29 protein-coding genes (2 of these 29 cut by a window edge) are annotated in these 57,671 nt (G+C 73.7%); 17 read left to right on the plus strand and 12 right to left on the minus strand.

Annotated elements, in window-relative coordinates:
• The 3 genes from IRY44_RS25515 to IRY44_RS25525 all read left to right on the plus strand — a co-directional run.
• Nucleotides 1–996, plus strand: partial view of a BTAD domain-containing putative transcriptional regulator gene (locus tag IRY44_RS25515; RefSeq protein WP_370585012.1) — the final stretch only. 2,103 nt of this gene lie to the left of the window's left edge; only the last 996 of its 3,099 coding nucleotides appear in the window; its start codon lies beyond the left edge, outside the window; the stop codon is at nt 994–996.
• A 116-nt stretch (nt 997–1,112) separates the two neighbouring features.
• The gene (locus tag IRY44_RS25520; protein WP_194802766.1) at nt 1,113–2,816 is read left to right on the plus strand and encodes a bifunctional 3-(3-hydroxy-phenyl)propionate/3-hydroxycinnamic acid hydroxylase; all 1,704 of its coding nucleotides are present in this window, start codon (nt 1,113–1,115) and stop codon (nt 2,814–2,816) included.
• A 36-nt stretch (nt 2,817–2,852) separates the two neighbouring features.
• Entirely contained in the window at nt 2,853–3,797 is a 945-nt protein-coding gene (locus IRY44_RS25525; protein ID WP_194802767.1) for a GIY-YIG nuclease family protein, read from the plus strand.
• Between the two features lie 13 nt (nt 3,798–3,810).
• On the opposite strand, the gene IRY44_RS25530 is transcribed toward IRY44_RS25525, so the two are convergent.
• Entirely contained in the window at nt 3,811–6,570 is a 2,760-nt protein-coding gene (locus tag IRY44_RS25530) for a matrixin family metalloprotease (protein ID WP_194802768.1), read from the minus strand.
• A 165-nt stretch (nt 6,571–6,735) separates the two neighbouring features.
• Here IRY44_RS25530 and IRY44_RS25535 point away from each other — a divergent pair, with 165 nt between their 5' ends.
• Entirely contained in the window at nt 6,736–8,769 is a 2,034-nt protein-coding gene (locus IRY44_RS25535; protein WP_194802769.1) for a hypothetical protein, read from the plus strand.
• Between the two features lie 35 nt (nt 8,770–8,804).
• Here the strand turns inward: IRY44_RS25535 and IRY44_RS25540 are convergent, their stop codons facing one another.
• Entirely contained in the window at nt 8,805–9,434 is a 630-nt protein-coding gene (locus tag IRY44_RS25540) for a TetR/AcrR family transcriptional regulator (protein WP_194802770.1), read from the minus strand.
• Nucleotides 9,435–9,521: 87 nt separating this feature from the next.
• Here IRY44_RS25540 and IRY44_RS25545 point away from each other — a divergent pair, with 87 nt between their 5' ends.
• Nucleotides 9,522–10,793: an NAD(P)/FAD-dependent oxidoreductase gene (locus IRY44_RS25545; RefSeq protein WP_194802771.1), complete on the plus strand. Its 1,272-nt coding sequence runs from the start codon at nt 9,522–9,524 to the stop codon at nt 10,791–10,793.
• Nucleotides 10,794–10,821: 28 nt separating this feature from the next.
• On the opposite strand, the gene IRY44_RS31390 is transcribed toward IRY44_RS25545, so the two are convergent.
• Nucleotides 10,822–13,509: a CHAT domain-containing protein gene (locus IRY44_RS31390; RefSeq protein WP_194802772.1), complete on the minus strand. Its 2,688-nt coding sequence runs from the start codon at nt 13,507–13,509 to the stop codon at nt 10,822–10,824.
• 509 nt (nt 13,510–14,018) lie between these two features.
• Between IRY44_RS31390 and IRY44_RS25555 the strand changes: the two genes are divergently transcribed.
• The 3 genes from IRY44_RS25555 to IRY44_RS25565 all read left to right on the plus strand — a co-directional run bounded on the left by IRY44_RS25555 (nt 14,019) and on the right by IRY44_RS25565 (nt 17,293).
• Nucleotides 14,019–14,420, plus strand: a complete 402-nt coding sequence (locus IRY44_RS25555; RefSeq protein WP_194802773.1) for a hypothetical protein — start codon at nt 14,019–14,021, stop codon at nt 14,418–14,420.
• Nucleotides 14,421–14,461: 41 nt separating this feature from the next.
• Complete coding sequence (locus tag IRY44_RS25560; RefSeq protein ID WP_194802774.1) at nt 14,462–14,893, plus strand: hypothetical protein; 432 nt, start codon at nt 14,462–14,464, stop codon at nt 14,891–14,893.
• Nucleotides 14,894–15,151: 258 nt separating this feature from the next.
• Nucleotides 15,152–17,293, plus strand: a complete 2,142-nt coding sequence (locus IRY44_RS25565) for a S8 family serine peptidase (RefSeq protein ID WP_194802775.1) — start codon at nt 15,152–15,154, stop codon at nt 17,291–17,293.
• A 13-nt stretch (nt 17,294–17,306) separates the two neighbouring features.
• On the opposite strand, the gene IRY44_RS25570 is transcribed toward IRY44_RS25565, so the two are convergent.
• From IRY44_RS25570 to IRY44_RS25610, 9 genes are all read right to left on the minus strand, one after another.
• Complete coding sequence (locus IRY44_RS25570) at nt 17,307–18,206, minus strand: GlcNAc-transferase family protein (RefSeq protein ID WP_194802776.1); 900 nt, start codon at nt 18,204–18,206, stop codon at nt 17,307–17,309.
• The gene (locus tag IRY44_RS25575) at nt 18,203–19,135 is read right to left on the minus strand and encodes a hypothetical protein (protein ID WP_194802777.1); all 933 of its coding nucleotides are present in this window, start codon (nt 19,133–19,135) and stop codon (nt 18,203–18,205) included. The genes IRY44_RS25570 and IRY44_RS25575 overlap by 4 nt, the downstream gene beginning before the upstream one ends.
• 121 nt (nt 19,136–19,256) lie before the next feature.
• A complete protein-coding gene (locus IRY44_RS25580) occupies nt 19,257–20,174 on the minus strand; it encodes a hypothetical protein (RefSeq protein WP_194802778.1) in 918 nt (305 codons plus the stop codon).
• On the minus strand, nt 20,171–20,671 hold the full coding sequence (locus IRY44_RS25585) for a type VII secretion system-associated protein (RefSeq protein WP_194802779.1): 501 nt from the start codon (nt 20,669–20,671) through the stop codon (nt 20,171–20,173). The genes IRY44_RS25580 and IRY44_RS25585 overlap by 4 nt, the downstream gene beginning before the upstream one ends.
• Nucleotides 20,668–21,033, minus strand: a complete 366-nt coding sequence (locus tag IRY44_RS25590) for a hypothetical protein (RefSeq protein WP_194802780.1) — start codon at nt 21,031–21,033, stop codon at nt 20,668–20,670. Before IRY44_RS25590 ends, IRY44_RS25585 begins: the two co-directional genes overlap by 4 nt.
• 59 nt (nt 21,034–21,092) lie before the next feature.
• The gene (locus tag IRY44_RS25595; RefSeq protein WP_194802781.1) at nt 21,093–21,416 is read right to left on the minus strand and encodes a YrhB family protein; all 324 of its coding nucleotides are present in this window, start codon (nt 21,414–21,416) and stop codon (nt 21,093–21,095) included.
• Between the two features lie 76 nt (nt 21,417–21,492).
• Nucleotides 21,493–41,202: a DUF6531 domain-containing protein gene (locus IRY44_RS25600; RefSeq protein ID WP_194802782.1), complete on the minus strand. Its 19,710-nt coding sequence runs from the start codon at nt 41,200–41,202 to the stop codon at nt 21,493–21,495.
• Nucleotides 41,203–41,230: 28 nt separating this feature from the next.
• Nucleotides 41,231–42,115 carry a WXG100 family type VII secretion target gene (locus tag IRY44_RS25605; RefSeq protein ID WP_194802783.1) on the minus strand — a complete coding sequence of 295 codons (885 nt, stop codon included), beginning with the start codon at nt 42,113–42,115 and terminating at the stop codon, nt 41,231–41,233.
• Complete coding sequence (locus tag IRY44_RS25610) at nt 42,112–42,522, minus strand: YbaB/EbfC family nucleoid-associated protein (protein ID WP_091416601.1); 411 nt, start codon at nt 42,520–42,522, stop codon at nt 42,112–42,114. The genes IRY44_RS25605 and IRY44_RS25610 overlap by 4 nt, the downstream gene beginning before the upstream one ends.
• 252 nt (nt 42,523–42,774) lie before the next feature.
• Here IRY44_RS25610 and IRY44_RS25615 point away from each other — a divergent pair, with 252 nt between their 5' ends.
• From IRY44_RS25615 to IRY44_RS25655, 9 genes are all read left to right on the plus strand, one after another.
• Complete coding sequence (locus IRY44_RS25615; protein ID WP_091416604.1) at nt 42,775–43,095, plus strand: WXG100 family type VII secretion target; 321 nt, start codon at nt 42,775–42,777, stop codon at nt 43,093–43,095.
• Between the two features lie 37 nt (nt 43,096–43,132).
• Nucleotides 43,133–43,435, plus strand: a complete 303-nt coding sequence (locus IRY44_RS25620; RefSeq protein ID WP_194802784.1) for a WXG100 family type VII secretion target — start codon at nt 43,133–43,135, stop codon at nt 43,433–43,435.
• 195 nt (nt 43,436–43,630) lie between these two features.
• Nucleotides 43,631–44,404 carry a hypothetical protein gene (locus IRY44_RS25625; RefSeq protein ID WP_228532790.1) on the plus strand — a complete coding sequence of 258 codons (774 nt, stop codon included), beginning with the start codon at nt 43,631–43,633 and terminating at the stop codon, nt 44,402–44,404.
• 42 nt (nt 44,405–44,446) lie between these two features.
• Entirely contained in the window at nt 44,447–47,827 is a 3,381-nt protein-coding gene (locus IRY44_RS25630) for a hypothetical protein (RefSeq protein ID WP_194802786.1), read from the plus strand.
• Between the two features lie 2 nt (nt 47,828–47,829).
• Nucleotides 47,830–48,228: a hypothetical protein gene (locus IRY44_RS25635; RefSeq protein ID WP_194802787.1), complete on the plus strand. Its 399-nt coding sequence runs from the start codon at nt 47,830–47,832 to the stop codon at nt 48,226–48,228.
• Nucleotides 48,225–52,184 (plus strand): type VII secretion protein EccCa, encoded by a 3,960-nt coding sequence (gene eccCa, locus IRY44_RS25640; RefSeq protein WP_370585013.1) that lies wholly within the window; start codon nt 48,225–48,227, stop codon nt 52,182–52,184. The genes IRY44_RS25635 and eccCa overlap by 4 nt, the downstream gene beginning before the upstream one ends.
• A 13-nt stretch (nt 52,185–52,197) precedes the next feature.
• The gene (gene eccD / locus IRY44_RS25645) at nt 52,198–53,607 is read left to right on the plus strand and encodes a type VII secretion integral membrane protein EccD (protein WP_194802788.1); all 1,410 of its coding nucleotides are present in this window, start codon (nt 52,198–52,200) and stop codon (nt 53,605–53,607) included.
• A 6-nt stretch (nt 53,608–53,613) separates the two neighbouring features.
• Nucleotides 53,614–54,969, plus strand: coding sequence for a type VII secretion protein EccB (eccB, locus tag IRY44_RS25650; RefSeq protein ID WP_194802789.1), 1,356 nt, complete (start codon nt 53,614–53,616; stop codon nt 54,967–54,969).
• A gap of 7 nt (nt 54,970–54,976) precedes the next feature.
• On the plus strand, nt 54,977–57,671 hold the 5' portion of the coding sequence (locus IRY44_RS25655; RefSeq protein WP_194802790.1) for a hypothetical protein. The gene runs 359 nt beyond the window's last position; 2,695 of the gene's 3,054 nt are visible here — the first part of the coding sequence; it begins with the start codon at nt 54,977–54,979; its stop codon lies beyond the right edge, outside the window.

Consider the following 57,671-nt stretch of genomic DNA (forward strand, 5'->3'; position numbering starts at 1 on the left):
GCGCACACCGAGCTGACCGTCCAGTTGCACCGCGCGGCCCTGCTCCAGATGACTGTGGGCGTCGGCAGCGACGCGGTCGACCGGGTCTGCGCCCGGGCCCGCGAGCTGCTGGCGCTCGTCGGGCCGGACGCGGACATCCGCCACGCGCTGTGGGCGCTCGGTGAGCTGGCCGCCAACCGGGCCGAGTTCGCGATCTGCGCCGACCTCGCCGGGCGGCTCGTCCGGGCGCCCGACGACGGCAGCGGGCTGCTCGCCGTCGCCGGGGAGTACCTGCTGGGCGCGGTCGGCTACTTCACCGGCCGGCAGGCCGACGGCGAGCGGCGGCTCACCGCCGGGATCGAGCGGCTGCGTACCGTCGACCGGGCGCTGCTGCGCCGCGAGGTGGGCCGGCGTCCGGTGCTGGCCTGCCACAACTTCCGGGCGCTCGTACGCTCGATGCGCGGCGATCCGGCCGGTGCGTGGGCGGACATCGCCGCCGCGGAAGCCCTCGCCGATGAACTCGACGACGCGTACGGCCGCGCGAACGCGGCGCTCTACGCGGCCTGGCTGGCGATGCAGGAACACGACGTGGCAGCGGCCGACGCGGCGGGCCGGCGGTGCCGGGACATCGGGCGGGACACCGGTCTGCCGCACATGACCGCTACCGGCGCGTACTTCCTGGAGTGGGCCGCGGCGCGCGGCGGCGACCACGGCCGGCTCGACGCGATGCGCGCCGCCGCCGACGAGTTCTACCGGCCCGGGCTGCGGTCCACCCGGACCATCACGCTGTGCGCGATGGCCGAGGCGTACCTGGCCGCCGGTCGTCCGGAGACCGCGGCGACGCTGGCCGGGGAGGCGCTGGCGGTGGCGGACCGGGTCGGTGAGCGCGTCTTCGTCGCGGAGCTGCACCGGATCCGCGGCGCGGCCCGGCGCGACCGCGCGGAGTGGGACCTCGGCGCGCGGATCGCCGCCGGCCAGGGCGCGGGTCTGCTGCTGCCCCGGTTCGCCGCCTTCTGACCGGCGTGGAGGCCCGCCTCCACGCCGTCTCCACACCCCTTCCACACCGGACTGGTGCCCTGACCGGTGCCGGACGGCGCAGAGTCGTCCGGACCACGTTCCGAAGGGGCACCACGATGGAATCAGTTCAGCCGCCGGCTCACCAGGAGGTCCAGGAGGTCGAGGTCGCCGTCATCGGCTGCGGGCCGGTGGGCGCGCTCACCGCCAACCTGCTCGGCGCCCGCGGCGTCACCACGCTGGTCGTGGAGCGCAGCGCGACGCCGCACGGCCAGCCGCGGGCCTTCTCCTGCGACGACGAGGCGTTGCGCATCTACCAGCAGGCGGGCCTGCTCGACGAGATACGCGACGAGACGATCGCGCCGCCGCTCGTCGAGTACGTGAACGGCGCGGGCCGGGTGTTCGCCCGGATGAGGCTGTCCGAGACGGACTTCGGGTACGGGCACGCGCCGCTGCGCTTCTTCGACCAGCCGCGACTGGAACACACGCTGCGCGCCGGGCTGGACCGCTTCCCGCACGTGCGGCTCGCGCTCGGCACCGAGCTGGTCGGCCTGACCCAGGACGAGGACGGCGTGACGGTGCTGCTGTCCGACGTGGTCACCGGGCAGCGGCGGGCGGTCCGCGCCCGGTACGTGCTCGGCTGCGACGGCGCTCGCAGCGCCACCCGCGCCGCCGTCCGGATCCCGCTGTCCGGGGCGAGCTACGCCGAGCCGTGGCTGGCCGTCTCCGGCGACGTGCCGTCCGACGCGGTACGGGTGCCGGACACCACGTTCGTCTGCGACTGGCGGCGCCCGGCCTTCGTGTCCCCCGGGGCGGCCGGCAGCTACCGGATGGAGTTCATGCTGCGCCCGGGCGAGACCGAGGACGAGATGCGGCGACCGGAGACCATCGCCGCGCTCGTCTCGCCGTATGTCGACCCGGACCGGTTCGCCGTCACCCGGGCGGTGGTCTACACCTTCCACCACCTGGTCGCGCAGCGGTGGCGGGAGGGACGGGTGTTCCTGCTCGGCGACGCCGCCCACCAGATGCCCCCGTTCATGGGCCAGGGCCTGTGCAGCGGCCTGCGCGACGCGGCGAACCTGTCGTGGAAGCTGTCGCTGGTGCTGTCCGGCGCCGCCGACGCCGCCGTGCTCGACACGTACGAGTCCGAGCGGCGTCCGCACACCGTGGAGATGGCGCAGACGAGCGTCCGGCTGGGACGCGTCTTCCTGGCCCGCAACCGGGTCACCGCCGGGGTACGCGACGCCGCGCTGCGGGCGGTCCAGACGATCCCCCGGGTACGGCGGTTCGTGGAACGGTTCGAGTTCAAGCCGGTGCCGGCGTACCGGCGGGGCCTGATGGCCGGCGGGCGGCGCGACGGGGTGGTCGGAACGATGTTCCCCCAGCCGCGGGTCCTCGTTCCGGGCGCGCCCGGGGAGCGTCTGCTCGACGAGGTGCTCGGCGACGGCTTCGCCGTGCTGGGCCGCGCCGGTGTGGCCGACCCGCTCGGCGCGTGGCGACCGGGGCTGCCGGTGCGGTTCGTCGCGGTCCACCCGTCCGGCACGCGGCTCGCCGACCTGCCGGATCCGCCCGCTGGCCCACCGGCGACCGGCGGTCCGGACCGGGTCGACGTCGTGGACGCCGACGGGGTGCTCGGCGGGTGGCTGCGGCGGCACGGCGCCGACCTGGTGGTGCTGCGGCCGGACCGGTTCGTGTTCGCCCTGGTCACGGCCGGTGGCGTCGAGCAGGCCGCACGGGACCTTTCGGCCGCCCTCGGCGTACCGCCGGACGGAGGCCGGACCCGGGCGGACACCTCGGGACTCGCGGCGGCCCCGGGCTCGTGACCTGACGTCCGGGAGCAGTGCCTATCATCGCGCACTGTGGACGGTGCGGAGGTCGACCGGTTGACTGTCGACGGGGTGGGTTCGATAGCGCACCTGCTGCCGAGGTCACGCGGTCGGTGCGGCATCTACGAGCTGACCTTCGCCGACGGCGAGCGGTACGTGGGGCAGGCCGTCGACGTGGTGGCCCGGTTCGGCATGCACCGCCAGAAGTGGCACGACATCGTCGAGATCGCCTTCCGGCGCGTACCCCGCGACCGGCTCGACGACGAGGAGCGGGAGCAGATCCGCAGGCGGGAGTCGGCCGGGGTGCGGCTGCGCAACGTCGTGCACACCGCCGGCCGGCTCGGCGCCGCCGAACTGGACCTGATCCTGCCCCCGTCGGAGCAGGAACGCTGGCTGGCCGGCGACGAGCCCTGCCCGATCCCCCTCGCGCTCCGCGAGGGGGACGCCGACCTGCGCCGCCGGACCCGCCACCAGTTCGACCGGCTGCGCGCCGACGCCCGGTTCACCGACGGGATGGCCCGCCTGATCGGGGCGTACCTGCGCCTCACGATGCCCGTACCGGAGCAGACCGAGCGCGACTTCTGGACACTGACCGCGCTGCCGGGTACCAACTCCGCCAGCTTCCCGCGCCTGTTCACCGTCTCCGTGCACTCGCTGGAGACGCTGTTCGTCTGCCACGACCGGCGGCGGCCGCAGGATCTGCACATCCGCCTGAACGTCGACGAGGCTGCGGCTCGGTCACAGCTGCGCACCCGGCTCCGGCTGCGCGCGATGGGCGCGGCCCGAGCGCACTACCGGGTCCGGCCGGGCGTGCTGGCGCTGCGGTTCGGATCGGTCGACGCCGCGTACGACGCGCTGACCCGGCCGCGGATCGTCAAGGCGGCCCGCCGGCTCAACCTGGACCTGATGAGGAAGGGACCCGCGCTCAACTGGAAGACCCACTGCCCGGACCTCGTCCGGCACGTGCTGTCCGATTGAGCACGGGAACCGCTCACACCACGTCGGACACCCGGGTCAGGTTGGTGCGCTGCCAGTCGTGGTCGCCGAGCGAACGAGACAGCAACTGGATGTTGCCGTTCGCGGCCGTGTAGGTGATCTGGAGCCGGTCGCCGCCCAGCCACACCGACAGCACGCTGCGCCCCACCGGCGGCATCCCGTCGATCTGCACCCGCTCGGCCTGCCACGCGTCACCGTCCCCGGTCAGCTCCCACAGGCCGCCGTCGAAGTCGGCGAAGACCAGCAGCCAGCCGTCGGGCGCGCCGTCCACGCCGGGCAGCCGCTGCACCGCCGACGCGCTGCACTCGGGCAGGCCGAGTTCCGCGGTCAGCGAGCGGGTGTGCCAGGCGCCGTCGTCGCCGACGGCGTACATCCGGATGTCCTGCCGGTGGTCGAGGCCGAAGACCCGGTGCCGCTCGCCGGCGCGGTGTTCGCCCCAGACCGGCATCATGGTCAGCGGTAGCGGGTTCTCCGCCTGGGTGGCCCAGGTCAGCGAGATCTGCCCCCAGCCCTCGGGGCCCTCCCACAGCATCCGCAGGTGCTCCTCGGCGTCCCGGTAGATGATCACGTCGAGGCCGGTGACGCCGTCGACGTACCCGTAGGGCGTGCCGTCGGCCGCGACCGCGCCCTCCACCGACACGTCCTGCCAGACCCAGCCCTGGCCGGGCGCCTGGGACAGCCGGATCGTCCGGCCGTCCGTGGCGCTGTAGACGACCCGCTGGGTGTCGCCGTTGCGGTAGGCGTGCGGGCCGTACCGCACGGCGGGCGGGCCGCCGCTGTCCTGCGTCAGGTCACCCCACCACCACTGGCCCTGGTCGTACCAGATCTGGTGGACGTGGCCGCCGTCCCCGGCGTAGACGTACGACGGCACGTCGTCGTGGGCGAAGAACGGCGACGGGGCGCTGCCGCGGGCCATCCGGGGCGCGCCCACGTCCGCGGTGAGCCGCGTCCACGTCCACCCGTCGCCCGACGGGTAGTGCACCACGAGGTGCCGCTCGCAGTCGGAGTACGCGACATGATCCACGCCGGGCAGCACCCGGATGCCGACGCCGTCGGTGAACGGCAGCCGCCCGTACATGGCGAACAGGCCGTTGCGGTCGTCGGACTTGGGCACCCGGTACCAGCTCGCGTTGCGGTGCATCACGTTGCCGCTCTTGCCGTGGTTGAGCCCGAACGCGTGGCCGATCTCGTGCGTGGCGACGTGCCGGAAGTCGGGCCCGTGCAGGTCGACGTCGAAGTACCCGTGCGCGTCCCAGTTGATCTTCCGGTTGAAGATGACCGGAAGTTGGCCGCCCGTGTCCGGCCAGCCCGGAGCGGCCCCCCACTTGGTCACCGCGTAGACGGTCCGGAACCAGCCGGTGTCGTGGAACACCGGGTCGTCGCCGACGGAGAAGACGATGTCCGCCTGCGCCGGGTCGAAGACGCGGGTGAACTCGAACGGCCCGTACCAGTTCTCGCCCAGCACCTCGCGCCACACGTCGAACGACACCTGGATCAGCTCGTGCTTCAGCGCGTCGGTGAACTCGTCGCGGGCGTACGGCATCGTCATGTCACCGAGGTGGTACGTCAGGTTCGTGTGCCGGAAGTGGTGTCCCTCCAGGACGAAACTCGCTGCCGCCGGCCGGTCCGGGGTGCCGCAGCCGGGCGCGGTCAGGTGGGCGGCGGTGACCGCGTCGGGCCGCCCGGTCACCGGCAGCTCGTGGAACGTCTGGTACGCCCGGATCGCCGTGCCCAGCCCGGCGGCGGGGGCGAAGCCCGCCTCGGTGAGCAGCGTGGCGACGGCGTCCAGGGGCAGGTCCGCCACGTCCGGACGGATCAGCGACACGGTGCCGTCCGCCACGTCACCCACGTACGCCGTGCCGTCGGCGGTGACCGCCACCGCGGACGGGCCGTGGCCGGTGGTGACCGGATCGAGCGTGCGCGGCGCGTACGGGTTGGTGGTGTCGACGAGCTGGACGCCCTTGTCTGTCGCCAGCCACGCCCGGGACAGTCCCGGCACGGCCGCCAGGTCGCGGACGCCGGCCGCGCTCCCCACCGCGCCGAGCCGCCGGCCGGTGTCCGGGTCGTGCACGCCGACCAGCGGATGCACGGTGCCGCCGCCGAGCGAACCGAGGTAGATCATCCCGTCGTGCGCGACTGCCAGCTCTCCCGGCTGGAGGTGGGCGGGCTCGACCGGCGCCACGGTGAGCGTGCCGTCCGGGCGCAGCACGGCGAGCGCGTCGTCGGCGGGCACGAGGCCTTTGACGTACAGCGCCGCGTAGACGGTGCCGTCCGGGGCCACCGCGAGGCGGTTCGGCGCCGACGGCAGCGACACGAAGCGCCGCCGGGTGGTGTCCGCCAGCTCGATGACCTGCAGGCGTTTGTGCGCCCAGTCGGCGACGTACAGCAGGTCGGCGACCGGGTCCACGGCGATCGCGATCAGCCCGAAGCCGATCGGGATGTCGGTGACCGTCCCGGTGGCCAGGTCGCACCGCGAGACGCTGTAGCTCTGCACCCCCCGGTTCATCACGTACGCCTGCCCGCGTCCGGGGTGCCAGGCCACCGCGCGGGGCTCATGGCCGACCGGCAGGGACGGGCGGACCGGGGCGAGGGTACGGGGGTCGAGGACGTGCAGCCGGCCGGCGCCGGACGCGGGGTAATGGGCGACGAGCAACGCCGTGCCGGTGTCGGTGACGGCGTGCACCGAGCCGGGGTCCCCGGGGGTGCCGAGGGCGACCTGGAGCTGAGGTGGTGGGGTGGGGGCGGGAGTGGTCATGACGTTCTCCACTGGACGTGAGCGCTTCGCGACTCACCGTAGGACTATGTGCCTGACCTGCGGATTCTTCGTCGTTGATCCGGCAGTGTCGATGTGCGGGGCCTTGCCGAGATCCGTTCACGAGCGTAGGAAGAACACCACCGTCCGATGTCGAAGGAGACGCGCGTGCGCACACCCCGACGGCTCCGTCTCGCCGTGTCCGCGCTGGTGACCGCGTCGGCCGTGCTGTTCGGCTCCGGGGCCGCCGCGGCGCCGTCCGCGCCTCCCGCCCCGGCCGGGAACCGGTCCTGCGACCCGATCGACCCGGCGGCCTGCCTGCTGCCGTTCCCCAACGACTACTTCACCGTGCCGGACCGCAGCACGCCGACCGGCAAGCGGGTCCGGTTCGCGGCCTCCGCGATGCCCGCCAACGTGCTCGGTGTGCCGATCGCCCCGGCGGAGTGGAACCGGCAGGACGGGTTCAGCCCCGGCTCGCCGATCCTGGCGCGCGTACCCGGCCTCGACGCCGCGCGGACCCGGATCGCGCCGGTCACCGACGTCGCGCGCTCGCTCGCGCCGGACGCGCCGATCGTGCTGCTCGACGCCCGCACCGGGCGGCGTACGCCGTACTGGGCCGAACTGGACGCGCACGCCGCCGGCAACCCGGACCGGCAGGCGCTGATCATCCGGCCGGCGGTCGCGCTGACCGAGGGCACGAGGTACGTCGTCGGCCTGCGCGGCATGCGCGACGGCGACGGCGCGCTCATCCCGGCGCCGAAGGCGTTCCGCGCGTACGTCACCGGTGCCGGCCTGGACCGGCGTGACCCCCGCGCGCTCCAGATGAAGCGGATCCTCGCCGACCTGACCCGGGCCGGCGTCAAGCGGCACAGCCTCTACCTGGCCTGGGACTTCACCGTCGCCAGCCGGCAGGGGCTGACCGGGCGGATGCTGGCGGTCCGGGACGGCGCGTTCGCCGCGCTCGGCCGCCGCGCGCCATCGTTCACCGTCACCCAGGTCACCGACTACACGCCCGAGCAGGACCCGCTGATCGCCCGGCAGGTCACCGGCACCGTCGCCGTACCGTCCTACCTGACCGGCGACGGCGGGCCGGGCTCCCGGCTGCACTACGGGCCGCCCGGCGGCGACGGCACCCCGCCGACGCCGAGCGCCCTGCCCACACCGTCCGGCACGACGGTGGCGGCCGACTTCGTCTGCAACATTCCGCGCAGCGCGTCCGCCACGAGACCGGCGCACCTCTCGCTCTACGGCCACGGTCTGTTGGGCCGGCCGACCGAGATCAACGCCGGCAACGTCAAGACCATGTCGCAGACGTACGACTTCACCTTCTGCGCGACGAGCTGGATCGGGATGGCCGCCGCCGACGTCCCGTACGTGGCGGGTGCCTTCACCGACCTCAGTGCCTTCCCCGCGGTGGCCGACCGGCTCCAGCAGAGCTTCCTGAACTTCCTGTTCCTGGGCCGGACGATGATCCACCGCAACGGGTTCGCCGCCCACCCGGCGTTCCGCGACGCCGCCGGTCGGCCGCTGATCGACGTGGCCGGCGGGCTGCACTACGACGGCAACAGCCAGGGCGGCATCAACGGCGGCGCGCTCACCGCCATCGCCCAGGACTGGACTCGCTCCGTGCTCGGCGTGCCCGCGATGAACTACTCCACGCTGCTGCAACGCAGCGTCGACTTCGCCCCGTTCCAGACCGTCCTGGACGGCTACTACCCGGACCGCATCGACCAGCAGATCGTCTTCGGCCTGCTGCAGATGCTGTGGGACCGGTCCGAGGCCAACGGGTACGCCCAGCACATGACCGACCGGCCGCTGCCGCGTACCCCGGCGCACCGGGTGCTGATGCACGTGGCCTTCGCCGACCAGCAGGTCTCGACCGTCGCGGCGGAGGTCCAGGCGCGCACCATCGGCGCCCGGCTGCACACCCCGGCGCTCGCCGACGGCTGGTCACCGGACGTGCGGCCGTTCTGGGGCATCGCGCCGATCCGCAGGTACCCGTACGCCGGCTCGGCGATGGTGGTGTGGAACAGCGGTGCCGCGTACGCGCCGCCGCCGACCAACCTCGCGCCCGCCGGACCGGAGTACGGCGAGGACTCGCACGAGTTCCCGCGCGCCCAGCCCGGGGCCCAGCGGCAGAAGGCAGTGTTCCTGCTCACCGGGAAGGTGATCGACGTCTGCGCGGACGGCCCCTGTCCGTGACGCGCCCGGCCGGGCGTGCCGCGCGGCACGCCCGGTCAGTCCGGCGGGGGAGTGTCCCCGCCGAGGTGACCGAGGACCCGGCCGAGCTGGGCGGCGTACGCGTCGAGGAACTCGGGTGAGCCGGCGTCCAGACCGGTCAGCCGGCGGACGACCTGTGGCAGCACCGTCGGCGCCATCGCCGCCGCGAAGAACGTCAGCACCACGTACGCCGGGTCCAGGTCGGCGGACAGCTCGCCCTCGCGCTGCCGGCGGCGTACGTCGTCGACCATCGCCGTGAAGTACGCCTGACTGTCGCTCTCGTCGTCGTCGGCGTCGGTGGTGCCGGCGTCGGCCAGTCCTTCCCAGACGAGCAGCCGCGCCCAGGACCGCTGCGTCGCGCCCAGCCGGACGAAACCGGCGACCACGTCGGCCAGCGGCTGGTCGGGCCGGGCGGCGCCGCTGGTGCTGCGCCAGCGCTGGTGGAGGGCCTGGTAGAGGCCCTCCTTGCCGGCGAAGTAGTAGGAGATGAGCTGCTGGTTGACGCCCGCGCGAGCGGCGATCGCGCCGGTGCGGGCGCCCGCGAAGCCGTATTCGCCGAACTCGACGAGCGCCGCGTCCAGGATGCGCTCGCGCGTTCGTTCGGCGTCGCGTCTGCGCTGATCGCCGCTGGGAGACCGCCGTGACATGCCGAAGATCCTATCAGTGTCACCTGTCTGCCTGATTTATTCAATCAGATGGTTGACATACTGACTCGCGCGAATGACCATCGGGTCATGGAGAACCTGACCGTCATGATCATCGGGGGCGGCGTCGGCGGCCTGTGCCTCGCGCAGGGCCTGCGCCGGGCGGGCGTCGCGGTGACCGTCCACGAACGCACCCGGGCCCGCACCGACTGGTTGCAGGGCTACCGCATCCACATCAACCCCGACGGCGCCCGCGCACTGCGCGCCTGCCTCCCGGCCGCGAACTGGCAGGCGTTCCTGGACACCGTCTCGGTGGACGGGGGCGGCTTCGCGTTCACCACCGAACAGCTCACCGACCTCGTCCGCCTCACCGCCGACGAGATCGCGCCCAGCGGCGACCCCGGTGAACGGCACTACGGCGTCAGCCGGATCAGCCTGCGTGAGGTGCTGCTGTCCGGTCTGGACGACGTGATCCACCTGGGCCGGGAGTTCACGCACTACGAGACGACGGCCGACGGCCGGGTCACCGCGCACTTCACCGACAGCGGCAGCGCCACCGCCGACGTGCTGATCGGCGCCGACGGCGCCAACTCCCGGGTACGCCGGCAGTTGCTGCCGCACGCCCGCCGGATCGACACGGGCGTCGTGGCGATCGCCGGCAAGCGGCGGCTCGACGGCGCGACGCTGCCCCGCGCGCTGACGCACGACACGAACCTGGTGATCCCACGGGACCGGGGGTCGCTGTTCACCGCCGTGTGGCATCCGGACCGGCGGGTCGTCGTACCGGATCGGGACGCGCCGGCGGAGTTCCTGCTGGACAACGCCGCGCCGTTCGTCCTTTGGGGCTACTCCGACGTGGCGGCCGCCTTCCCGGCGGACGTCGAGTCGCTGACCGGGGCGGACCTGCGGCGACTGGTGCTGGCCCGCATCGACGGCTGGGCGCAGGCCCTGCGGGACCTGATCGACGGCTCCGATCCGCTGACCGTGAACGCCCTGCGGCTCCGCAGCGCCACGCCGGTCGACGCCTGGCCGACCACGTCGGTGACGCTGCTCGGCGACGCCATCCACAACATGACGCCGATGGCCGGCATCGGCGCCAACACCGCGCTGCGTGACGCCGAACTGCTGTGTCACCGCCTCACCGAGGTCGCCGCCGGTGGCTCCGCGCTGCTGTCGGCGCTGCGGGACTACGAGCGGCGGATGCTCGACTACGGGTTCGCCGCGGTACGGCAGTCGCTGCGCAACGCCCGCCAGGCCGGGTCGGACAGCCGCCTCGGCCGGGCCGCCTTCCGCACGATGATGCGCCTCGCCGGCGCGGTGCCACCGATGCGCCGCCGGATGGCCGCGCAACTCGGCCGGTGATGCCGCCGCCGGGTGCGAGGGATCGCGGTCACGCTCCCGTGTAGGCGAACGCGGCCCAGTACCTGGGATCGACGTAGGGGCGGTCGCCGGCCTCGCCGGCCGGGTCGGCATCGGGCAGCACGGCGGCCAGATCGGTCCGCGTGGCGGTACGGAGCCACAGCTGGGCACGGTTGAGCGCGACCGCGGGCTCGCAACCCTCCTGGCGCCACAGGCGATAGAACATGATCATCAGATATGTGGTGGCGAGATCGTCGACAGACCACGCGGTCGCGATCACCCCGGCGAACCCGATCTGGATCAAGGCGGACGGCAGCCCGACCGCCTCGTTGGGCAGGGCTGATCCACTGCGGTTGGTCTGGCAGGCGGACAGGACCGCCAGACGGCGGCGGCTCGGCTTCAAGGTCCGGCGTAGCTCCTGGAGCGTGACCTGCCGGTCCGCGAAGTACAGCCTGCTGTCCATGATCGAATCACTGTCGACGCTGCCGTGGCAGGCGATGTGCCACACGGTGTGTTCGTCAGCTGCGGCGTGGAACTCCGCCCACGTGCAGCCGTGCCGTGGCCATGTCGGTCTGCCGTTCCAATTGCGGGTGATCTCGGCGGTCTCCCGGCCCACATACCGAAGGTGTTCGCCTGCGCTCGTGCCGTGCCCGTCGGGCACGTCGATGGCGAGCAGTGTCTGCTCCGGGCCGGCGAGTTGTCGGACCGTGCTGCGGCATCGTCGTAAGCTCCGGACGTTCGGCGCGTACCGGATCGCGGAGAACTGTCCGACGTGACGCCACTCGGTGTCCTCGTCACCAGTGATGCCGGGCACGCCGGCGGCATGCAGCGGCAGGAGGCTGAGGAGGCCGACGGGCACCAGCGTGACCACCTCTCCCCTCGCGCTCCACAGGACGACGTCCCTCAGCCCTGCCTCCCAGAGCGTGCGAAGCGCCCCGGCCGTCCGGTCGACGCTTCTGGCTTCGAGCGGTTCGATGTCGCGGAGCCCGGGCAGGAGTGGGCTCGTCCGCAGAGCGACGGTGCGCCCGAATGCCGTCCCGTCCCCGGCGGCCACGTTGCGGACCAGTTCGGCGACCGTGGCGCGGTCCAGTTTGGGGAGGTCGACGTACTGCGGGTCGTGCCGTGCGGCGACCACGAGCGCGTACCCGCCGGCCTTCGCGGCGCCGAGGTAGACCAAGGCGCCGTCGTCGGTCTCGGCGGCGATGGTGTCGTAGTCGGCGAAAAGGGCGAGCGGGTCTGCTCCGGTCACCGCCGCGACGCGCCCGGCGACGTCACGGAGGTGCGACCACGACTGCCGTAGATCGGGGGACGAGAGACGCGTGCGATCGTCGAAGTCCTCGACGGCATGCGTGTACTCCTCCGCGAGCTCCGCCCGGCCGGCCGCTCGGAGGCGCTGGAGCACCGCCGCGTCGTCCCGGCCGATCACCTCGGTCAGTCCCACCGCCCGGCCGGTCTCCAGCGCGAGCACCGCCTCCCGGTAGCGTCCGGTGCGGGCCAGCCAGTATCCGGCCTCCTCGGCGTACTCCTGCGCGGCGGCGAGGACCCGTTGCTTCGCGCGTGCGCCGTACCGCGTGACAGCGTCCTGGGAGGCCAGATCCACCAGGTGCTGGTACGCCTCGGCGGCGTACTCGGGATCACCGGTGCCGACAGCCCACTCCGCCCATGCCACCGCCAGGCGGGCCCGCGCCGCAATGGTCCCGGAGACATGCATGGACTCGCGCCACGCCCGGTGCCGGTGCTCGTCCTTCGTAGTGTCGGCCAGCGCGTCCAGGGCGGACAACGCCTCTTGGAGCAGTTGGCGATCGTCGGCGTCAGGGTGGTGCCAGGGGCGGCGCCGGCCATTGATCAGGCGCACCGCTTCGCGTATGTCGCCGTCGGCGGACGGAGCCGCGGACGACAGGGCCCGCCGCAGCAGCAGTCTGGCCAGAGCGGTGTCTGCGGCAGTGGTACGGCGCCACGGACGCAAGCCGGCGGCGCGGCCTGACCGGCACCATCCGATGCCCTCGTCGAGTCGATGCGGACGGCAGCCCGCCACGACCAGTCCGAGCGTGGCGAGGATCTGTGGCCGCAATGCCCGGGAGAGCCTGTCCTCGGCCTGCGCGCCGATCGTCAGTTCCGCGACTGCCGCATCGAGGTCCCCGGTCAGTACGTTGCGTCGGCCCCGCAGCAGACGTACGAGACCGGTGCTGGAACCGGCGAGGTCGAGCCGGTCGATCAACTGATCGAGCGGCGCGGTGTCGCCGTGGGTCTCCGCCGTGGCAATGGCTGCTTCGGCGACAGCGAGGACGTGGTTCTCGTCGGTCAGGGCTTCGGCGGCGAGGTGCGCCGTGTCTCCCGTTGTCGCGTGCCTCGAGCGGAAGACACGCGGTGCCAGGACGGGCGGCATGCCCTCCACGAGTGCGGAGGCCGATGACCTGTTCCGTTCGAGAGCGGCACGAGTGTCGTGCAGTGCCCGCATCTCGGCGATGCGCCGAAGGTCGCGGTGATGGTCGTTCATCAGGACGCCGGAGATGCGGTCCGCGACGTCGCGTAGCGCGGTGAGCAGTGCGTTCTCCTGCGGGTGGCCGAGCGAGGATTCGCGCTTCAACACCGTCAGGCACATGGATACGTAGCCGCGAGCCGCCGTCCGCGTGCTGTTGTCCTCGTCCACGTTCCGGGTGTCGATGAACGGATGAAGGCTCAGCAGGTCATGTATCGCGAGGTCGAGGTCGTCGAACACGCTGGCGACCAGGACCAGCTCGTGCAGACTCCACAACGTGCGGTTGAAGCCCTCGGTGCTCTGCCAGCGCGGCGGCCGGGCCTGACGGTGCGCCAGCCACGCCCGGCGGGCGGCGGCCGGGTCACCTCGTAGGTGCGCGTCCTTGTACGCCCAGACATGCCGCTCGACCTCGGCCGTCCACCGTTGGGTGTCGTCCGAGCCGTTCAGGTCGTGCCTGATCCGATGTCCCCTGGCTTCGTGCGCCCACGGCTCCTCGAAGGTGGGGTCGGTCGCCCTTCCGCACAACGGACACGGGTGCGGCCACGACCGGGGCGCCGGTGTGTCACCGGTCCCGCAGCCGTCGTTGCGGCACTCCCAACCTCGTACCTCCGCCTCGGGTGGCGCCAGGTATCCGTAGGAGGTACGTGGCGGGCGTCGAACCAACGCGGCAACCGTCCTCTTCGCGTCGCCGGCACCGACTGCCGGTCCTCATCGGTCTGCTGACGGACAGCTGTCCGTCAGCACCGGGCATGGCATTCTTCCGACGACCGCCCAGCTCGCCGTTTCCGGACGACATGGTGCGGTGGCTCGATCTCTTCGGCCGGTACTCGTTCGACGTGCACGGCAGCGGCATCGACGACAGCGGCATGTGGGACCGCTTCGGATCGCTGTACGAGTACGCGACCAGCGACCGGGAGGGCTTCCTGGCCGCCCTGGGCGATCTCGTCGCCGACGACGAGGGCGGTTTCGCGACCTTCGGTGCGGCCCGGCTCGTCTGGGAGATGTTCAGCGGGGACGCGCTGACGATTCCCGCGGCGTTGCCGCTGATCGACGCGGGCATCGCCTTCAAGGCCTCCCGAGGGCTTCCGGTCTTCCTGCTCACCGGTTACGAGCAGCAACGGCTCCAGCAGATCCGCGCACAGCGCGGCTGAATCCGTAGTCGGCGACGACGTCATCCGATCGCAAGGAGGAAATGAAAACCGTGGAAGGTCTAGTCTGCTTCGGCATCGTGGCCGCACTGATCGGCTTCTTCGTGTGGCAGTTCATCGAGACGCGGAAGGCCGTCGCTACCACGGTCGTCGACACGACGTGCGATCCCGCCCAGGCGGTCGAGGTCGTACGAGAGGCGTTCGGCGGCCCCCGCAGCGTGCTGTGGACCGGCACGAGCGGTCCGGGAATGATCAATATGCGGCGACGTGGGATGCGGGGTGGTATCACGATGTCGATCGACATCGAACCACACCCGGGCGGGGGTTGCCGGGTGGAGATGTGGGCGTCGAGAACGGTCGAGTACCTGGGGATCCTGGTGAACTTCGCCGGTGTCGTAAACCGGCGGAAGACCGTGATCGGGCGGCTGCTGGCCGATGCGGAGAGCACGGGGGCGACGGGCAGCGTAGGACGGTGACACCGGAGCGGTAGGTCCCGCTCATTCGCGGAGGGCTGTAGGCCCTCCGCGAATGAGCGCCTACTCGACCGGAGCACCCGGCTGGTGCACCACCGCCGTGCATCGGGACCCGCGATGCTAGCCTGCCCGTCTGGTATGGACAGTCTTCTCGACCGGGTTCAAGAGTGGATCGATGACGGATGGTTCGGGCGCCCGGCGTCCGCGGCACCACGCAGCGTCCGGGGCCACTCCCGTGACCGGCACCCGAGGTGGTCGCGGGTGACCCGGTCCGTACGGGCAGCCGCCCGGGCCGCGCTCGCCGCCGTCGTCGCGTCGGCGGTGCTCGCGCTGACGCCCCTCCCGGCGTCGGCGGCCCGCCCCGGCGGTGAGCCGGTCAAGTTCTACACCGTCGAGGCGGCCCACCAGGGCGAGCCGGAGAACCTCACCGAGATCGCGGAGCGGTTCCTCGGGGACGGCGCGCGGGCGGCGGAACTGTTCGCGCTCAACAGCGGGCGGATCCAGCCGGACGGCGGCACCCTCACCGACGGTGTTCGGCTCCGGGCCGGGTGGGTGCTCGTGCTGCCGTGGGACGCGTACGGCAGCGAGGTCCGCCAGGGCGTCCCGCCGGCCCCTAAGTCGGCGCCGGGCACGTCCACGCCGGACGAAAGGCAGCGCACCGCCGACGGTGACGCGGTCGCCCGCCCGCCGAAGGGGTGCCGCACCGTCGCGACGTCGCGCGCCACGTCATCGTGGGCCGGTCCGCGCGTCGCCGCCGACCGGGCGTGGGCGCACAGCCGGGGCCGGGACCAGCTCGTGGCAGTCGTCGACTCCGGTGTCGCCGGCGGCCTGGCCCCGCTCGCCGGCCGGGTGACGACGGGCGTCGACCGGGCGACCGGCGGCGCCCGCGGTGACACCGACTGTCTGGGCACCGGTACGGCGATGGCCGGGCTGATCGTGGCGCAGCCGGTGAAGGGGTCGGCGGTGGCCGGCGTCGCGCCCGACGCGGCGGTCATGCCGGTCCGGGTGGCGGGCAGGACTGCCGGCGCCTCGGCCGCGGCCAGCGCGGCGGGCATCCGGGCGGCGGTCGGCTCCGGCGCCTCCGTCATCGCGCTCGGGCCGCAGGTGGACCTCGGGCAGGCCGAGGTGGTGACCGCCGTCAACGAGGCGGTCGACGCGGGCGTGGTGGTCGTGGTCGGCGCCGCCGGCGAGCAGGAGCCGGCGGATCCGGACGTGCCGCTGCACGAGGCGGTGCTGCGCGTGGGCGGGATCGGGCCGGACGGGGGTACCACCGGCAGCTACCGGTCCGGGGGCGTGGACGTGGTCGCGCCGGCCGTCGACGTGACGAGCCTCGGCATCACCGGCACCCGGCCGGTGACCGGCTCCGGCACGCACCACGCAGTCGCGTACGTGGCGGGGCAGGCGGCGCTGATCCGGTCGGCGTACCCGGACCTCGACCCGGCGCAGGTCCGCAACCGGGTGCTGAGGACGGCGAAGACCACCGGCGGCGTCGCGCCGGAGATCGACCTGACCGCCTCCGTCACCGCCGTGCTGCCCGAGGAGGCGCCCCGGGCGCAGGCGGCCGAGCAGGCGTCCGGCTCCACGGCTGGGATCGGCCGCCGGGCGGCGTTGCTGGCGCTCGCGGGGCTGGCGGCGCTCGCCGCCGTCCTGCTGGGCCTGCGCGCGCGCCGCCGGGCGGGAGCGGGCGACGATGCCGGATCATCCGCGGCGGCACCGGGCGCCACGACTGCCGGGTCCGCAGGCGCGGTCCCGGTGGAACCCCCCGTGACCCGTGTGGATCCAGCAGTCCCCGAGGCGGCGCTCGCCGAGCAGGCCGGCCCCGACCGGGCCTACGCCGCCCCGGCATCCGCCCGGCCGATTGTCGCCGCTGCCGAGTACACCGGGCCCGCCGACACCGGGTCGACCGCCGGCGCCGTGCCGGCTGACCCCGCCCCCGAGGACACCGTTCCGGGCGACACCGGGCCGGCCGTGACGGCGGCGGTGGCGGAGCTGAGCCGCGACCCTGCGCTGCGTCACCTGGCCGCCGACGAGGCGGGGATGGCGTACCTGGCGGAGACCCGGCCGGAGGCGCGCGAGAAGGCGCTCATCGGCCTGGTGCCGGGCATGGACGACGAGACGGTCGCCGCGCTGCCGGCGATGGTGACGGCGCTGCCCGGCACCGACGAGCAGGAACAGTCGCTCACCGGTGTCCTGGTGGACGTCCGGCGTCACCTGCGCGGCGACCCGCTCGCGCTGGACCGGGCGCTGGTGCGGGCCGGGAAGGTCCGGTGGCAGTCCCAGTACGAGCTGGCCGAGCACGTGGCGTCGTACGCGCGGCAGTATCCGGAGCTGGCGCGGCTCGCCACCGCCATCGCCGAGACCCGCTGGTCGAGCGGCGCCCAGGAACCGGCGCGGGGCACCTGACCAGACCGGCCGGTCAGAGCACCACCAGTTCCTGGGCCAGCATGTCGGTCCACGTGCGCCGGGTGAAGTTGCAGCCGGTGTGCGCCACGAACTCCTCCAGGGTGCGTACCGGCCCGATGCCGAGCCGGTCCACCGGCGGCGTGTGCAGCATGTAGAGCACCCGGCGGCGGCTCAGCTCCTCGTAGCGGGCCCAGTCGGCCTCGACGTGGTCGCTCCAGTGCCGCGGCCTGTCCTGCCGGATGTAGTAGTGCCAGGTCAGCACCTCGGTGGGGTGGAACAGGTCGTAGCCCCACGTGAAGGCGCGCAGAGCCAGGGTGATCTCCTCGCCGTGGAAGTAGATGCCCGGGTCGTAGGGGACCTCGGTGACGAACGACCCGGGTGCGAAGAGGAACCCGGCGGCCAGGAACAGCGCCGGCTTGGGCGGTACGCCGGGCGCGGCCCCCTCGATCAGGCGCTGACCGAAGACCGGTACGCCGACGTTCGTCCAGTCGCTGACGACGATCTCGGCGGGCGCGCCCGCGCCGGTGAACTCCTGATCGGGCTCGTAGCTCGGCGGGTACGCGGTCAGGACCGGCTTCGCCGCTCCGGTCTCCCGCGCCATCCGGATCATCCGCACGTCCCAGTCCGGCGCGAACCGGGTGTGGCTGTCCACCTGCAACAGCCAGTCCTCGCCGCGGTACTGCTGGAACGTCCTGTCCCGAGCCCAGCAGGCGCCGCGGCTGTCCCGGGCGTCGAACTCCTGCACGTCCACCTGCGGCAGGCCCCGGATGGCGGAGATGTCCTCGTCGCCGAGGTGCTGCCAGCACACCGCGATGCGGACGTCCTCCGGGTGTGCGGCCTTGGCCAGGCAGTCCAGCACCGTCGGCACCAGTTCCCGGTCCCGGTACGACGCGATCGCCACGAAGATGGTCACGCGTGGGCCTCCGCCGGGACGAGGGCGTACGACTGGAACAGCAGCGCCAGCGCGCGGTGCTCGTCGGCGGGGTCGGTGGCCGGCAGCAGGTCGCCGCGCGACCGGATGTGGGCCAGCAGGTTCGGCTCGGGCGCCAGCCCGTACGCCTGGAGGTAGTAGGCGACGGACTCGGGCCAGAGCCAGCGCCCGTCGGTGCGGTAGGTCATCGGCACGACCAGGCCGCGTGCGGGCTCCACCACGTCGGGCCCGCGTGCGGTGGTGGCGAGCACCGGCGTGCCCGCCTCCAGGTACGCCGCCGCGCGTGCGAGGTCGGTGCCGGACAACCGCTCCCGGTCCGGCGCGAAGCGCGCGCCGTCGTCGTCCACCTCGTCGAAGACGCGGGCGATCCGCAAGGGTTCGGTGTCCCGGTCGGCCCAGAGCAGCGCGCCGGACCGGCGGGCCGCGGCCGCGTACGCCGGGAGCTTGTCGCCGGGGCGGTACACCTCGACCAGCGGCGCCGAGATCCCGGCCCCGGCCAGCGCCCGCATCACTGTCGCCGCCGTCGCGGCCTGCGGGCCGGCGGTCTCCAGCACGTACACCGGCGCGGGCGGGATCGCCGCGGCGGCCCACTCCGGGGCGATCCGCCATCCGCGCCACAGCGCCACCGCGCCGGGCTGCTGCCGGACCGCCGCGACCGCGACCCGGTCGGTGTCGTCCATCAGGCCGTCGCGGCCGGTGAGGTCGGCCGGCGGCGGCACCCGCCCGCCGAAGACACGCGGATTCGGTACGGCCGACGCGAACGTGAACGGCAGGTCGACAGGTCCGGGCGGCTCGGGAAGGCACACCGTGCCGGTGTCGGCGAGCCGGAGCCGCGCCTCGGCGAGCGTGGCGTCCGGCACCCGGCCGCCGAGGTGCAGCAGCGCGGTGTGCAGCTCGTCCTGCTCCGTCATTCCCGGCCTCCTCGCGTCCTCGTCGGCGGGCGCATTCGACCACGGCGGCAGCCGGGAGCGCCGGGCCGCGCGCGGGCTCGTGCCCGAGAAACACCGCGACCGGGGCCGTTCGTGCATCCGGTCAGAGCGCGCCCGCGCGTACCAGGGCGGCGAGCGCCCGGTGGACGGCGACCGCGCCGGCCGGTTCCGGTGGGTCGGCCCGGCAGCGCCGCAGGTGCCGCAGCAGGCCCTCGTCGGCCAGCGCGCCCTCGTCGAGCAGCCGGTCGGCCACGTCGGCCGGCCAGACCCAGGCGCCGTCGGTGCGCAGGTGCGCGGTCAGGGCGGGCGCCGACCGCAGGTGGGTGACGAACGCGGCGACCTCGTCGTCGTCGACCGGCAGCCGGGCGTCCCCGCCGGCGGCCAGGCGTACCTCGCCGGGCGGCTGCGGGGCCCAGATCAGCGCGGACCGGGACCGGGCCGTCCACTGGTACGCGGGCAGCGGCAGATCGGGCCGGTACACCTCGACCGGCGCGTCGTGCCCGGCGTCGGAGAGCGCCCGCTGTGCCCGGTCGGCGACGGCGGGCAGCTCGTCGTCGGGCACCGTGGCTTCGACCAGGTAGACGCGCACGGCGTCGACGGTGCCGTCCGGCTCCCGGGTGATCCGCCAGCAGCGCCACACCCCGGTGGTGCGGACCGGGTCCAGCACGTCGAGCAGCACCAGGTCGAGGCCGTCCACGGTGCCGCCGGCGGTCTCGTCCACCACCGGTGGCCCGGCCGTCGCGTACAGCGGCAGGTCGACCGGCGGGAACGGGACGAACACGGCCACCGGATCGGCGTCCACCTCCTCGTCCGCCGCCGGGCCGGGCAGCGGCGTCTGCGGGGGCAGCAGCCTGGCGAGCGCCGTGATCTCCGCCGCGGACTGCGGGAACGCGCCCAGCAACCCGGCCGCGCAGGCGCCGTGGTCGCCACGGGCGAGCAGGGTACGCAGGCCGGCGAGGTCGTCGTCCGGGATCCGGCCGGCGGCGCGCAGGCAGAGCAGGTGCAGAAGGCCGGTGCTCATCGCGTCGCCGCCGTCTCGCGCAGGAACGCGGCGGCCAGCCGGGCGGGCGCCGGGCCGCCGGGGTTGACGAGCACGTCACGGTCACCGGCCACGGCGGCCAGTCCCGCCAGGTCGAGCAGCCGCCACCCGGGCGCGGGCACCGGTTCCCGGTGGGGTTCGCCGGTCGCGACCACCACGCACCGCTCGTCGTCCGGGGCGTGGACGACGAGCGGCCGCCCGTCGCCGTTCACCGCCAGGTGCAGGGTGGACGCGCGTAGCACCGCCCGCAGGTGTGCCGGCCGCACCGCACCGGCGGCCGCGATCAGGCGCAGCACGGCGTCGAGCGGGTCGGCGGGGGAGTCCGGGAAGTGCCGGCGGTAGTCCGGGTTGCCCCGGAACTCGCCCACCTCGCCGTCCTCGCCGACCTGCCACACCCCGAGGACCGCCTCGAACGGCGGCTCGTCGTCGCCTGCCGGCCACTCCGGGTCGAGCAGGAACACGAACTCGTCGTCGCTCATCCGCCGGTGTCCTCGTCCGCGTACCGGAGCGCGTGCCAGACGAGCGCGGCGGCCAGCCGTACCGGCTCGGTGCCGTCCGGGTCGACCAGGACGTCGATGCCGTCCGGCAGCAGTTCGGCCAGCTCGACCGCCTCGACCCGGCGCCACTCGGGCGCGAAGGTACGCGCGCGCTCCTCGGCCGTGGTCGCCACCGCCACGCACGGCTCGTCGTCGAAGGAACGGACGACGAGCGGACGACCGTCGCCGTTCATCGCGAGGTCGAGCCGGGCGACGCGCAGCGCGGACTGCACCTGCTCGATCGTGGCGTCACCGCGCATCATCCGGCGCAGCAGCACGCCGAGCGGCTCGGCGCTGTCGGTCATGGTTCCTCCAGGTGGCGGCGGCCCGCTGCGAGGGTCACGGCGGGCCGTCCGTCCGGGGCTCAGGCGAACGGGTCCGGTGCGGCCGGGACCGGCACCGCCGGCAGCCCTTCCCGCGCGGCGTACTCGTTGAGCCAGCGCTCCAGCGGCGGACCGGACGGCGCCACCCACGGCTCGGCGCCGTTCTTCGGTACGACCAGCGGTCCCACCGCGAGCGCGTCCAGAATGCTGCCGGTCTCGGTGGCCCGGACCGTGTTGAACGGGTACACCCAGCACCACTCGTACTCGGCCGGGGCGTCCGGGGCGAGCAGCGTCAGCGGCTGCTCCGGGTTCTCCAGCCCGCGCAGCGCGGCCTGCGCCCGGTTGCGGGCGTCGTCGGCGTTCATCGGGTAGTCCTTGTCTGTCGATGGTGGTCGGACGGTGCCCGCCCCGGCCGCCGTGACGGCCGGGGCGGGCGGCGGGTTACCGCCGGGGTACCGGCGCGGGGCGAGGTTCCGGCAGGGAACCGCCGGACGAGGTGGACACCGCCGCGTCGTACGCGAAGCGCGTCACCGACTCGCCGGTGCGCCGTTCCACCACCCGGCCGAGCAGGTCGTACGCGTAGTGCGTGACCTCGTCGGCCGCGTCGGTGTGCTCGACGAGCTGCCCGGCGGCGTCGTAGACGTACCGCTGGGTGCGGCCGTCGAAGTCGGTCTCGGACACCATCCGGCCGTTCGGGTCGTACGTGTAGCTCCACGTCGCGCCCGCCGGGTTGGTGACCCGGACCAGCCGCAGCTCGGTGTCGTACGCGTACTCGGTGCGGTTGCCCTCCTCGTCGATCTCGGCAGTGACCAGGTCGAACGCGCCGTACTCGCGGATCGTCCGGCGGCCGGTGGCGTCGACCCACTCGACCAGGTTGCCCTCGCCGTCGTAGAGGAACTCCTCGACCGAGCCGTCCGGGTTCTCCCGCCAGGCCAGGTCACCCTCCAGCGTCCAGCCGAACTCGGTGAGACCGGTGTCGTCCTGGATGCTGAACAGGCGGCCGAGCGCGTCGTAGACGTACTCCGTCTCGCCCTGACCGGTGCGCACCGCGGTGATCTGCCGGGCCGTGTCGTGCACGACGGCGGTCGGACCGACGTGGGTGGTCGTGCCCCGCCCGTCGGCGGCCGGCTGCTCGTACCGGACCACCTCACCGGAGGCGTCCACCTCGGCGATCAGCAGGCCGTCCGGGCCGAACTGGCGGTTGCGGGTGCTGCCGTCGAAGTCGGTCCAGGACACCGCGCGACCGAGTTCGTCGTACGTGGTGACGGACCGGCTGCCGTCCGGCCGGACGACAGCGACCAGCCGCCCGAGCGCGTCGTACTCGCTCGTGGTGGTGCGGCCCAGCGGGTCGGTCGTGGACCGCAGGCGGTACGCCTCGTCCCAGACGTTGCGCGTGGTCGCGCCGAGCGCGTCGGTCTCCGCGACCACCTGGAAGCGGTCGTTGAGCTCGTAGACGCGCGCCGCGCCGAGCGAGTCGGTCACCACCGTGCGGCCCGGCCGGTAGTCGAACCGGTAGCGCAGGTAGCCGCCCCTGCCGTCGGTGGCCACGCACCGCCCGGCCTCGTCGTAGGTGTACGTGTACCACTCGCCGTTGCGGTCCTCCCAGCGCACCAGCCGCCCGTCGGCGTACGTGAAGCGCTCGGGGTCACCCGAGGAGTTCGTCACCTCGATCAGGTTGAGGTCGCCGTCGTAGCCGAACTGCGACGCCGCCATCAGGTCACCGGCCGCGTTGGGCAGGGAGACCATCGTGACCAGCCCGGCGGACGAGGTGAGCGCGATGGTGGCGCCGGTGGACGACAGCAGGTGCGTCGGCGTACCCCGGCGGTCGCGGTGGATCGTCCAGCGGACGCCGCCGTCGGTGACGTCGGTGAGCAGCGACTCGGTGTCCGACGCCGCGGCGAACAGCAGGCTGCGGCCGGACGTCGGATCGGTCAGCAGCCAGCCACCGCCGACCAGCCGGCGCAGCGGCAGCGTCCGGCCGGTCTCCGGCTGCGCCACTTCGCCCTCGGCGGGCAGCGGGTAGGTGAGCAGCGAGCCGTCGGCGGCCAGGTAGCGGACCTGCTCGCCGTCGACGATGATCCGCTGGTCCAGGGTGGAGGCCCAGGCCCGGCCGAAGGACCGGCCCCACCGGTAGTCGGAGCGGTAGGTCCGCTCCAGCGTGAGCCCCGGCATGACCGCGTCCGTGTGGGTGAGGATCATCCGGCCGGTGGTGACGTCGATCGGGTCGCCCACCGTCGGCGTCTGCGCGGTGGTCTTCGCCACCGCCTCCGGCGCCACACCGGCGAACGTCTCAGTGGTCGGCGAGAAGTCCGCCATGTCGACGTCGCTGTCGGCGTCGCGGACCGAGGCCATGTCCGTGTCGGAGTCGGCGTCGCGGACCGAGGCCATGTCCGTGTCGGAGTCGGCGTCGCGGACCGAGGCCATGTCCACGTCGCTGCCGGGTGCCGGGTCGCTGGTCCGGATGACGACGACCGAGCCGTCGGGGGAGATCGACGGAAGCGTGGCGAGCCCGGGGACCTGGGCGTCCTCGAAGGTGACCCGGCCCTGCCCGTCCTTCGACACGTTGATGACGTGCCCGACGGTCCCCGGACCACCGGGCCGCAGGCCGACGATCGCGGTGGTGCCGTTCGGCATGGCGCCGAGGGCCTCCATCAGACCGCGGATGCTGCCGACCTCGTCGACACTGCGGCCCGGGTACCGCTTCATGACCTCGCCGATCTCCATCGGCTGGGTCTGCGCCGGCACCTGGGTGACCGCGCCGGTCTGCCGGTACGCGTCGACGGCCAGGGTGAGGGGCACACAGTCGACGTTGGCGGCGACGCTGCCGGCGTCCCGGTTGTCGTTGATCCGGCGCAGGTGGTCGCGGTCGACGGCGTTGAGCGTGCCCAGGTCCGCGTCCGTGGCGGCGGTGGCACCGTGCAGGTTGGCGGCCAGCACCCGCAGCGTCGACCCGTCGGTCAACGTGTACTCGTACGACAACTGGTCCCGGAACGAGTCGAGGATCCGGGCCTGCGTGTTCGGGTCGCCCTGCGCCGCCGTCAACTGGTCGGCGAGCGGCGTACGGAACGGGTCGGTGACCGGCGCGACGGCGCCCCGGACGTCGGCGGTGCCGGTCTGCGGGCCCTGGAAGCCGTACCGGGGATCGCCGTGGCGGCCGCGACGGCTGCTGCCGCCCCGGCGCTCCGGGCTGCGTGACCTGTCGCTGCGCGGCGCGACGGTCACGATCCGGGCGTTCGACGAACTCGCCGCCGGGGCCGGCGTGCCGGTGAACTCGGTCTCGGTGTAGTACGGGGCGGTGTCGGTGATCGCGTTGGGCCGCTGGCGCGGCATGATGCTCGCCACCGGGGGCCGGCTCTCGCGGGGCACGAACTCGTCGCCGGCGTATCCCGGCGCGGCCGGGGGGAACCACGACGGGATGTCGCGCCACTGGTCGGCGGCGTCCTGCCTGTGCTCGGCGTGCGCGATGTAGTCCAGCGCGATGGGCAGCGAGTTGACTTCCGACTCGTAGCCGCGGGCGTTCTCCGCGAAGCTCACGATCCGGGCGAAGTCCCGCCCGGCCTCGGACTCGATCTGGTCCAGCCGGATCTGGCCGCGCAGGTACCTGGCGATCTGGCTCGCGGTCCGCCGGCCGCCGCCGCGCTCCTCGGCGATGCGGTTGCCGAGGCCGATGTGCGTCCGCGTCACACCCCGTCGCGTGGTCGTGGTGGTGTTGTAGTAGTTCAGCGCGCCGACCAGCGGCTCGTTCTGGTGGCCGATCGCGTCCGACCGGACACCCGTGTAGGGCCGCGTGCCGATGTGCGGGAACACCGCTTCGCGGATCTCCTGGTAGCTCTGGAACGCGGCGGAGTTCGGATCCTGGAGGTCGGCCCGCGACGCCGGCGCGACGTCGTCGAACCACTGGCGGGCGTGATATCCGACGGCGCCGGCCGGGGTGGAGACCGGCGGCGGCGACGGCGTGTCGCGCATCCGGGTCTCGTACCGCAGGACCCGGCCGTGCTCGTCCAGGATGGCGACCTGCATCTGGAACGGCATGCCGTAGAGCGCGCTCGGCGGCGGCGGTGCCGCGTTCGCAGGCAGGCTGCTGGGCGTCTGGTCGGAGGGCGCGGCGAGCGCCGGTTCCACAGCGGCCAGCGGGTGCGGCGTGGTCGGAGCGGGCGTGCAACTGGTCAGGCCCAGCGGGTCGGCCACGGTCAGCGGGTCGCTCACGTACGCGGTCGGGTTCGGGCCGCCGGACAGGCCCAGCGGATCCGGGCTGACGTACCGGCCGGTGGCCGGGTCGTAGTAGCGGAACCGGTTGTAGTGCAGGCCGGTCTCGGCGTCGACGTACTGGCCGGGGAACGCAAGCGGCGTCGCGGTCCGGTCCGCGCCGCGTCCCCACAGGTCGCCCCGCGACCACCAGCGCAGCCCGCCGCCCGGCTCGACCAGGTGGGTCGGGGTGCCGATGGTGTCGGTGATCACCGCGCGGAGCGTGCCGTCGTCGGTCTGCGCGACCGGCACCGGCGCGTCCGGGCGGTAGTCCCACGTGGTCGTGGTGGTGGCGCCGGCGGCGTCGCGGTGCGTCTGCTCCAGCATGAGGTCACCGGACCAGGCGAAGGACACCTCCTCCAGCACCCGGTCGTCGTCGCCGAGGCGCTGCTTGGCGATGCGCCGGCCGAAGCCGTCGTAGCGGTAGCGCCAGCGGTCGCCGCCGGGCGTGACGGCCAGCACCATCCGGTCCTCGGCGTCCCACTCGAAGCGCCACGCGCCCGCGTCGTCGACCCGGCCGGTGAGGCGGCCCTTCGCGTCGTAGGAGAACGACGCGTCGTCGGAGCGCACGAGCATGGTGCCGGTGAACTCCCAGCGCCCGCCGCCGGCGCCGACCAGGTTGCCGGCCTCGTCGTAGTCGTACCGCTGCGGGACGTCGCCGTCGACGGCCCGGATGCGGCCGGTGTCGTCGGCGGTGAAGGACTGGTCACCGGCGAGCGAGTCGGCGATGGCGGTGACCCGGTCGGCGGCGTCGTACGTGTAGCGGCGCTCGGCGGCGTCGGCGATGTGCTGCCCGGTGAGCCGCCCGGCCGCGTCGAAGGTCTGCCGCAGCGCGACCAGGCCGCCGACGGTCCGGCCGATCTCCCGGCCGGCGTCGTCGTGGGTGAAGCCGAGCAGGTGCTCCCCGGCGGTCAGGCTCTCCGGGCGGCCGGCGGCGTCGAACGTCCACCGGCTCGACCGGCCCGACGGCGTGGTGCGCGCCGCGACCGCGCCGGAGTCGGTGTACGAGGTGTGCACCGTCCGGCCGTTGATCGTCTCGGACAGCACCCGGCCCTCGGCGTCGCGGGTGAACCGCACCTGCGCGTCCGGGCTGAGCACGGCTGCCACGTGGCCGTCGGCGTCGTACTCGACGCGGGTGACGGCGTCACCGACCCGGCGTTCGACGACCCGGCCCAGCGCGTCCCAGCGGTAGCGGGTGACGGTGTCGGCGGCGTCGGTGTGCGCGACCAGCCGGCCCGCCTCGTCGTGCTCGTAGCGTTGGGTACGGCCGTCGAAGTCGGTCTGCCCGCACAGGCGGCCGGCCGCGTCGTACTCGTACCGCCACGTCCGGCCCGCCGGGTTCGTCACCCCGATGAGCCGTAGTTCCGTGTCGTACGTGAACTCGGTGCGGTTCCCCGCCTGATCCACCCGTGCCGTGGGCAGATCGAAGGGGCCGTACTCGAAGCTCACCGCCCTTCCTGATGCGTCGATGACGTCCACCAGATTCCCTTCACCGTCGTAGAACCACCGTTGCGTGGAGCCGTCCGGGCGGACCCGCCACGCGAGATCCCCCTCGGCGGTCCAGCCGTACGTCGTGACCGCGCCGTCCGGGTCCCGGGTCGCCCGGACCCGTCCGAGCGCGTCGAACTCGATGTCGTCCGCGTGTGCGGGCGGGCGCGGCGGGACCGGGTGGGTCGAGCCGTCCGGGAGCGTGAGCGTGCGCGCGTCGTGGTCTAGCCGGGTGACGCGACCGAGCGGGTCCGTGCGCGACAGCAGCCGGTGCGCCGCGCCCCACTCCTGCCGGACCGTGGCGCCCAGCGGGTCGACGATCGCGGTGACCAGCCGGCGCTCGTCGAACTCGTACCGGGTCACCCGGCCCAGCGAGTTCGTCACGTGCGTGACGCCGTCGCCGTAGCGCAGCGAGTAGCGCAGGACGTCACCGCCGCCGCCGGCCCGGACGCAGCGGCCCGCCTCGTCGTAGTGGTATCCGAACCACTCGCCGTTGCGGTCCTGCCAGCGCACGAGCCGGCCCGCCTCGTCGTAGCGCAGCCGCGTCTCGTGACCGGAGGAGTTGCGGACCTCGACCAGGCGCCGCCGCTCGTCGTACCCGAAGGCGGGGAGGTGGACCGTGTCGCCCGCGGCGCGGACGTGCGCGCCGACGACCAGGCCGCCGGCCAGGTGCGGCACCACCACGAGGCCGGACGCGGAGAGCAGCAGTTCGGGCGTGCCGTCGCCGGAGCGTTCGATCCGCCACCCGGTGCGGTCGGTCACCACGTCGGTGAGCCAGGAGTCGCCGTGCGCGTCGGCGGGCGCGAACAGCAGCGACCGGCCCGGCTCGGTGAGCAGCCAGCCGCCGCCGGCCAGCCGGCGCAGCGGCCCGCCCGGTCCGGCGACCGGCAGCGCCTCGTCGCCCTCGGCCGGTATCGGGTACGTGTGGATCGAGCCGTCGGCGGCCAGGAACCGCGCGTACGTGTCGTCGGTGACGACGCGCTGGTCCAGCGTGGACGCCCAGGTCGGGCCGAAGCAGCGGCCCCAGAGGTAGTCGGAGCGGTGGGTCCGTTCCAGGGTGAGCCCCGGCAGGCGGGCGTCGACCTCGGTGTAGAGGACCCGGCCGGTGGTGACGTCGACCGGATCGCCGACCACGGGGGCCTGCGCGGTGGGCGTCGCCACCTCGGCGGCGCGCACGTCCACCGGCGGGGCCGGGGCCGGTGGTGGCGGGGCCACCTCGGCCTCGTGCGCACGGTAGGCGTCCCACCAGGCGTTCTCGGCGTCCGTCAGGGCCAGCTCGGCAGCGGCGACGGCATCCGGGTCCGCGTCGGCCCGGGAGGTCAGCCCGTCCAGGCGGGCCGCCGCGGCGGACAGCTTCTTCGCCGCGTCGGCGACGGCGAGCGCCGACGTACGCAGACCCGGAGGGAGATCCCGGCCGGTGACGTCCCGGGCCGCCGCCTCGTCCAGCCGGACCACGAAGCCGCCGGGCACTCTGACCTCCGTGCCGGCCCGGTGCCTGCCGGCCGCGTCGCGGGAACGCGCGACGAAACGGAACTCGACGTCGTACTCGACAGCCGCGGTGAGCTTGTCGTCCGGGTCGGCGCGCCGGGCCGGCTTGCCGGTCGCGCTGACCGAGACCTTGCCCTCGTCCTTCACCTGGGCGCCCGGGTCGGTCCGGTAGAGCTGCTGCTCGACCAGCGTGGCCGCGTTGACGGCGGCGAACTCCTGCCGCTCGCCCACAGCGCTCGCACCGCCCGGATGGCCGACGCCGCCGACGACGAGCGGCCCGGCCGTCTTCAGCGCGAACGAACGGCCCGCGGTCTGCTCGTACTCGGTGTCCGCGGCGCGTTTCGCCGAGCCGCCGATCTTCACCGTGGCGTCCGCGCGCAGGAGCTTCGGGCGGGCCACCAGGCGGGCGTCGAGGAACAGGTCGCGGCCCGGTCCGGCCGGCATCGGCAGCGGGTACGCGCCGTTCAGCATCGCCGGCAGCGCCTTGATCCGGCTCACCGTCAGCGTGTCGCGCAGGGCCGCGTCGACGTCCCGGCCGGGTGCGGCGCCGGAGGCGACGAGCGCCTGCCGCGCCGCGTCGTGCAGGTCGGACAGGTCGACGAGGACGTCCTCGACGGCGTACCGGCCCGGCTCGGGCAGCCGGTCGAACCCGGCCTCCTCGCGCCACCGCCGCCGGCCCTCGTCGGTGGTCTGCCCGGCAGCGACCGGTCTGACCGGGCCCGACGTGGCCAGCTCCCGGCCCTCGGTCGCCGAGTACGTGGTGACGTCGTGGACCGCGTGGACCGACACGCCGCCCTCGGGCAGCCCGCGCCCGGTGACAGTGACGGTGAGGCGGACCGGCCCGCGGTACGTGGGCACCGGGCCGGAGACGGTCAGCGACTGCTCGTACGTGCGGGCGGTGCGCTCGATCGCCTTGGTGGCCCGGTTGCCGACGGCGGCGGTGCCGGTCAGGCCGGCGGCGACGGTGCCGGAGGCCGGGCCGTGCCCGGTGGTGCGGGTGGCGTCGTCCTGGACCCGGTCGGTCTCGGTGCCCTGTGCCCGCCCCGTCAGCGTGACCTGCGCCGCCGTCTGCGAGGTGGTACGGGTATGCGCCTCGCCGACCACCGTGCGGTCGGTGACGGACAGATCGTCGACCAGGTCGATGCCGGTGAAGCTCGGCTCGCCGACCGGCTCGGCGGTGAGCGTGACGTGGTACGTGGCACCCCGGAACCGCCGCTCCAGCCGTACCGTCCCGCTCCGGCCGCCGTTCAGGGCGTCGGCCAGGTGCAGGTGGGCGGCGCCGAGGAAGCCGGTGCTGCCGAGCCCTCGGATCGGGTCGTCCGGGCCGCGGTCCCGGGTGGGCGGCAGGATCGCCCGGGCGAGTTCCTCGCTCGACGCGCGGGCCAGGGCACGCCGCAGGTGCGGGATACGGCCGGTGAGGTCGACGTGGGTGGTGACGCCGCCGATGCCGAGGGACCGTGCCGGTCCGGGCCGGAACTCCGGTTGTGCCGCGTGGGCCGGTGCGCCGGGTTCGGCGGCGTCCTCGTTCTGCCGCTGCTGCGCCTCGCGCACCAGGTCGCGTTCCCGCTGCTGGTGCTCGGCCTGCTCGGCGCGCTCCTGATCCTGCTTCGCCAGCAGCGCGGCCATGTCCGCGTCGTGCTGCGCGGCCAGCTCGTCGCGTTCGTGCTGGTGGGCGGGGCCGGCGTCCGGGCTGACGTGCTGCCGCCGCAGCAGGCTCGCCAGTTCCGTGGCCTGTTCGCTCCTGAGCCGGGCGACCTGCTCGCGCTGGCCGGCGCGGAGCGTCTCGGTGTTCTCGGCGTGCCGCAGGTGCAGCCGCACGTCGGCGGTGCCGTGCCGGCGGGCACGGTCGCGGTCCTGGAGTCGCTTCAGCTCCGCCGGGGTCATCCGCATGACGACCGCGCCGGGCAGGGTGAGCCGCCGGCCGGCCCGCCGGGCCGGTGTGCCGGGCCAGCGGCCCAGCGGACGCAGGTTGCTGTCGTGGCGGGCTTCGGCGACCACCTCGGCCTCGACGTCCACCCGTACCAGCAGCTCACGTTCGGCCCGGCCGCCGCCGAGGCGCAGCTTGGAGACCCCGGAGGCGCTGCGCTCGCTGATCCGGCCCCACGCCCGCCGCCACGGCGTGACGGACAGGATGACCGCGCCGCCGGACCGGCCGGTGCTGCCGCCGTGGTCGGCGACCGGCCCGCTGCCCGACGCGACGCCGGTCGCGGAGACGCTCAGTTCGACCGCGCGCGCGTGAGTGGTCTTGCGGGCGGTGCCGCTGGCGAAGGTCCGCTTGACGCGGGCGAACTCGGCGCCGTCGAGCACCGTCGGGTTGGTCGGGCGCAGCCGTACCCGCACGTCGGCGCGGGCGTCGGCGGCCCGGCGGCCGTGCCACAGGTTGCTCAGCGCCAGCGGGCGGCTGAACAGCTCGGCGTCACCGGTGAGGCGCTCGGGTGACAGCTCGTCGGCGATCACCGTGGAGATCAGGCCGTCCTCGGCGACGTAGATGTCGTCCCGGGCGGCCTCGCGCAGCGTCTCGGCCACTGCCTCCTGCAACCGGTCGGCGCCGACGAACGACTCCACCCGGCGTCCGTCGAGGTCGTGCGGCCCGCCGGTCATCCGGCTCAGCGGCGGCGGGTACGCCATGCTCTCCACGTCGCGGGGGACCGGGCTGGGCTCGGCGTCCGGGCGCTGCCGGGACACGCGCGTCTCCGGCACGAGCATGCGCACGTCGAGGCGGTCCGTCCGGGGCCGGGTCTCGGACGCGGCGACGACGGCGGGCACCCCCCGGCCGTACGCCCCGAACGACAGCTGCCGTCCCGCCTGGTTGACCCGCACCGTGGACCGGGTGCTGACGGTGAGATCGAGGGTGGCGGCGAACTCGCGCAGCCGTACCTCAGCCGGTTTGCCCTCGTCGTCGAGCGCCGGTCCGTGGTCGCTCTCGGTGGACTGCCCGCCGGTGACGGCGCTCTCGTCGGTGGTGCCCCAGCTGAACGCGGCGCGCGGGCCGCCGAGCAGCGTCGACGCGGCCTGACCGAGCGGGCCCAGGACGCGGGGTTCCAGGCTCAGCTCGACCGACCGGCTGTCGTCGCGGGCGCTGGTCACCGTCGACCTGGCGGTGCGCTTGTCGGCGGTGCCGATCTTGTCGTGGCCGAGCAGGTCGCCGTCGGACACGTCGCGGAGGCTGCCCTGGACGGTCACCACTGTGACGTGGTCGTGGAACGTGCCGGTGCGGATCAGCGGGATCTTCAGCCCGGGGCCGACGATCCGGTCCGCCAGGTGGCGCAACTGGTCTGGGGAGAGCTGGGTCCGCAGGTCCGTGCCCCGGTTCAGCGCGGCCTGGATCTCGGGGGTCAGCCCGTCGGCGAGCTGCGCGTCGCCGAAGTGCCGCAGCATCTCGTCGCGGGTGGCCAGGCGGAACCGGTCGTGGCCGGGCACCGACCGAACCGCGTCGGCGACCGTCTCGTACAGGCCCCGGTCGCCGACCCGGGTCAGGTACGCGCCGCCGAACGACTCGCCCCGCTCGATGCGTGCCGGTGCGAAGTGGGTCCGGTCGGCGCCGTGCCGTCCGCGCCACTCCCGGCCGTCGGGGTCGAGGGCGGTGCCGGGCAGCCGGTCGCCGGTGGTCCACTGGAGCGCGTCGACGGAACCGGACAGCATCCGCGGCGCGCGGCCCAGGACGCGCACCTGGACGCCGTACTCGACCCGGTAGCGGACGCCCGGCGCGGTGCCGGTCACCGTCTGCTTGCCGCCGGTCCGCTCGGCGATCGTCCGGGTGGCGCCACGCTCCCGGCCGCCGCCGATCCGCGGCCCGACGATCAGGCTCAGCGGCGCGGTGTCCACACCCGCGCCGACGAGGCCCCACAGGCCGAACGGCCGCTTGGTGGCGGCGGCGCTGGTGCTCTCGGCGCCGAGCGCGGACGTGTCGACGTGCGTGAGCCCGTCGACCCGCTCCACCTCCTCGACGCGCCGGGCGACCAGGCGGACCTCGACCTGCCGGGCGCGGCCCGGGAAGAACCGCCGCCAGCCGCGGCGCGCGGCGCGCGGCAGCGAACCCGACCGCACCCAGCCGTCGTGGACGTTCGCCGGATCGGTGACCACCATCGTGGGCAGGCTGCCGGAGAACGCCGCGTCGCTGAGCAGCTTCTGCATCACCGGGCGGCCGGGTGCGCCGATCCGCACGAGGTCGGCCATGCCGTCCTCGGCGAGGATCGCCTCCACCTGGTCGAAGAACGTGGCGCCGGGATCGGCCGGCCGGGTCCGGACGCTCTCCACCCCGAACCGGCCCGGCACCGGCGCGTCGAGCGCACGGTCCGCGGCGGCCGGCGCTGTCGCGTCCGCCGTCCGCAACCCCGTGTGTACGGCGAGAGCGACGGTGCCCGACGTCTCGACCGGGTCGACGGCGGGACGGCCGGGCCGCACGAGCCTGGCGACGAACCGGATCGGCACCGTCACCTCGGTCAGCCCGGTGACCTTGACCGTGGTGGTGGACGTGTAGGTGTCCTTGCGGTCGGCGGAGTGCTCGGTGACCGGTGCCGTCGGCACCGAGCCGCCGACGCCGACGACGACACCGGGCATCGCGGTGACTGTCACCTTCGGCTCGACCCGCCGGTCCCGGTTGTGGCGCAGCTTGTGGGTGAGGTTCTCCCGGTTCTTGGCGGTGACCTTGCGCGGGTCGTCGTGGGCCCGGTCCACTGTGAGCGCGTCCCAGTCGAGGACGGCGGTGACCCGCAGCTCCGCCGGGCGCCCGTCGATCGTCACCGGGTACGGGCGGCCCTCGCCGAGGAACTGGTCCACGTCGTCGCGGCTGTCCGCCTCCACGGTGGCGACCACGTCGTCGGACAGGCCGGGGTCGAGGGTCCGCAGCGCCGCGCCGAGCGTCGCGTTCTCGGTGGCGCGCAACTGTTCGGCGAGGCCGAGGGTGCGGCTGTCCCGCAGATACGACGGCAGGCCCCGGCGTACCGCGTCGGGCGACGGCAGCGGCGCAGTGGTCCCGGTGGCCGACGACGTGCCGGTCCCACCCTCTGTGGTCTCCCGGGCGGCGGTCTCCTCCGCGGTGGTCTCTCGTGCGCTGTCCCTCTCGGCGCTGGTGCCCTCCGCGGTGGTGGTCTCGGCCGCGGTGCTGTCCTCGTCGGCCGACCGGGTGGCCGGGGTGTCGGTCGGCGGGTTCGCCGGGTCGTCGGGCGTGCCGGGGCCGTCGTCGCTGTCGTGGACGCCGCTGCTCTCATCGCCGTCGCGGACGCCGTCGCCGTCGTGCTCGCCGAGGCCGGCGAAGCCGCCGAAGTCGTCGTCGCCGAACAGGTCGAAGCCGCCGGAGTCGCTGCCGTCGTCGGATTCGTTGTCGTCGTCGGTATCGCTCGTCGAGGTCGTCGACGCCGGCACGTGGGGCGCGTAGGTGACGTGGCCCGCCGGGTCGATCGTGCGGACCAGTTCCAGCCGGCCCCGCGGCTTGGCGCCGACCACCGGGTGGTCGCGCGGCGGCCCGCCCTGGTCGTCGTACACGATCAGGTGCACCTGGGTGCCGCGGGCGGCGGCGAACTCGACCACGTCGTGCGCGTTGGCGATGCGCTGCCGCTCGGCGTCGTCGATCGGCGTGTCGCGGCGTTGCGGTCCGGGGTCGGGGGCGAGCACGGCCCGGACGAAATGGCCGTTGTCGTACGGGTTGCGCTGCCGCATCGCCGCGGCCTCGTCGAGGCTCATCGTGTCCCGGCCGGCGTGCAGTGTGCTCGTCCGCAGGGCGTCCGCGTCGCTCCCGGGCAGGCCGCCGGCGATCGCGTCGTAGAGGGACCCCGGTTGCCGGCCGAGCCCGCCACGGTCGGCGACGGCGGTGGCGGCGGCGAACTCCTGCTGGATGGTTCCGGGGTCGTTCGACGTCGCGACGAGGTGCGCGGCGACGAGGCGCTGGCTGTTCGGCAGGCCGACGGTCCGGGCCGGCCGCGCCGGGTCCAGGTCGGGATCGACCTCGGGCGGGACGTCCGGCGCCGGGGCGGTGTCCGGCGCCGGCAGCGAGACGGCGGTGACGTACCTGTTATGTGGTTGCGCGCCGAGCTGCCGCAGCTGCTGCGGCGTGAGCGTCTGCTGCCACGTCCACGACGGGCCGGGCACCAGGTCGGTGGGCGCGGCGAACGGCTTCGGGGCGGCGACGGCGGGCTTGCGCAGTTCGGCCCGGTACTCCTTGAAGCCGGTGCCCTCGGTGTAGAACAGCTGCCGGTTGACGTTCGTCGGCACGGCGTGCGACTGCGGCAGGAAGTTGCCGACTGCGAAGTCGGCCGCGAGCCGGGACAGGTCGGTGGGCGTGGCGGCGCCCACGAAGTCCGTCATGAACGCCAGGTCCCGGTCGGGATGCCTGTTGTTCTGCGACTCGACCTGGACGTCGACGGCGAGGACGTCCGCGGGGAGGCCGGCCGGTGTCGCCGCGCCGTGGGCGACGGCCAGCTCCTCGCCGTACGCCTGGTGCAGGCTCTCGGCCAGCAGGAGGAACTCCGCGCCCGCGTCGCCGAACCGGACCTCGGGCCGGCCCAGGGTGAGCAGGCCGTCGACGAACAGGTTCGGCTCCGGCGAGTACGGCAGCATCGGGTGGACCCTCGCCTGCCGGTCCCGGGAGCGCATGTCCTCGTCCACGGCTGTGGTGAAGTCCCGGACGAACGCGTCCCGGCCCGCCTGCGTGTCGAGCTTGGCGAGGCCGTTGCGCACGGCGGCCAGCTTCTGCTGCTCGGTCGTGCGTTCGCTGCCCGCAGGGAGGTCGTCCATCCTCGCCTGGTGGTCGCGTGCGCGTCGCTCCAGCCGCTCCCGGGTACGCCGGACCAGCTCCGCGGTGTCGCCGACACGGTAACCGCCGGAGATCATCAAAGGGCGGGCCGGTGGCTCGTCCTGCGGTCCGGCCGACTCCGGGTCGAAACGGGTCCGGCGGTCGATGCGGTCGAACACGTGGGTGCCGTCGGCCGTCGTCCGTGCACCCCTGTCGAAGTCCTGGATCGACACGTACGGGTAGCGCCGGGCGTCGCCGTCGGGGCCGCCCTGGGCGAGTCCCTGGATCGCGGCGACCGTGTCGGGGTCGCGGAGCACCTGGTTGCGGGTGCGGCCGTACGGGAACTTGTCGTTCTTCGTCCCGACCGCGTAGCCGTTGACAGCCACCGGCACGTCGAGGTCCTCGGCGAGCCGGGCGGCCCGGGCGACCGCGTCCCGGAAGGCGAGGTCGGGCACCTCGGCGGTGGTGTTGACGCCGAAGACGAACGCGACTGTGGTGCCCGGGGCGAGCCCTTCGGTGACGGCGCGGACCACCTCGGGGATCTGGTCGACGTCGTCGGCGGGCAGCATCGAGTTGACGACGAACCCGATGGGCGCGCCGTCGTCCTTGAGGTCGGCCGTCTCCTGCCGGTAGTTGCCCGGGCCGACGTCGCGGGTGTGCCGGGTCAGCTCGTCGAACCGCGCGTTGCGGCCGCCGGGCACCCGTACGGGCTGGAAGCGGACCGGCCGCGCGCGGGGCGGCAACCCGCCACGGTCGGGCGAGAGCACGTCGCGCTGCTGACCGGCGATCCGGTGGACGTTGCGCGCCAGCAACAGTGGATCGTTGCCGGGCTGCCGCGTGGTGGTCGCCATCAGCGAGTTGTCGCCCTTGACGAAGGTGCCGTCCAGGGCGCGGTCCGCCACCGAGTACTCGTCGCGCAGACCGAGGAAGTGCCCGATCTCGTGCGCGAGGTCGAGGTCGGAGGAGTGCGTCGACCAGGCGGTCTGGGTGGTCGGTGCCGGGGTGCCGTGCAGCGCCACGACGGCGTGCGCCTCGCCCGGCCGGGTCACGAACTCCACTGTGACGTTGAGCTGATCGGCGCCGATCCGGAAGCCCTGGTTGTAGATCGCGTCGACCGCGTCGCGTACCCGGGTCTCCACGTCCGGCCGGGCATCCGCCGCCGCGTCGTCCCGGGCGTCCAGGAAGACCTTGACCGTGAAGTCCTGCACGTTGCGGTCGCCGAGGTCCAGCACCCGATGGTCGTACGCGATGCGGTTGTCGACCGCGTCGAGGCGCGGGCGGGGCCGGTCGCCCGCCGGAACGGTCAGGCCGGCCTGCTCGTACGAGCGCGCGACCACGTCGGGCACGCGGGTGTCGGGATGGAGCCCGCGGTCGATGACGTCGTACGCGCTGGTGTTCGCGATCCGCCGCGGCGCGGTGTCGTGCTGTTCGGCGCGGGCCTGGGCGATCTCGTCGCGGGTCTTGGGCGTGGGGAACCGGTCCGGCAGGACTCCCGGGACGCGCAGGGTGTTGTCGGCCGGGGGAGCGCCGGGCGCGGCGTCGGTGCGCGGGCGGGCGTCCGGGGCCAGCGGCAGGCCGGTGACCGTGGCGAGGGCCTGGTCGACCTGGTCGGAGCCGGTCTGGCCGAGGGCGTCCCGCCACCCGTCGAAGTACGTGCGGACACCGCCGTCGTCGTCCTGGACGAAGTCCCGCACCGTCGCGGGATCACCGCCGCTGCGCAGGTACTCCGACGCGTTCACGAGCAGGTCGTGGCCGTCCTGGGGGAACGACGCGGGCTCGTGATCCCACGGCCGGGTGTCACCCGCGGACCCGGTCGCGGAGAGCGTGGGCTTGCCCGCCGTGAGCGCTTCCTGCCACGTGTTCGCGCCCTCGGTGACCACGAGCGTGGCGCGGTTCTGGAGCCCGGCCATCTGTTCAGGTGTGACGCGGGGCAGCGCGGCGACGTGGACGCCGGCATTGCTCGTGGTGAGGGCTCGCTTGTCGTTGCCGAGGACCAGGACGACGGTCTTCCGGTCGGGCCGGGCCGCGGCGGCCAGCCGGTCGACGACCTCCTGGTGCGGGGGCGTGTCAGGCGTGTCGCCGTAGTAGACGAGCACCACGTCGGTGGCGTGGTCGTCGACCACTGCCGCGAGGTCGTCGGCTCCGGGAATGCCGGTGGCGGTGATGACGTCCCGGGCGGGCGGCGGATCGGCGGGCGGCGGGCGGCGGTAGGCCGGGACCCCGGTCGAGGCCCGGTCGAGATCCGTGATCGTCCCGTCGGCGCTGCGGACCTGCCGGGGGAACTGGTCCCACAGGAACGGCTGGAGCGTGACGACGTCGTGGTCCCGGCCGCCGGCGGCGTCGCGCAGCGGACCGGCCCACGCCTGCTGGAACCACTCCTGCTTCTGCTCCGCGGTCCACTCCGAGCCGCCGTCGTTCTTCGGTACGTCGACGGCCGGAAGCACGGTCAGCACGTCGCCCTCGGGGAGCAGGCTGGTGGCGAGCTCGTCCATGCGCAGGCTCTGGGTGTTGCCCTGCTCGCGGATCTTCTTCTCCCGGAACTCCTTCTGCCGGTCCACCTGCCAGGCTTTGGCCCGTGGCGCGCCGGGCCAGTCCGTCGTCTTCCAGGCCTCCTCCCGCGTGCCCTGCGGCCCCTGCGGTCGCATGACGACGTCCATCCCGCCGCGGTGGCCGGTCCACTCCCGGTGGAACAGGTCGTACGAGCCCGCCGGGGTCTCGAACTCCTGCTGCCGGCCGAGCTGCTCGGCGTAGTAGGGCGTCTTGTTGCCGGGATAGGTCAACACGACCGTGCCTCGGTAGCCGGTGGCGGCCAGCCCGTCGAGCATCGCGACCGTCGCGGCCTGGTGGCCCAGACCGGGCGACCCCTGATCCACGACGTGCACGACGCCGTACTTCTCGTTCAGCCTCTGGCCGACCGGGGTGGGCGAGGGCCTCGGGTCGCGGTGCCGCAGCGTGGCGGGTGAGAGGTCCGTCGGGGTCAGGTCGACGGCCTGGGTCGTGGGACCGGCCGACGGCGGTGGCGCCACGCCGGGTGGTGGCGGCATGCCCGGCGGTGGTGGTGGTGGGAGCATGCCCGTCATGCCGGGCGGTGGTGGCGGTGGTGGCGGCATGCTCGTCATGCCGGGCGGTGGTGGCGGGGCCGGGGCCGGGGCGCGGGACGGAATCTGCGGGTTCGGACGCGGGTCCGGCGTCCGGTCGTGCGACGTCCGCGGGGACGGCAGGTCGCGTACCGGGCCGGCGGTCAGCGCGGCGTCGTGGATCGTCGCCAGATCCTGCGGGGTGAGATAGTCCGTCGGCCCGGTCGAGGTGGCCGCCTGCTGCGACGACGTCGGCAGCGTGTCGACCTCGACACCCATGACCCCCGGCCGGTTCACTGTGGTGAACAGGTGCTCGGGGGCCTGGTGACCCTCCTTGGCGCCGAGGTAGTGCATCACCTCGTGCACCATCACCGGGAGGCGGTCCCCGGTGTTCCACAGGTGCTGGTCGGTGCTCACCCCGGTCTCCGAGGTCACCTCGACCGGCGGGTTGCGGCGTGGATCCGCCTGCCAGTCGCGGGTCATGCCGTCGCGCCACGGCGGCGTGTCGACGACCAGGTCGATGTGCAGCAGCCGGCCGTCGGGCAGCGTGTACCGGCCGTTGACCATCTCGTCGACGGTGCGCTGCACCGCCGCCGCGAAGTCCCGCAACTCCCGGGGGGACATCCGGTCGTTCCTCGAGACCAGATCCAGGTGTACGTCGAACGACCGGTAGTCCCTGCCGTCGGCGGTGAACTCCCGGGTGGTGAAGTCGATCGTCGTGATCTCGCCACGCAGCAGGTGCGTGCCGGGGACGACGGTGTCCTTCCAGGGCACGTACCGTTCGGTGCGCAGCCGTTTCGGCTCCGCGCCCGCCTTGGCCTGCCGGAACTGCGGGCTCGGCTCGGCCCGGGTATGTGCGGAAGGGTCCGCGACGGCGAGCGGCGGCGCCTGCACACCTCGCGACCCGTCCGGCGTCGATTCGGCGGTGTCGTCCCGCGCGGCCGTCGGTCCGTCCGGCGTCGGCGCGGTGTCGACGGCTCCCGCGACCGCCTGCTCCAGTGGGGACGGCGTGCCGACACTCGGATCGACGGCCGGGGAGGTGACCACGGCCGGAGCGTCGACCGAGATGCCGTCGACGGGCGCCATCGGTGGTGGGGGTGCGGCGCCGACGACGTCGCGTGCGGGAGCGATCGGCTGGCCGCTGGTGGCCGAACCCGACGACGGCGTACCGGTGGTCGATGTGCTCGTGGTCGACGTGCTCGTAGACGGCATGCCGGTGCCGGCACTCGGTGTGCCGGTGCTCGGTGTGGCCGTGCCCGGCGTGGTGGTTGTCGGTGTGCCTGCGCTCGGCGTGGCGGTGGACGGTGCGGGACCGGCCGGGACGGCCACCGGGTCGGCAGTGGTGGCGGGCGAGGTCACGGGTGCCGGGGTGTCGACACCGGCTGTTCCGCCGCTCGACGTTGGAGTGTCGAACCCGGGGAGCCCGCCGCCGTAGGGCGCGGCGACGTCGGCGCCTGCCGCCGGGATGCCGGTCGCGGGCGTACCGGTGCCGGCGCTCGCCGGGTTGCCGCCCGGCGTACCCGTCGAATCGGCGCGCGGGGCCTCGCCGCCTGCGGCCGGGCCTGGCCCGGTGGCGACACCGCCGACCGCACGTGGGTCGGCGCCGACGCCCGGCCCGGCTGTGCCGGGCCCGCTCGTCGTCTGACCTCCGACGCCGTCGGGGCTCGTGCTGCCGTTGGGTACGCCCGCCTGCGACCCGTCGCGGACCTGACCACCGGCGGTCTGACCATCCGCGGCTGGACCTCCCGCGGTCTGACCTCCTGCGGTTGAACCTCCTGCGGTTGAACCTCCTGCGGTTGAACCTCCTGCGGTTGAACCTCCTGCGGTTGAACCTCCCGCGGTTGGACCTCCCGCGGTTGGACCTCCCGCGTTCTGAGCGCCAGCGGTTTGACCGCCGGGAGTCTGAGCGCCCGCGGTCTGGCCCCCGGGAGGCTGGCTGCCCGTGGTGGTGTTTCCGGCGCTGCCCTGACCGGTGCCCTGGTTGCCCGGACCTTGGTCCCCAGAGCCCTGATGCGCAGGCCCCTGCCCCCCGGTCTCGCCTGGGCCGGACCCCTGACCGGAACTGCCTCCGGCAGCCGGGCCGCCCGAGGGCTGCGGACCCGGGCCGCCGCCCTGACCGCCGCCCGGGCCGGCGGAGGAGCCGACGGGTGGGGGAACTGGTGGTCCGTCCACGGACGTGGGCGGAGGCGTGGGCGCGGTGGTCGTGAGGTTGTTCGTCTCGATCGTCGGCGGTGGCGCACCGGCACCGGCACCCGGGCCGTAGCTCTGGCCGACCACTGTGGCGTAGTGGTGAGCCATCCCGCCGATCATCGACGAGCTCATGGTGGCCCACGGGTTGAAGCCGCCGCCGCCGACCATCATGGTGAACAGGCCCTCGAACAGCGTCTCGGCGAGCGCCGACAGCCCTTCCCGCGACAGCACGTTGTTGTTGATCTTCGGGAAGAACTTGCCGCCGATCATCTGCACGCCGCTGACGCCGGCCCCGATGAAGGCGCCGCCGGCGAACGCGATCGCCAGGTCCTTGTAGTCGAGGGACTTGCGGTTGCCCTCGATGATCTGCGTGACCTGGGCGGCGGCGCTCTGCCAGAGTTCCTCCAGGCCCTCCTGGAACGCCTCCCAGGCCAGCCGCATCAGCATGTTCCGTAGCCGCTGGCGGAACAGGCTGATCAACGCTCCGACGATCTCCTGACCGATCTTGATCAGTGCCGGCACCGCCGCCGCGCCGAAGCCCGAGGCCAGCGCGATGGCGATCTCGACGACCTGCGTGAAGGCCGCGATGACGATGTTGTACTGGGTGTTCTCCGAGTCCAGCGCGAAGTTGTAGGCCGAGCCGCCCAGCGCCAGCGCGATGTTGCCGCCGGCCGGCACGTTCTTGGTGATCCCGACCTGGTACTGCTGGAACGCGTCCATCGCCGGGCCGGACAGGCTCCCGGCCAGCCCGTAGCCGAGGTTGGCGGTCGCGCCCATCCCGTTGAGGATGGTGCTGCTGAGCGCGTACAGCTCGTCGCCCATGGCCCGCAGGGCGGCGGGGTCGGCCTTCGGATACTCCTCGCCGACGGCGACGAGGATCAGGTCGTACGCCCACTGCCACTGCGGGTCGTTGGGGATGTGGAAGTCGGGCATGTCCTAGCGAGGCGCGGGTGGGTGGCGCTCAGGCGCCGGGGATGATCGGGGTGGGCGTGCCGTCGGGCGCGTAGCTCAGGTACAACGGCTGGTAGCCGGGCGCGGTGGGGTCCACGGCCGGGTTCTCCTTGACCACGAAGAACCGGCCCTGTCCGGGATCGATCGTCGTGCCGTCGGGCGTGGTGACGGGGGTGCCGGTAAGCGGGGTGATCGAGTCGTACAGGTTCGCGTCCACCCGGGTGGTGCCGTCCTCGAACGGGTTGAGCGCGATCAGCCGGTACTCCTCGGGCAGCGGCCGGCCGCCGACGTGCGCGGTCGCGTACTCCGGAGCCGTGAAGTAGGACGAGATCGCCGGGTGGGCGGCGGTGAGCGGGGTCGGCGCCTCGGCGGGCTCCAGCGGCAGCATCGGGGTGCCCTGCTGCTGCGGAAGGAGCCGGGCCCGCTCGCCGACCGGCTCGCCGACCGCCAGGCGGCGGGACAGCAGATGTTGCCGGCGCGGCTCACCCTCCGCGGCGGGCTCCAGCGCCGGGTTCGTGACCGCCGCCCGCGTCGTGTACGGGGGGCGGTCCAGGTCGTCGAAGTCCTTCGCCATCTTCCGGCTGACGTCCAGGGCGGCCTCGTCGGCCTCCCGGTACGCCCGGCCGCTCTCCGTGAGGCCCTGGGCGGTGTAGCGCAGGGTGCCCTTGACGCCGCCGATGATCGCTTCGAGGTTGTCCAGGCCCTCCAGGAACTTGGTCGAGAACTGCTCGCCCATGTCGTCGTCGCCCCAGGCGTTGGCGTACCGGGCGCGCAGGGCGGTCAACTGGGCGAGGTAGGACTCGTAGAGCTGCACGTGCGACTCGTACGCCTTGCCGAGCCCTTCCACGCCGTCCGGGTCGACCCACAGCCGTCCGCCGGGATTGTTGCTGATCATTCGGGCCCCCGGGTCAGGAGTTCCCGCACGCTCGTCACCATGCGGGGTTCCTTGGGCAGGAACGCGTCGGCCCCGGCCTGGCCCCGGACCAGCTTGTGGGCGTCGAGGCCGTCCGGCAGCACCGGCGCCAGCACCTCGGCCGCCTGGTTCATGACCTGTTCCTTGGCGTCGGCGTAGGTCTCCAGGATGAGCCGGGTCAGGTCGGCGGTGGTGAGCCGCTTGTGGGCGCCGGAGGGGAACTGGATGTCGGTCAGCACGCCGTTCTGGCCGACGGTCACGCTCACCTCCCGCCGCGGTGACGTCGCGGTGGCCGAGAGGGCGCTCATCCGGGCCTGCATCTCGGCGAGGCTGTTGCGCTGCCGCTCGTACTCCTGGAACAGGCCTTCGATGCGCTCGCTGTAGTTCACGACGGACCACTCCCTCGACGTCGCGGTCCAGTGAAGACGCCGCCGCGGTCGAGCCGGAACTCCGGCCGGGGATCAGTGCATGAAAGTGCAACCACTCTTCCCGGGCTGTCGGCCGGCGCCGCCCGTTCCGGGGGCACTGCCGTGCAATGTTGGGTGACGTTCGGACATGGTGGCGCGACCGGGTTGCCGCGGGGCACGGCCGCGGATCAACACTCTTCCCTGCCACCTTTCCCTGACACGAGGAGTCCGACCGTGACGATGCCGATCGTCAGCACCACCGAAGAGGGTATGCAGCGGGCTGCCCAGGAGTTCTCCGACAAGGCCACCGAATTCACCGGCCAGCTGCGCGCGGTCAACGGCCAGATGGCCATCCTGATCTCCTCCTGGACCGGCCAGGCGTCGCAGGGATTCAACCAGGCCATGGACAACTGGGAGAACGCCTTCCAGCGGGTGATCAACGAGCTGCTCAACATGCTCGAGGTCATGGGTGTCACCACCAAGGGCTACCAGACGGCCGAGGACGAGGCGTCGAGCGTGGCCAACTCCTTCGGTGCGGCCCTGCCGGGCATCTGAGCCGCACCCCGACCCCCGATCTCCCGAGAGGACCGACATGTCCAACTACACCTTCGATTTCGTGCAGGCAGACGCCGTGCTGACCGACATGAACCGCATCAACGGCCAGATCCAGTCGTCGCTGGAGGGGATGGAGCAAACGGTCGAGGCCAGCCTCGCCCAGTGGACCGGTGCCGCCCAGGAGCAGTACAAGGTCTCGAAGCTGGCCTGGAACCAGGCGGCCGACTCGATGGTCGCCTACCTCGAGCAGGCCCGCCAGACTCTGCTGCAGATCTCGGACAACTACGGCACCACCGAGCAGCGTCACGCCATGATCTGGAACGACGTCCGCGGCGGCTGATCCGCTCGACGGCCGCCGCGGACGCGTGGCGGCCTACCACGTTGTCCGTCCCCGGCCCGGTGAGCTTGACGACCCGGGCCGCTGGGGTCTGCGCCTTCGTTCCGCCGTCGACATTCGAGTGGAGTGAGTTCCTTGGCCACCATTGACTGGGGATATCCCAACGACAAAGCCATCAGCGCGATGGACGCCTACGGCATGGGTGACGACGTCCTCAAGAAGCCGGACGGCACCGTGCAGGCGGCGTACGACTCCTGGATGGCCTTCTACAACAAGCACCAGAACAGCCGCACCGGGGTGAACTTCGAGAAGTGGAAGGACGAGGTCCGCGCGGAGCATCCGGAGTGGATCGAGGCCCGCGACTGGTACGACAAGAACATCCTCGACACCGACGGCTGGAAGAACCTCGTCAAGACGTACAAGGACAACATCACCGACCCGTCGAACGTGAAGCCGCCCGCGTTCACCGACCAGTCCGACTGGATCGACGACAAGATCTCGACCGGCTCGGGCTTCGAACCACCGGCGATCAACCCGACGTTCAAGGGTGACACCGCCTCGACCAGTGGCGTGGCGGTCAACACCGCCGCGCTGAAGTGGTTCGCGGAGGACGTGCTGGGCCGCATCACCGGCGCCGGGAACATCCTGCTCACCACGGCCGACAAGCTGAGCGCGATCGACCCGCGGCCCGGTGCCTTCGCCCGGGCCGAGGTGCTGCGGCAGGCGATCGTCGGGGCGACGGCCCACGACGGCGGCGTCAAGGGCGACATGAAGGACATGCTCGTCAACATGAACACCGCCCTGCTCGCGGTGCAGACCGCCCTGCTGAAGATGGCCGCGGAGTACGAGAACCTCGAAGAGCTCAACGCGCTCACCACCGACAAGCTCAGCGAGATCATGGGTGACTCCTTCAATGGCCTGGACAACCTGAAGACCTACGGCCAGAAGGTCGTCAAGACCGACGGAAACTGACGCGGGCGAACAGGTCTCGCCGCTCGCGAAGAGGGACAGGGCATGGGCAACGGTCTCGGTGACAGCAAGCTCGACGGGTGGAACGACCCCGCGGAGGAGGCGGCCACCTTCCCACCGAAGGCGGTCCCCGTCAGCGACCTGTACGACTACCAGACCTGGGCGAAGGAGACCCGGGGCTGGCGGAAGCTCGAGGCCGCGGTGAACGGTGGCGCCGCGCTGACCACCGAGAGCGGGCGGGACCACGCCGAAACGCTGGTGAGCGTCCGGTCCGTCGTCGAGACCGCGCAGGCCTTCCAGGCGACCCAGGACCTGCTGATCTGGCTCGAACAGACCATCCGTACCGCTGTCACCTCGATGGTCGGCGACGACAAGGCGTGGAAGGGGCCGGCGGCCAACGGGTTCCGCGACAAGATGAACTACTACGCCGACCTGCTCGGCAAGCAGGCCGAGCACCTGGCCGGCGGCGCGGTTCCGGACTCCACCACGGTGTCCAACGACATCAACTCGTCGACGAACGTCACGTCGCTTCCGTCGCAGCTCTACGACGCCGCCAACCACCTCTCCTGGGCCCAGCAGACGATCGCCTACCTGGACGGCGCCTGGGCGACGATCGCCTCCCAGAACGGCGTCGGCAGCGGCGACGGCCCGGTGCCGATCAGCGGCACCGAGTACGAGAAGCCGATGGCCCTGCAGATGGCCGATGTCGTCCACACGGTCGCCGAGAAGTACCGGATGACCACCGACAAGGCGGCGACGTCCACGGTCAGCATGCCCACGCCCAGCATCAACGTGCCGACGGGCCCGCCGATCCCGTCGCCGACCTTCACGACGCCGACGTTCACGACCCCGCCGGGGCTCACCCCGCCGGGCTTCACCACGCCGCACATCGGCGGCATCACCACGCCGGCCGTCAGCGCGCCGCCGAACATCACGGTGCCCACGATCACCCCGCCGAACCTGGCGGGCATCGGTGGCCCGGGTCCCGGCCAGGGGCCGGGAGGAATCACCCCGCCGACGTTCTCGGGTCCCGGTGAGATCGGTGGCCCCACGCCCGGCGGCGGCAGCAGCGGGCTGCCCGGCTTCGACGCCCCGGGCATCAACGGGCCGGGGGGAGCCGGTTTCCCGGGCGGTGGCGGCCTACCGGGTGGTGGCGGCCTGCCGGGCGGGTTCGTCCCCGGTGTGGTTCCGCCGGGCATCAAGCCGCCCGGCTCGGCCAACCTGGGCGGCGGCGCGGGCGGCGCCGGTTCGGTCAGGCCGCCGTCGTTCTCCGGACCGGGTGACGTGGGCGGCCCGAAGCCCGGGGCGGGCACGGGCGCAGGCATCGGCAGACCGGGCGGCGGCTTCACCGCGCCGGGCGTCCCCGGCTTCGGCTCACCCGGCGGCGCCGGCCCCGGCGCGGGCGGTAGCCCGAGCCTGCCGGAGAAGCCGGACGCGAACGGGCTGCTCGGCAACAGCGACGACTTCGTCCCCGGCGCCGTCGACGGTGTGGACATCCCGGCCGCCCCCGGCGGCGCCGTGCCCGGTGGCGGCGGCTTCCAGTCGCCGATGATGCCGGGCATGCCCGGCGCGGGCGCTCCCGGTGCCGGTGCCGGCGGCGGATCCGGTGTCCCCGAGGCCCCTGACGCCAAGGGCCTGGTGGAGGGCGACGAGGCGGACTGGCGGTCACCCGGGTTCGACGGCGTGCAGGTCCCCGGCGCGCCGGCCGGCGCCTCGTCCGGCGGCGCCGGGCTCGGTGCGGGCATGCCGCCCATGCCCGGCATGCCGGGGCCCGCGGGCGGCGCGAACAATCCCGGCGGGGCCGAGTCGCCCGACGCCCGGGGACTCGTCAGCGGCGATCCGGAGGCCTGGGGACCGGTGGGCGTGGACGCGGGTGTACCGGACGGGTCGGGCGGTGCGCCGGCCGGTGGTGACGGGCTCGGCGTCGACGGCCCGCAGATCCCCGCCGCCCCGCCCGTGGTTCCGGGCGTCGGCGTCGACTCGCCGGTCACGGCGCCGGGCGGCCCTGCCATGCCGATGATGCCCGGAGCGCCGGGTGCGCCGGGCGCCGGCACGTCCGGCGGCGGTGTCCCGGACGCGCCCGACGCCTCCGGGCTGATCCAGGCCGACCTCGACGACTGGCGCCCGTCGACCCCCGACACCGGCACACCGCAGGCGCCCGCTGGAGCGGGCGCGGGCGGCGCCGGGCTGGGGGAGCCGGCCCACTCCGCGCCTCCCGTGCCGCCGAGCACCGGTGCGACGCCGCCGACGGCCGGTGTGGTGCCGCCGACGGCCGGCCCGCCGGGCAGCAACGCGCCTGCTGGCACCACACCCCGGACCGCGCCCGACGCGTCCGGCCTGATCCGGCCGGACGGGGCCGACTGGACCCCGGCCGGACCGGGGGACGGCGCGCCGGAGACGGGTGGCGGCACGGCGGCCGGTGGCGCGGGACTCGACGGCTCCGCGCCGGTCGCCGGCGTGCCGGGCTCGCAACCGGGCCCGGACGGTCCGCCCGCCGGCCCGGATCCGGGCGGGCCGGAGGCCGCCGCCGAGGAACCGGCCGCGCCGGAGGTTCCGGCAGCGCCCGTGCCCGGCATCGGCGGTACGTCGCCGGGTGCGCCCGTACCCGAGGTGATCGCACCGCCGACGGCGGTGGAGGTGCCGACCGTGGTCGACCTGTCCCCAGCGGTGGAACCGCCGCCGCGGGCCGAGCCGCCCGCGGCCGGCGCACCGCCCACGGTTGTTGCGCCGCCTCCAGCCGTCGCGTCGCCTCCGGCCGTCGTGTCGGCTCCGGCGGAGCCGGTGGTCGGCGGTGTCGTGGCGGCTCCGGTGATCGTGGGCCAGCCGGGCGTGCCCGGCCAGCCGGGCCTGCCCGCCCAACCCGGCCCGGTGGCGAACCCACCCGCCCAGGCAGCCGCGCCGAACCAGCCGGCACAGTCGAATCCGCCGGCGCAGCCGAACCCGCCCGGGCAGGGGAACCCGCCCGCGCAGGCGAACCAGACGGCGTCGCCGGGAGGCGGCAGTCCGGAGGGGACGCACCGGAAGACCGGCGTGGCCGCTGCCGTGGCCGACGGTGAGGTGGCGGTCGCGGTCCCCGGCGCTCTCGGGCTGGCCGCCGCCGCCGTGGCCGGACTCGCCGGTCCCGGACCGCAGACGTCCGGCCGCGCGACGGTCGGCGCGGACCCCGGCGACCCGGCCCGGGCCGGCACGGTCCGGCGTCCCTCCGACCGCGACGACGACAGCGAACCCGGCGCCGGCCGGGAGCCCGCCGCCGGGCTGCGCGAGGACGACGCCGTCTGGGGCGGTGACCACGCCCGGCCGGCGGCCGACGACCACGTGCCGCTGGTCCGCCCGGACGACGACCCGGACGACACGGCGGGCTGGGACGACCTCAGCGACGCGGACTGGCTGACCGGACCGTCAGCTGACGACGGCAGGGAAGGGTGACCATGTCGGAGACACCGCAGCCCCCGCGCGCCGTCTGGCGGCGCGTGGCACCCGCGAAGGCGCCCCGGCCGTCCGACGGCACAATCGACTTCTTCAGCGCCGACCTGGAGAAGATGCGGCGGTGCGGTGAGCCCGGCGTCAGCGACGCCGAGTTCACGGCGTCGCTCGCCGACGAGGAGAAGGCTGCCGCCGCCCGCGCCGAGGCGTTCTGGGCCGAGCAGGAGCGACGCCGCAGGGACGAGGAGGAGCGGGCGAAGAAGGAGAAGAAGCGCCAGGCCGAGGAGGACGACGACGTCAAGGTGGCCGAGCGCTACCGCAACGACCGCTACGCGGTGAAGCTGCTGCGCCAGGAGCGCACCGTCTGGGGCGGCGACGGCGCGGACGCGGGGACACTCGGATGAGTACGGTCACCGTCAAGCGACCGCCCCGCGCGCCGGGCCCGGAGGCGCCGGAAGGTTCCATCGAGCTCCAGGAGCCGCCGCTGATGGCGGAGGAGGCCCCGCTCGACTTCCGCTCGTTCGCGATGGTCGTGCCGATGGGCCTCGGCATGGGCGCGATGCTCGCCATGTTCGGCCTCTACAACCGCACCCCGATCATGTACGTGATGGGCGGCGCGATGGCCGGCGGCATGCTGCTCATGGGCGTCATGCAGATCGGCCGGGCGGCCGCCGAGCGCAAACGCAAGATGCGCGGCGAGCGGCGTGACTTCCTGCGCTACATCGGGCAGCTGCGCAAGCAGGCCCGCGAGGCCGCCGACCAGCAGCGCCGGCACGTGCTGTGGAACAACCCGCAGCCGGGCTGGCTGTGGTCGATCGCGATGGGCAGCCGGCTGTGGGAGCGCCGGCCCAGCCACGACGACTTCGGCCGGGTCCGGATCGGTCTCGGCCGGCAGACCGCGATGCTGAAGTTCAACCCGCCGTCGACCAAGCCGATCGAGGACCTCGAACCGCTGTCGTCGATCTCGCTGCGCCGGTTCTCCGAGGCGTACCGGACGGTGTCCGGCATCCCCACCTCCGTCGGCCTGCCGAGCTTCACCAGCGTCGAGTTCGAGGGGGCGATCGACCCGGCGATCGACCTGGCCCGCGCCGTGGTGGCGCAGCTCGCCACCTTCCACGCCCCGGACGAGCTGCGGATCGCGGTGCTCGCCGCCGAGGTGCACCGGGGTCCGTGGGAGTGGGTCAAGTGGCTGCCGCACAACGCCCATCCCACCGCGTACGACGCGGCGGGCCCGGTCCGGATGTTCGCCGGCAGCCACGACGCGCTGATGGACATGCTCGGCCCGGAGATCACCGACCGGGGCGACCACGACCGGGCCGTCAAGTCGACCACCACCGAGCCGTTCCTGGTGATCGTCGCGCACCTGGTGGACCTGCCGGACAGCTCCCGCCTGCTCGGCGCGGGCATCCGCAACGTGGTGCTGCTCGACCTGACCGGCGCGATGCCCGGCGGTCCCAAGGTGCTGCGGCTGACCGTCACCGACGACGTCGTGGAGTTCCCGGCCGGCGCCACGACCGGCTCGGCCAAGCGGGACGGCCTGGACCGGACCCGGTGCGAGGCGCTGGCCCGGATCATCGCGCCGAAGCGGACCAGCGGCACGCTGGAGGTCTCCGACGAGCCGCTGGACACCAGCTTCGAGCTGACCACGCTGCTCGGCATCCGCGACGCGATGACCTTCGACGTGCCGGCGCTGTGGCGGACCCGGACGCCGCAGCGCAACCGCCTCATGGTGCCGATCGGCGTCACCGAGGAGGGTGAGGTCATCGAGCTGGACCTGAAGGAGTCCGCGCAGGGCGGCATGGGACCGCACGGCCTGCTCATCGGCGCCACCGGCTCGGGCAAGTCGGAGCTGCTGCGTACCCTCGTCTGCGGCCTGGCCGCGACGCACAGCTCGGAGATCCTCAACCTGGTGCTCGTCGACTTCAAGGGCGGCGCCACCTTCCTCGGCATGGACAAGCTGCCGCACACCTCGGCGGTGATCACCAACCTGGCCGACGAGCTGCCGCTCGTCGACCGGATGCAGGACGCGCTCAACGGCGAGATGACCCGGCGGCAGGAGATGCTGCGGGCCAGCGGCTACGCCTCGCTGTTCGACTACGAGAAGGCGCGCGGCAACGGCGCCCAGCTCGTGCCGTTCCCGGTGCTGCTGATCATCGTGGACGAGTTCAGCGAGCTGCTGTCCAGCAAGAGCGAGTTCATGGACCTGTTCGTGTCCATCGGCCGGCTCGGCCGGTCGCTCGGCGTGCACCTGCTGCTCGCCTCCCAGCGGCTGGACGAGGGGCGGATCAACCGGGTCGAGGGGCACCTGTCGTACCGGCTGGCGCTGCGCACGTTCTCCTCGATGGAGTCGCGGTCGGTGATCGGCGTGGGCGCGGCGTACGAGCTGCCGCCCGAGCCGGGAAACGGCTACCTGAAGGTGGACACCACGAACCTGGTGCGCTTCAAGGCGGCGTACGTCTCCGGCGCGTACACCGGAAGTGGACGCCGCGGCGGCGTCGCGGACGCCGGGGACGAGCCCACCGCGGACGTGGTGCCGTTCACCACCCGGCAGGTGGCGGTGCGCCACGACCCCGGGCCGGATCGCGTGGCCGAGCAGGTCGAGGAGCCCGCCGCCGACGCGAACGGGCCGAGCCTGGTCGAGGTGCTGCTGGACCGGCTCGCCGGCTCGGGCCCGCCGGCCCGCCAGGTCTGGCTGCCGCCGCTGTCCAGCGCGCCCAGTCTGGACTCGCTCATGCCGAGCGTGCTGCCCGACCCGGTACGCGGCATGACCATCGACGACCCGGCCGTCCAGGGTGGGCTGCGGGTTCCGGTGGGTGTGGTGGACCGGCCCGCCGAGCAGTTGCGCGAGCTGCTGGTGGTCGACCTGAACGGAGCGGACGGCCACGTCGGCATCGCCGGCGCCCCGCAGAGCGGCAAGTCGACGCTGCTGCGCAGCCTGATCCTGGCGCTGTCGCTGGCGAACACGCCGCGTGAGGTGCAGTTCTACGGCCTCGACTTCGGCGGCGGCGGGCTCGCCTCGATCGCCGGCCTGCCGCACGTCGGCTCGATCGCCACCCGGATGGAACGCGACCGCGTCGTCCGGACGGTCGAGGAGGTCCTCCAGGTCATGGAGCGACGCGAGGCCGAGTTCGCGCGGCACGGCCTCGACTCCATGTCCACCTACCTGGCCAAGGTCGCCGAGGGGGTGATCGAGGACGGCTTCGGGCACGTCTTCCTGGTCATCGACGGCTGGTACACGATGAAGCAGGACTTCCAGGAGCTGGAGCAGAAGTTCCAGGAACTCGCCTCGCGTGGCCTGTCCTTCGGCGTGCACGTGATCGTCACCGCGACCCGCTGGTCGGAGCTGCGTACCTGGATGCGGGACCTGCTGGGCACGAAGCTGGAGCTGCGGCTCGGCGACGCGATGGAGTCCGAGCACGGCTCCCGCAAGGCGGCCACCGTGCCCAACCAGGTCGGCCGCGGCCTCACCGGCGGCGCGCTGCACTTCCTGGCCGCGCTGCCCCGGATGGACGGCAGCTCCGAGGTGGGCGACCTGGCCGAGGCGACCAAGTCGGTGGTCGAGGAGATCGGCACGTTCTGGCCCGGCCCGGCCGCCCCGCCGGTACGGATGCTCCCGGCGCACCTGATGGTCGAGACACTGCCGCCGCCCGAGTCCGACTTCAAGTTCGTCATCGGCCAGGACGAGCAGCGTCTCGCCCCGGTCTGGCACGACTTCATGACCACCCCGCACATGCTGGTCCTCGGCGACAGCGAGACCGGCAAGACCAACATGCTCCGGCTCGTCCTGCGGTCCATCCAGCAGCACTACCCGCCGGAGCGGGCGAAGGTCGTGCTCGGCGACTCGCGCCGCGACCTGGACACCGCGATCGGCGCCGCGTACCAGGTGGGCTTCGCGTTCACCGGCGACAAGATGCACGAGCTGGCCGGCCAGGCGTCGGTCTCGATGAACCGGCGGATGCCCGGTGCGGACGTCTCGTCCGAGCGGATGCGCAGACGCGACTGGTGGGAGGGGCCGGAGCTGTTCGTCATCGTCGACGACTACGACCTGATGACCAAGAGCACCGGGATGGGCTCGACGCTCGACCCGCTTCTGCCGTTGCTGGCCCAGGGCGCCTACATCGGCCTGCACGTGATCGTCGCGCGCAGCACCTCCGGCGCGATGCGGGCCATGATGGACCCGGTGATCCGGCGGATGTGGGAGCTGGGCACGCCCGCGACGCTCTTCTCCTACCCCAAGGAGGAGGGCAAGTTCCTCGGCGAGGCGAAGCCCCGCCAACTGCCGCCCGGACGCGCCCAGCTCGTCACCCGGCGCGGCGTACGCCTGATGCAGACCGGTTTCGTGTCGGACACGGCCCGATGAGAGAGGCTCGCTGGTGACCGCAGCGCTCAACGACCAACTGTGCCGGATCACGGTGATCGGCCCGGCGCGCCGGGCCGATCTGGCCGTACCGGCCCGGATGCCGGTGGCGAACCTGATGCCGCTGCTGGTGCGGCACACCACCGACCTGGCCCGGGTGCCCGACGGCGAGGTGCCCGACGAGTCGTGGGTGCTGCAACGCCTCGGTCAGGCGCCGTTCGAGCTGTCCGGTACGCCGGAGAGCCTGGACTGGCTGGAGGGCGAGGAACTGCACCTGCGCCCGGCGCAGGACCCGCTGCCCGAACTCGACTTCGACGACCTGGCCGAGGGCGTCGCCACAGTGGTCAACCGGCGGGCCGACAGGTGGCAGCCGGAGTACCGCCGGGTGCTGTTCCTGGTGCTCTCCCTGGTGGCGATGGGCCTGATCGCCGCCGTCCTCGTGGACCGGGGCCCGGTGCTGCCCCAGGTGATCGCCGGCGCGGTGCTCGCGGCCGGGTTGTTCACCGCGGCGATCGTCAGCGCCCGCCAGCAGACCGACGGCGCGTTCCCGCTGCTGTTCGGCGGCGGCGCGGCGTTCTTCGCGGCGGTGGCCGCGTCCAGCGCCGTCGACGGTGACCCGGACGGCGTGGCCTGGACCGCCGCCGCCGGGCTGGCCGCCGCCGTCGCGGTCGTCGGGGTGACCGCGTTCCTGCTGATCGCGCAGCGGACGGTCACACCGGTCATGCCGTTCGCCCCGCTGCTGATCGTCGCGCTGACCGCCGCGATGGTGGTGCTCGTCCTGCTGGCCGGCGACGGGTTCGCGCTCACCGCGCCGCAGGTGTCCGCCGTAGCGGTGTCGGTGATCCTGGTGCTGATCGTGATCGCGCCGCGGGCGGCGGTGAAGCTGGCCCGGCTGCGCGGACCGCAGCTGCCGAAGACCGGCGCCGACATGTCGTACGACATCGAGCCGGAGGACTCCGACCTGGTCAAGTCGCGCGCCGACGAGGCGGACACCTACCTGACCGCCTGCATGACCGCGTCCGCGCTGGTCCTGCCGGTGCTGATGCACCACACCATGCGGGCGCCGGGCTGGTCCGGGTGGACGCTCGTGCTGGTGACATCGAGTGCAATCCTGTTGCGCTCGCGTACCTTCTTCGGTTTCTGGCAGCGGGTCGCCCTGGTCGCGGCCGGTACCGTCGGCTACCTCATGGTGGCCCTGATGTTCTCCGACGAGCTCGCCCCGACCGGCCGGTACGTCCTGCTCGGCGGGCTCGTCGCCCTCCTGGTGCCGCTGGTGATGGCCGCGCTGCGGCCGTGGCCGCGACGCATGCTGCCGTTCTGGGAGTACACCGCCGGCGGGCTGGACGTCGCGACCGGCCTGGCCGTGCTGCCGGTGCTCGCCCAGGTGCTCGGGCTCTACGCCTGGGCCCGCGGACTCTTCGGGTAGCCGGCCGTGCAGACCCAGCGCGACCACGTCCACGCCCACCAGTTCATGATGGGCCGGTTGAGTTCCGCCCTGGTGCAGGGCGACCCGTCCACAGCGGAGATACCCGGGCAGCGTGCCGTCACCGGCCTGGCCTTCGGGGTGCTCATCAGCGTCCTGGTCGTCGCCGGGTTCGCCGTCTACGGCTGGATCGTCCCCGGCGGCAGCAAGGCGTACACCCGCAGCGGCGTGATCCTGGTCGAGAAGGAGAGCGGCAACCGGTACGTCTACCTCGACGGGATGCTGCGCCCGACGCCGAACCTGACCTCGGCCATGCTGATCCAGGGCAGCGGCGCCACCGTGAAGCTCATCTCCAAGGAGTCGATCAAGGACGTCCCGCGCGGACCGTCGATCGGCATCGACGGCGCCCCGCAGTCGGTCGCCACCGGGCAGATGGTCGCCGGTCCGTGGCTGGCCTGCCTGCCCGGCTCGGTCACCGACGAACCCGGCGACCGCCTCGGCCTCAACCTCGACCCGCGCGCCGAGGCGGTACCGCTGCCGGCCGACCGCTTCGCCGTCGTCCGCGCCGCCGACGGACCCACCTATCTGGTGACCGCCGGCCGCAGGCACCGGGTCGTCGACCCGGCGGTGCTCGTCGCGCTCGGCGCCACCACCACCCGCAAGGTGCCCGCACCGCAGGACTGGCTCGACTTCCTGCCCGACGGGCCGGACCTGGCCCCGGCCACGATCCCCGGCGCGGGCCGCTCCGGGCGGGTCGGCGACCGGACGTACCCGATCGGCACACTGTTCCGGCAGCGGCCCGACACCGGCGCCGAACAGTTGCTGGTGCTGCGCCGCGACGGCCTCGCGCCGCTGAGCCGGACCGAGTTCCTGCTCGCCACCGCCACCTCCGGTGAGGAGCCGGTGGAGCTGAGCGCCGCCGACCTCGCCGCGGCCCGGATGTCGGCCGACCGGTCACTGCTCACCCGGCTGCCCGATCTGACCGGCCTCACCCCGCAGGAACCTGGCCCGTACGCGCTGTGCCTGCGCCAGAGCGCGGTCGACGGGACACGGTTCGACAGCACCGCCGTGCTCGCCCCGCTGGCCCGCTCCGGTGTCCGCCCCGACGGCCGCGCGACGGTGCTCACCGCGCCCGGCAGCGGCATGGCGGTGCTTCCGGCGCCGGTCGGCTCCGGTGCGGCGCAACCCCTGCCCACGTACATCGCGGACGACGGAAAGGCGTACCCGATCGGCGACCAGGACGCGGTACGGGCGCTCAAGCTCGACCGGGTCGTGAACGTTCCCTTCCCGAGAGAACTACTCGCGCTGGTGCCCCAGGGCCCGGCGCTGAGCATGAGGGCCCTCGCGGCCGCAGAAGTGGGGTAGGTCGATCATGGCAACCCGGTTCCGGGACCTGTTCGGCGGCGGCAAGGACCGCCCCGAGGGCGTCGTCCAGCACACCGTCGGCAACGCCCTGGTGGTGCACGCCGACGACGCCATCAGCCCGGAGGCCCAGTCGCTGGCGCTGTCCATGATCGAGGACGCGGAGAACGACGTGGTCGTGCTCGACCTCGGCGACGGCATGCCGATCAGCGCGTGGGAGTCGATGGCCGGTGTGCTGCCGCGCCGCCGCCGCGGCATCCGGCTCATCGCCTGCGGCCGGCACGGCAACTCGGCCGCGATGGCCGGTCAGTGGCTCTCCGAACGCCTCAACCGCACCGTCATCGCCCCGGACGGCGACCTGGTACGCGGCTCCGCCGGAACGCTGTTCGTCCACTCCGCACCGGGCAGCGGCTGGGTGCGGTTCCGGCCCGGCCGTCCGCCCGCCTGGGACGCCAAGCGCTACCCGACGCCGCGATGGGACCGGGCCGCGATCGACACCCGGCCGTCCAGCGCCACCGCCGAGATCGAGCCGATCCCCGCCGGGGTCTGGATCCACAGCAACCGCGACCCGCAGGTGGTCGACCCGCAACGCCAACGGCTCACCGCGTACGTGCCGTGTCAGGCCGCGACCATGACCGTGCTGCTGGGCTGCCCCGGCACGCCGCCGCTGTCGCTCGACGACGTGGTGCGCTTCTGGCGCGGACTCGACGAGGAGAACCGGCAGCGGGTGCGCTTCGTGCAGTTCGGCGAGGTCCGCATCCCCGAGGGCGAGGCGTTCGGCCAAGCGCTCGCCGACCTGCTGAACACCGACGTCACCTGCTACACCGGCGTACCGATCGGCAGCCCGCACCGGTACGAGATCCGCACCGTGCTGCCGGACGGCGCGTTCGGCTGGGCGCCGTACGCGCTCGAACTGTCCTACACGCCCCGGGCGCACCCCAACTCGCGGGCCCGCCGGCCCGCCGTGCTCAGCCACCGCCCGCCGCTGCCCGGCGCCGAGGAGGTCGCGCCCCGGGTCTACTGGTTCGCACCCGGCGCCGTGGTCGAGGTGGTGCAGACCGGTCTCTGGGTACGCTCCACCGTCGAGCCGAAGAACGCCGAGCAGGTCCGGTCCGCGATGCTCGACGCGGGCAGCGGCACGCTGGTCTTCGACGACACCGTCCACTCCACCGCCCACCGGATGCGGGAACTGGCGCTCGACCTGGCCGCACGCGTCGACGGCATGGCGGGTACGAGCCGGGCGCTGATGCCGGCGTCGGTGCTGGTGCCCGGCGCGAAACCGGCCAGCCGGGCCGAGGTGGTCATCGACCTGGAAGCCGAGACGCGGGCGGTGGGCACGACCGTGCCGGTGCCCGCGTACGTGGAGGCCGCCCCGCCCGCGCCTGTCGCACCGCCCGCGGCGGACGGTGTGGTGGTCGCCGTTCCCGCCCCGGTCCCGGCCGTCCCCGCCGATCGGGACCAGCCGGCCGCACCTCCCGCGGTGCCGCTTCCGGCCGCGCCGCTCGTCCCGGAACTGCCGGCGCCGCCCGCGATACCGTTCGTTTCCGCGCTCCCGGATCCGCCCGCGGTGCCGCTGCCGGCAGCGCCTCCGGTCGTCTCCGAGCTGCCCCCGCCGCCGGTCGTGGCGACGCTGCCGGAACCGCCCGCGGTGCCGGTCGTCTCCGAGCTGCCCGTACCGCCGGTCGCGTCCGGGCCACCTGCGGCGAAGCCGGTGCCGATCGCGTCCGACCTGCCCGAACCTCCCACGGTGCCGATCGCGTCCGAGCTGCCGCCTCCGCCCGCGGTGCCGCCGCCGGTGGCGCCCGTGGTGGTGTCCGCACCCGCGCCGCCGGTCGGGCCGGTGGCCGCTGCCGACTCCGGTGACGGGCCCTCGGCGGCACCCGTCGAGGACGCCGGGCGCGACGCGTACCCCGCGCCCCCCACCATGCCGGCGGGCTTCGGCGAGCCGGCACCACCGACCATGCCTGCCGGGTTCGGCCATGCGTTCGCGGCCCCGCCGGTGGCGGCCGGGCCGGCGGCGCCGCTCACGGCCGCGCCGTCGATGCCGGTCGTCGCGGTCGACCTGCCGTCCGCCGGCGCCGGTCCGTCGCCCGTGACCGCGCCCGCGCGGACCGTCGAGCCCGGCGGACCGACCGCACCTACCGGACCGGCCGCACCCGCCGGACACGTCAAGCCGTCGGACGCCGCCGAGCCGTCTTCCGGGAACGCCGGACCGTCGGAGGCCGCCGAACCGTCGGAGGTGGCCGCCGAGGCACGCGTGCAGCCGGTGCCCCCGGCCGGCGCCGGTGCCCTGCTCTCGGACAAGAAGGGACTCGCCGACGAGCGCGCCTGGCTGCGCCGCACGCTCAGCCGCGAGTTCGACGTGATGGCCAGCTCGGTGTCCCGGATCATGTCCGAGCACCCGGGCATGCAGGGCTCCGGCGTGCCCACCGAGGACGTGCTCGCCGACACGGTCGCGCTGCGGCTCTACCTGACCGGCCGGGGACCGGGCGTCGACGCCGGACTGCGCTCCGGCCGCAAGGGACCGCACGTGCCGTTCGCGCGGTGCGTGGTCGCCGGGGTCTCCCGGATGCCGTCGTTCCGGGGCACCACCGTCTACCGGCTGTCGCCGACCGACGGGGAGTGGGCGCTCTACCAGGACCGGCGGCTGGTCACCGACTGGAGCTTCGTCAACGCGCTGACCCAGCCGTGCGCGTCCGAGGACG

The sequence above is a fragment of the Micromonospora sp. ANENR4 genome (assembly GCF_015354395.1).
Classification (GTDB): Bacteria; Actinomycetota; Actinomycetes; order Mycobacteriales; family Micromonosporaceae; genus Micromonospora; species Micromonospora aurantiaca.

Bases quoted from the DNA above. Each gene is read 5' to 3' on its own strand.
- IRY44_RS25585 (WP_194802779.1), bottom strand. From the start codon at position 20,671: ATGAGCGACGACGAGTTCGTGTTCCTGCTCGACCCGGAGTGGCCGGCA.
- IRY44_RS25540 (WP_194802770.1), bottom strand. From the start codon at position 9,434: ATGTCACGGCGGTCTCCCAGCGGCGATCAGCGCAGACGCGACGCCGAA.
- IRY44_RS25560 (WP_194802774.1), top strand. From the start codon at position 14,462: ATGAAAACCGTGGAAGGTCTAGTCTGCTTCGGCATCGTGGCCGCACTG.
- IRY44_RS25530 (WP_194802768.1), bottom strand. From the start codon at position 6,570: ATGACCACTCCCGCCCCCACCCCACCACCTCAGCTCCAGGTCGCCCTC.
- IRY44_RS25580 (WP_194802778.1), bottom strand. From the start codon at position 20,174: ATGAGCACCGGCCTTCTGCACCTGCTCTGCCTGCGCGCCGCCGGCCGG.
- IRY44_RS25590 (WP_194802780.1), bottom strand. From the start codon at position 21,033: ATGACCGACAGCGCCGAGCCGCTCGGCGTGCTGCTGCGCCGGATGATG.
- IRY44_RS25630 (WP_194802786.1), top strand. From the start codon at position 44,447: ATGGGCAACGGTCTCGGTGACAGCAAGCTCGACGGGTGGAACGACCCC.
- IRY44_RS25575 (WP_194802777.1), bottom strand. From the start codon at position 19,135: ATGACGGAGCAGGACGAGCTGCACACCGCGCTGCTGCACCTCGGCGGC.
- IRY44_RS25635 (WP_194802787.1), top strand. From the start codon at position 47,830: ATGTCGGAGACACCGCAGCCCCCGCGCGCCGTCTGGCGGCGCGTGGCA.
- IRY44_RS25545 (WP_194802771.1), top strand. From the start codon at position 9,522: ATGGAGAACCTGACCGTCATGATCATCGGGGGCGGCGTCGGCGGCCTG.
- IRY44_RS25620 (WP_194802784.1), top strand. From the start codon at position 43,133: ATGTCCAACTACACCTTCGATTTCGTGCAGGCAGACGCCGTGCTGACC.
- IRY44_RS25595 (WP_194802781.1), bottom strand. From the start codon at position 21,416: ATGAACGCCGACGACGCCCGCAACCGGGCGCAGGCCGCGCTGCGCGGG.
- IRY44_RS25625 (WP_228532790.1), top strand. From the start codon at position 43,631: ATGGGTGACGACGTCCTCAAGAAGCCGGACGGCACCGTGCAGGCGGCG.
- IRY44_RS25600 (WP_194802782.1), bottom strand. From the start codon at position 41,202: ATGCCCGACTTCCACATCCCCAACGACCCGCAGTGGCAGTGGGCGTAC.
- IRY44_RS25605 (WP_194802783.1), bottom strand. From the start codon at position 42,115: ATGATCAGCAACAATCCCGGCGGACGGCTGTGGGTCGACCCGGACGGC.
- eccCa (WP_370585013.1), top strand. From the start codon at position 48,225: ATGAGTACGGTCACCGTCAAGCGACCGCCCCGCGCGCCGGGCCCGGAG.
- IRY44_RS25520 (WP_194802766.1), top strand. From the start codon at position 1,113: ATGGAATCAGTTCAGCCGCCGGCTCACCAGGAGGTCCAGGAGGTCGAG.
- IRY44_RS25555 (WP_194802773.1), top strand. From the start codon at position 14,019: ATGGCATTCTTCCGACGACCGCCCAGCTCGCCGTTTCCGGACGACATG.